Genomic DNA, 55,387 nt, shown 5'->3' with positions numbered 1-55,387 from the left:
CTATACGGTGTGGTCGTACCGCGTGTTCCGCGGCAAGATCGCGGCCGATGTGGGGTATCACCACCATTACTAAACGTGGCCGCTAAGTGCGGCCGCTCAACGTCGTCGCTGGGTGTGGCCGCAGTGCATCGATCCCGGGGACTGCAGGCATGGCGCTGGGCAATGCGCCCAAAACGTACAGTGCCCGCATCTGCGGGCACTGTGCATGCTGCGCGCTGGGTGGTGTCAGCGCTTTTCCGAGCCGTCCGGACGTTCGTAATCGTGCTCGGGGTCGGCCTTGTTCACATCCGGGTCCTCGTCGGGCATGTCGTGCACCTTCCACTCCACGTTCTCGTTGCGCTTTTCCTGCGGTGTAAACGGCTTGCTCTGATCATCGTCAGGGCCCCACGGCTTTTTCGGTTCGCTACCCATGTTCATCTCCTGCGCGTTCGTCGTGGCCCCAACCTAGGCAGGCGCGCATTGCAACGCGGTGAACGCCGCCGGGTGACGGCGTGAAGTGGTGCGCATCGACACCAACGGCCGCGCCCGCCTGGCGGCGCTCCGCGAGGGCGTCGTTGCGGTTACCCGCCGGTCTGGGAATGCGGTGCCCGCACCGGTTTGGATTGGGGCGACTCCTTCTGCCGCAGCCAGATGGTCAACACCACCAGCGAGAACACCGCCAGGAATTCGCTTTGCCAGTTCTGCATCGACTCGAACCAGAAGCCGGCGTCGGTGAAATGCGCGAACACGCTGATCGGCGGCAAGCCTTTCTGCGCACGCTCCAGCAGCTCCAGCCGCCAGCTGCCAATCAGATGCAACACAAAACTCATCAGAAACAGCGCGCCGAACGCGATCGCCAGCGAATGCTCGTACAACCTTAGCCATACGCCGCCTGCGCGTACCGGCCATGGCGCGGTGCCGGGTTTGATCTCGGTACGCTCCTCGTCGGGATCGAGCGGACGCGATTCGGCCGACCCCACCTGACGCAGCTTGACGGTCAGCAGCACGTACATGCCCATCTGCAGGAATTCGCTCTCCCAGTTCTCGAACAGCGCGGACATGAAGTGCGGGCTGTGCAGATAGGCCGCCAGCTGCAAGGTGGGCAGCCCCTGTTCGCGTAGTTCCGAGTTATAGGCATGCAGACCCGCGTAGATCTGGCATCCGATAAAGAACAGCGTCAACGCAAGCAGACACAACGACAGCCCGTTACGGCGAAAGAACATGGTTGACCTCCTGCAGATGCGCGCAGTATCGAGTGCTCCCGGCAAAAGCGCATGAAGGTTTTGTCAAGCACCACCAGTGCGTTGCGCAGTGGGGACCGATGGCGTGAATACAGCGGCGCGTGTGTGGCTGCCAGCACACGCGCCGCTGACATCGCCTCACCCGGATGTTTACGTCTGTGTGTCCACACTGGCCGTCAACCCGAGCTTCCACCGCAACCGTCAGGAGACGACCATGCCCGTACCCAACTATCCGCGCCCGCCCTTCAAGCCGCAGCCGCAGAGCTTCCCCGGCCGCACCGAACAGATGGACCCGCGTCCGGACCATGGCGAAGACAGTTATGTCGGTCACGGGCAACTCAAGGGCAAGCGTGCCCTGATCACCGGTGGCGACAGCGGCATCGGCGCGGCGGTGGCCATTGCCTACGCCCGCGAAGGTGCAGACGTGGCAATCGCGTTCCTGCCCGATGAGCAGGAAGATGCGGCCAAGATCGGCGCGCTGATCGAAAAGGCCGGCGTCAAGGCGCTGCTGGTCGGTTGCGACATCAGCGAACCGAGCCAGGCGGCAGCGTTGATCGACAAGGTCAACAGCACCTTCGGTGGGCTGGACATCCTGGTCAACAATGCCGGCTATCAGAAGTATTTCGAAACCTTCGAGGACATCACGCTGGACGAATGGCGCAAGACCTTCGACACCAACGTGCATGCCGTGTTCAACCTGGTGCGCCTGTCTGCGCCGTTGATGACCGATGGTGGCTCCATCATCAACACCGCGTCGGTGCAGTCCAAGAAACCCACGCCGAACATCCTGCCCTATGCCGCCACCAAGGGGGCGCTGGCCAATCTCACCATCGGCCTGGCCGGCGTGCTGGCGGAGAAGAACATCCGCGTCAACGCGGTACTGCCGGGGCCGATCTGGACCCCATTCATTCCCTCCGGCATGGACGATGAGTCGGTGGAGAATTTCGGCTCGCAAACGCCGATGGGCCGGCCCGGTCAGCCGGTGGAACTGGCATCGGCCTACGTGATGCTGGCGTCCGACACGGCCAGCTACACCTCCGGTACCTTGCTGACCATCGCCGGCGGCGCCGTCACGCTCTGACGCTGCGCGTAGCAGAGCCCGCATTACCGATGAGGTGATGCGGGCTTTTTTGTGTCTGCAGAGATTCATTCCACCCGGTCGCGGTTGCTCGCAACGTCATGCCAAGCACACGGCGCGCTCGATCACGCCGGCCGTCTCGACCACACAACCGGTGTGCAGCGCCGGCCTGCGCGACCTGCACTGCATCGGTCGGTCGCGTAACACGGGCGATCGTCAACGCACCGTGCAGATGAGGTTCCGGTCGACGTCGCACTCGCGTGGCACACACCCATCGCTGCGACGGTTCTCACGCGCCGCGGCCTACCGTGGGTGGCGTTGGACAGTGATGCACACACCCCTTCCTCTTGCCCAGACCTGCCCGCCGATGTGCGTGGCACAGGTGCTCTGCACGGCTGGCGCGACATCACGCAACACGCATCGAGACATGCGAGGTGGTGCATCCGCGCCATAGGCAGGCCAGCGCATCCGCGCTCCCCACAAGGCAGACAACTATGAGAATTCTGGTCACCGGCGGCACCGGCTATATCGGCTCGCATACCTGCGTCGAACTGGCACGGCGCGGTCACGAGGTGTGCATCGTCGACAACCTCAGCAACTCATCCGAGCGCGTGCTCGACCATCTGCAGTACCTGATGGGCTATCGGCCGGAATTCCACTGCATGGATGTGCGCGCGCCGGAGCTGGCCGAGCTGATGCGCAGCAAACGCATCGAGGCGGTGCTGCATTTTGCCGCGCTCAAGGCGGTGGGCGAATCGGTCCGCGAACCCTTGCTGTACTTCAACAACAACGTGACCGGCACGCTGGCGCTGCTGCGCGCGATGCGCACCGCCAAGGTGGCCAACCTGGTGTTCAGTTCGTCGGCGACGGTGTACGGCGACGCCAATACCAGCCCGATCGAGGAAAGCGCACCGCTGAAGGCGATCAACCCGTATGGCCGCACCAAGCTGATGATGGAAGAGATGATCGGCGACCTGAGTGCGGCCTGGCCGGAATTCAACGCCGCGCTGCTGCGCTACTTCAACCCGGTCGGCGCGCATCCCAGCGGCTACCTCGGCGAGGATCCGCGCGGGGTGCCGAACAACCTGATGCCCTACATTGCGCAGGTAGCGGTCGGTCGTCGCGACGCCTTGCAGGTCTTCGGCGACGACTACCCCACCAACGACGGCACCGGTGTACGCGACTACCTGCACGTGATGGACCTGGCCCGCGCACACGTGGATGCCATCGACTACCTGCAGCGCGAGCGCACGGGCCTGGTGGTGAACCTGGGCACCGGGCGCGGCTATAGCGTGCGCGAGGTGGCGGCCGCGTTCGAGCGTGCCAGTGGCCGGCGCATTCCACTGTGCATCGTGCCGCGCCGCGAGGGGGATGTGGCGGTGTACTTCGCCAGTACCGCACTGGCCAACCGGCTGCTGGGCTGGACGGCCGAGTACGACCTGGACCGCATGTGCCGCGACACCTGGCGTTGGCAGTCGATGCATCCACAGGGCTACGCCAACTCGCGCCTTGCGCGGCAACGCACGCCATCTGCCATGCCGTCCGTATCGCCCGGGCGCGATGCCGCGCCTGAGCTGGCGGCCCCGGCATGCCGTACCTTGCCCGCGCCGGACACGCGCCGCCGCAGCGAGCCGACACGCGCGCTAGTCCTTGCCGACGGCCTGTCCCGCGCATGAGGCGCAGTCACTTCTTTCCTAGCGAGGGCATTTCATGAGTTGGGCAGGTCAGTTTCAATACGCTATCGGCAAGACACGCCGTGCCGTCGCTTCCGACAGCGCACCGCAGTTCGATCCAGGCCGGCCGACGCTGTTATGTCTGTCGCACCTGCGCTGGAGTTTTGTCTACCAGCGCCCCCAGCATCTGATGTCGCGCTTTGCGCACGATGCCAACGTGCTGTTCTGGGAAGAACCCATCGCCTGCGACGAGCCCACCCCATGGCTGCAGGTGCGTGGCGAGGACGGCGGCGTGCACGTGCTGGTACCGCGCCTGCCGGCCGGCTGCGAGGGCGAGGCGGCGGTGCGTGTGCAACGCCAGTTGCTGGATGGCTACCTGGCCGAACTGGGCGTTGCCGATCTGTTGCTGTGGTACTACACGCCGATGAGCCTGGGCTTCAGCGCGCATCTGCAGCCGCGCATCACCGTGTACGACTGCATGGATGAGCTGTCGGCGTTCCGCGGTGCGCCACCGGAGCTGGTCGAACACGAACGCACGCTGTTGCAACGTGCCCACGTGGTGTTTACCGGCGGCTACAGCATCTGGGAGGCCAAGCGCGCACTGCATGGCAACGCGCATGCCTTTCCCAGCAGCGTGGACGTGGCGCATTTTGCCGCCGCACGCGCGCCGCAACCCGAGCCCGCCGATCAGGCCGGCATCGCGCATCCGCGGCTCGGGTTTTACGGGGTGATCGACGAGCGTTTCGATGTCGCGCTGCTGCGCAGCCTGGCTGCGCAGCGCCCGCACTGGCAGTTTGTGATGATCGGCCCGGTGGTCAAGATCGACCCCTCCGAGCTGCCGCGCGCGGACAACATCCATTACCTGGGCGGCAAGACCTATGACGAACTGCCTGCGTATCTGTCTGGCTGGGACGTGGCACTGATGCCATTTGCGATGAACGCGTCCACGCGCTTCATCAGCCCGACCAAGACGCCCGAATACCTGGCCGGCGGCTGCCCGGTGGTGTCCACGCCCATCCACGACGTGGTGCGCACCTATGGCGATACCGGCGTGGTGCGCATTGCCGACACGGCCGACGCCTTCGTTGCCGCCTGCGAGGCCGCATTGCAGGACAACGCCGACACCGAGCGCCTGTACGAGACCGCCGACCAGGTGCTGGGCGACATGTCCTGGGATCACACCTACGCATTGATGAAGGAGACACTCTCTTGGAACCAGTGATGCCTCACGGCAGCGCCACCCTCCACGGCACGCCACCGCGCACCCGGGCGCGGCGCGGCTTCGATTACCTGATCGTCGGTGCGGGCTTTGCCGGCAGCGTGCTCGCCGAACGCCTGGCCGCCGGGCTGGGCAAGCGCGTGCTGGTGGTCGACAAGCGCCCGCATATCGGCGGCAACGCCTACGATTTTCATGACGATGCCGGTGTGCTGATCCATCGCTATGGCCCGCACATCTTCCACACCAATGCACAGCGCATCGTCGATTACCTGTCCAACTTCACCCAGTGGCGCCCGTACGAACATCGCGTGCTCGCGCAGGTGGGCGAGCAACAGGTGCCGATTCCGATCAACATGACCACGCTCAATCGCCTGTACGGCCTGCAGCTGACCAGCGAGGACGAGGCGGCGGCGTTTCTGGCCAGCCGCGCCGAGCCGGTGGCGGACATCCGGACCAGCGAGGATGTGGTGATCAACCAGGTGGGGCGCGAGTTGTACGAGACGTTCTTCCGTGGCTATACGCGCAAGCAATGGGGTCTGGACCCATCGCAGCTGGACAAGTCGGTGACTGCGCGCGTGCCCACGCGCACCAATGACGACGACCGCTATTTCACCGACACCTTTCAGCAGATGCCGCTGCACGGCTATACGCGCATGTTCGAGCGCATGCTCGATCACCCCAACATCAAGGTGATGCTCAATACCGATTTCCGCGAGATCCGCGACGAGCTGGAGTACGACCAGCTGGTATACAGCGGTCCGGTGGACGAATACTTCGACTATCGCTACGGCAAACTGCCGTACCGCTCGCTGCGCTTTGAACACAGCACGGTGGAGCAGGAACGGTTCCAGGCGGTGGCGACAGTCAATTATCCGGCCGAGGATGTGGCCTACACCCGCATTACCGAATACAAGCATCTCACCGGCCAGCAGCATCCCAGCACCAGCCTTACCCACGAATACCCGTCGGCCGAGGGCGACCCGTATTATCCGATCCCGCGCGCCGAGAACGCCGAGCTGTACCGCCGCTACGAGCGGCTGGCAGCGGAAACGCCCGACGTCACCTTCCTGGGGCGCCTGGGCACCTACAAGTACTACAACATGGATCAGGTGGTGGGCCAGGCGCTGGCGGTGTACAAGCGCATCGAAGAACGCGAGCAGCACGCGCCGGCCGCGCTGGCGGTCTGATTGGCTCCCCTGCCCTGCAGCAGTCCCGCTGCAGGGCCGTTATCGACGCGATGCCGCCACCAGCGGTGCGCGTGCAGCAGGATGGTAGATGCACACCCCCACAGTGTTCGACAGTTTCTTCATGGCGGGCTTCGAGTGTTCGAGCCACCGCCGTCGCGACGGCCGCCGGCTGGATCTGCTGGCCGGCACGCGGCACGACCGCTGGGCGGCCAGCGACTATGCCGCCGTCGGCGCGCACGGTCTGCGCACCGCACGCGACGGCCTGCGCTGGCATCTGATCGAGCAGCGTCCCGGCCACTACGACTGGTCCAGCTTCCTGCCGATGCTGCATGCCGCGCAGGCCACCGGCACCCAGGTCATCTGGGACCTGTGCCATTACGGCTGGCCGGACGATGTGGACATCTGGACCCCGCAGTTCGTCGAGCGCTTTGCGCGGTTTGCCGCGGCAGCCGCGCAATGCATCAGGAACGAAACCGATGCGGTGCCGTTCTATGCGCCGCTCAACGAGATCTCGTTCTGGGCGTGGAATGGCGGCGATCACGCACGCATGCATCCGATGGCACGCGGGCGCGGGTTCGAGCTCAAGCACCAGCTGGTGCGCGCCACCATCGCGGCCATCGATGCGGTGCGCCAGGTCGAGCCGCGCGCACGCTTCGTGCAGGTGGATCCGGCCATCCACGTGGCCGCCCCCAACGACCGCCCCGGCCCGCGCCGCGAAGCCGAACGCCTGCGTCTGGCGCAATTCGAGGCCTGGGACATGGTCTGCGGCCGGCAATGGCCGGGGCTGGGCGGTGCACCGGAGTATCTGGACATCATCGGCGTCAATTACTACTCCGATAACCAGTGGTACCCCGGTGGCACGCCGATCCTGCGCAGTTCGCCGGATCACCGCGCGTTCTCGGTCATCCTGGGCGAATTCTGGCAGCGCTACCAACGCCCGATGATCGTGGCCGAAACCGGCGCCGAGGCCGACCAACGCGCCCCCTGGCTTGCGCATGTCTGCGACGAAGTGGCGCTGGCCCTGCAGCACGGCGCGGCCATGGAAGGGATCTGCCTGTATCCGGTGCTGGACTACCCGGGCTGGGACAACTACCGGCATTGCCCCACCGGCCTGCTCGGCTACGCCGATGAACACGGCCAGCGCCCCGTCGATGCCCGCCTGGCGGCGCAGCTCAGGCGCGAACACGACCGCTTCGGCCTGCGTGCACCGCAGTTCCCGCTCGCGGACATGGCCACGTGAGCACATCCACCCGGCCGGACCTGTTGCCGGATACGCCGGCGCGCTTCCTGTGGCACTACATCTGCCAACGTCCCTGGCACTTCGGCGGCCTGTTGGTGCTGATCATCGGTGCGGCCGGCTGCGCGGTGACGGTGCAATACGGCATGAAGATGCTGGTCGATGCAATGGCCACCGAGCAGCGCGAGCACGCCGACGTGTGGCTGCCGCTGGGCTTGTTCATCGGCCTGACTGCAGTGGAAAACCTGTTCTGGCGGCTGGGCGGCTGGCTGGGGTGCCGCACCGTGGTGGCCAGCGTGGTGGATATCCGGGTAGACCTGTTCCGCCACCTCACCGGCCACCCGATGCGCTATTTCACCGAGCACTTTGCCGGCGCGCTGGGCAACCGCATCTCCGCACTTGGCGGGGCGGCCGGGCAGATCTACGGCTGGCTGGCCTGGAAGATCCTGCCGCCCATCGTGGATTTCATCGGAGCCGTCGTGTTGCTGTTCACCGTGGACTGGCGCATGGCGGCTACCCTGATCGGCTTTGTTGCGCTGGTGGCGGCCATCATCACCAGCTTCGGCATCCGCGGGCGTGCCAAGCATCAGCGGTTTGCCGCGCAGGCCGCGCGGGTGGGCGGCGAGCTGGTGGATGCAGTGTCCAATGTCTGGACCATCAAGGCGTTTGCCGCACGCGACCGCGAAAGTGCGCGGTTGGCCGAACAGATCGGCCACGAAGCGGTCGCGCATCGGCGCAGCTGGATGTACGTGGAAAAAGCCCGCGTGATCCACGACATCTGCCTGTCGCTGATGGCCGGCGGCATGCTGCTGTGGGCGATCAGCATGTGGCGCGGCGGCGCGGTCAGTGCCGGCGACGTGGTGCTGGTCAGCGCATTGACCTTCCGCATCCTGCACGGCTCGCGCGACCTGGCGCTCACCCTGGTGGACACCACCCAGCAGCTGGGCGCGATCGCCGACACCTTGCAGATCATCCTGCAGCCGCATGCCATCGTCGATACGGATGCGCCGCTGGCACTGGCCGAAGGCGATGTGCGTTTCGAACAGGTGCGCTTTGCCTATCCCGAGCGCGAGGCAGTGCTGGATGGGCTGGACCTGCATATTCCCGCCGGCCAGAAGGTGGGCATCGTCGGTCCGTCCGGTGCCGGTAAATCCACCCTGATCGCGCTGATCCAGCGTCTGGACGATGTGGAATCCGGCCGCGTGCTGATTGACGGGCAGGATATCCGCGGCGTCAGCCAGGACAGCCTGCGCGAAAAGATCGCGGTGGTGCCGCAGGAAACGGCGCTGTTCAACCGCAGCATCGGCGACAACATCCGCTATGGCCGTCCCGACGCCAGCGACGCGGAGGTCCACCAGGCCGCGCGGCATGCGTTCTGCGATGGCTTCATCCGTCAGCTGCCGGAGGGCTACGACACCCAGGTCGGCGAGCGCGGGGTGATGCTCTCCGGCGGGCAGCGCCAGCGGCTGGGCATTGCGCGCGCATTTCTGAAGGATGCGCCTATCCTGATCCTCGACGAGGCCACCTCGGCGCTGGATACCGAGTCGGAAGCGGAAATCCAGGCGGCGCTGGATCACCTGATGCGCGACCGCACCGTGCTGGCAGTGGCGCACCGCCTGTCCACCGTGATCGGCTTCGACCGCATCGTGGTGCTGCAGGATGGCCGCGTGGTGGAAGACGGCGCACCGGCGGCGCTGCGTGGGCGTGGCGGTGTGTTCGATGGCCTCTGGCAGCGACAGGCTGCCGGCTTCGAACAACCCTTGTCCGCAGCAACCTAGTGTGCTGCGGCAACGATGCGGGCTGCTGCAGGGTGCTATCCCACTGAACATCGCACACACGACAGGCAGCCGAGGCTGCCTGTCGTGTGTGCATCGCTCCGCTCAGTGCGGTGGTCGGTAGTCGCGTAGCTGGGTGGTGACGTTGCCGATTTCCTGCACCGCTTTCTTGAGGTCGTCTTCGGACATCCCCAATTCGCGCGCCCAGTACTGCAACTCCCATTCCTCACTGATGCTGACCGTGTGCATGTCGGTGGGTTGCCGGTTTGCGTCCTGTGGTTCGCCCATGGCGATCTCCGCTCTCGATCCTGCAGAAGGTGCGGGCCCGCCTCAATGCGGCGGGGTCTGCTTGGTGCTCAGGGTCTTGGCATGTTCCAGATGCTCGGCGATGGTCTCGCGTGCACGCTGCAGTTCCTTGCCCAGGTCGCTGGAGCCAGGCTCGCTGCTCAGCTGTGCATCGAGTAGCGTCAACGCCTGCTCGTGACTGCTGATGGCGGTCTGCAGGTACTGCTTTTCGAACGCCTGGCCATGCAGCGATTCCAGCTGGTCGCGTGCTGCCTTGGAACGCACGGACGCTGCCTGCCCCAGGCTGCCGCTGCGATCGGGTGCGAACCGGCTGAGATCGGTCAGTGCGGCACTGTGCGCTTCGTCCATCTTGCGCGCAAAGTCCAGCACTTCGCCTTCCACGCCCTTGACTACGGCCAGCTGCGCCAGCGTGCGCTCCTGCTCGTTGAAGATCGCCAGTGCGCCCAGCGCCTGCTTGCGGTCTCGCGCATCGCCCACGCTGTCACGCAACGGGTCGCCATGCGGCGGCGTTGCGCCAATGGCGGCCTGCCCACTCTGTCGATCCTGCTGTGCGCCTTCATTCGCCTGGCCCTGGCGGCGTTGCCACGCCTTGTAGGCCACATAGCCCACAGCGCCGGCGGTCACCATCTTGAAAAGTCCCATGCATGTCTCCTTGAGTGGTCGCCGTCTGGCGATCGTTGATTGTCGGTTTGCCCACTGCAGGCGGGCTCGCGTGCAGTACGGCGTGGACATCCAGCGTGCGAGTGCGTGGGTTATCCAGCCGTGACTTGCACATCAACGGCGCGTGGCCGCGGGCATCGTGCACACCATGCCCACGCACCGTGCTAACGTCCTTAACGCACGTGCCCGAACACTGTTGTGCGTTGCCGCAACCTACGGCTCAACAGGAGATCGATATGCTTGCCCTCAACTATCACGGCTCACGCGATGTGCGGGTCGAAACCGTGCCGGACCCGGTGCTGGTGGAACGCGATGACCTGATCCTGCGCGTCACCGCCACTGCCATCTGCGGATCGGATCTGCATCTGTACCGCGGCAAGATTCCGGATCTGCGGCATGGCGACATCCTCGGGCACGAATTCATGGGCATCGTCGAAGACGTCGGCCCGGACGTGACCGCTGTCAAACGCGGCGACCGGGTGGTGATTCCGTTCGTGGTGGCCTGCGGGCAGTGCTTCCATTGCATGCTGCAGGAATTTTCTGCCTGCGAAACCACCAATACCGGCAAGGGCGCCGCGCTCAACCACAAGGACATGCGCCCGCCTGCGGCCTTGTTCGGTTTCAGCCACCTGTATGGCGGGCTCTCCGGCGGCCAGGCCGAATATGTGCGCGTCCCCAAGGCCAATGTCGGGCCGCTGGTGGTGCCCGATGCACTGCACGACGAGCAGGTGCTGTTCCTGTCCGACATCCTGCCCACCGGCTATCAGGCTGTGGTCGATGCCGGGGTCAAGCAAGGCTCCACGGTGGCGATCTTCGGCGCCGGCCCGGTCGGCCTGATGGCCGCGGCATGCTGCCGCATGCTCGGCGCCGAGCGCATCTTCATGGTCGACCGGCATGCCTATCGCCTGGATTTCGCGTCCAAGGCCTATGGCGTGATTCCGATCAATTTCGATGAGATCGACGACCCGGCCGATGTGATCGTGTCGCAGACCGACGGCCGCGGTGTGGATGCCAGTATCGAAGCGGTCGGCTTCGAGGCCGAGGGCAGTGCGCTGGAAACCACGCTCACCAACTTGAAGCTGGAGGGCAGCAGCGGCGTGGCGATCCGCCAGTGCATCGCCGCCACCCGGCGCTGCGGCGTGGTCAGCGTGCCGGGTGTGTACGCCGGTTTCATCCACGCCTTCATGTTCGGCGACGCATTCGACAAGGGACTGAGCTTCAAGATGGGCCAGACCCACGTGCAGAAGCACATGCCGCATCTGCTCGAACGCATCGGCAATGGCGATCTCAAGCCCAGCGCCATCATCAGCCACCGCATGCCGCTGGCTGATGCAGCGCGCGGCTATGAGGTGTTCGACAAGAAGCAGGACGATTGCCGCAAGGTGGTGTTGACGCCGTAAACCTCGGCCAGACGGACGAACAAAGGCGCGGTCACCGACCGCGCCTTTGTTGTTTTCGCTCCTCACCTGGTGCCGTGCGATGCGGCGTAAGACTCGCTACGCAAACATCGGCACACCTGCATGCCGGGCGATGCGCACACGCCGCCTCGCGCAAGAACGCGCAGGCGGCGTCTGTGCGCAGCGGCTCAGTCCAGCGGTTTTGCAGGCACGAACGGCGATACCGGATCACTGGCCGGGAAGGTTTCTTCCACCGCCTCGTCCTGCAGCGCGTCCTGCTTCTTCTTTTCGCTGTGGTCCTGATCGTGGCCTGTGGCCTGATCGTGTGCGGACGGAATCTGATTGGATGGGCTCATACCTGTCTCCTGTGACGTGCATCGGTACTGCCCACGCTACGGCGCCGCAGCGATGGCACAGGTGAAAACCGTCTTCGCATGGGCGCGACAAAGGCAACCGTTGGCAACGCCGCCGCAGTGTGCGTTTCGGCTTCCGCGTGACAGGACGGCATGACCAGCACGAACGGGCGGCAACGGTGCATCGCCAATATATTTGCCGAGATCGCGATGGACGCAGCAATCCCCAATGTGCGGCACGCTGGATGGGGCGATGTATCCCTGACGTTGCGTTCTTGCCCGGCGTCGCTGCCGCCTGACACGCGCGGCACAAGGCGCAGGTTCACATCCTGGCGCGCCCAAGGTGTATGGTGCCATTGCGCCTGACGCCCGGCGCCGCCCTCATTCTCTCTGGCCTCCCCATCAAGAATCTCTGCGAACGCTGCGACGCCGTCTGTTGCCGGCTCACCGTCATGGTCGATCCATCCGACCGCATCCCCAACCACCTGACCAGCGTGACACCGGAAGGTTGGCACGTGATGGCGCGCGATGAAGAAGGGTGGTGCGTGGCGATCGATGCGGCGCGGATGTGCTGCTCGATCTACGACACGCGACCGGCCATCTGCCGGCGTTTCGTCATGTCCGGCCCGTATTGCCGCGACGTGCGTGCCACCTACGACGATCAACGCCGGCGGGGCATCCCCTTGACGCTCTACAACGCATGAGGATTCGCGATGAATAACTCCCGCCGCCAGTCGATGACCGTCAGCAATCAACCCGGCAAGCCGCGCCTGTCCGAACAGCGCCTGGCCGCCGATCTGGAAGCCTTCCAGCAGTCCGGCGGTGCGATAGAACGCCTGGGCGATACCCCGCTGCGGCGCGAAAAGACGCGCGGTGCGTCGGCGGCGACACCGGCGACACCGGTCAAGTCGGGCGCTGACGCGGAATAAAGTTGCGTCGGGGCGTAGGCAGTGGGCATTTCGCTGCGCTGCACGGAATAGATCTGCGTTGGAGCACGGGCGGGGGGCAGCTCGCCACGCTGCATTTGTGGCTCCAACGCTAGGGTCTTTCTTCAACGCTAGGGCCTGTTTGAGGGCCCACTGACTCATCCTGCGAATAGGTACTGCGCCGTAGCCGGTGCACGTGTGCGTTGCAGGTGGAAGGCATGAACACAGGCATGTCGGTAAGGCCGCCATTGTTGCCCCCGAATGCCTCACCAGGCGCGCCAGCGCAATGTCGGGCGTCCGAAGCGCGGCATGACAGACATGCATCGCGCCCTCTAAGCACAGGCTGCGCGTGCCGATCCATCACATCACGCCATCACCCCTGGTCGATCAGCGGGCCTTACGCGAGCGCAGCGTCTGCACAGCCGCTGTTTACATCGCCGCCGCGCGACACAGCCGCCTGCTGCCGCCGCGTCGCCAGGTAATGCCGCCACCGCGCATTCAATGCATCACACAGCTGCTCGACTGCCAGCGACTCGTGTGCACTGGCCAGATTGAACTCACGGTGCCAGTGGATGCCCGTCTGCCCGCCCGGCCAGGGTGCCATCCGGTAGCCTTGCGGCAGCGCAAGCTCGGGGAGCGTGGCACCGCACAGCATTTGCCCGTCATGCGGCCCGCCAACCAGATGCACCCGCACGCCTTCTCCTGCTTCATTCACAACCAAGCTCCTCAACGAGGTGCCGGAGGTCCGCATCCGGCACGGGTGTTGGGGGCGCCATTGCGGGGGACTGCAATACCTCCGTGTGCAGCCTCACACTCAGCGCATCGCCCGATGGCGCCCCGATCGGCACCGCGTGATCGAACCAGACCACGTGACGCCATCGACGGCCTTACGATAAAAATGGGCGCAGCAGGCGTACGTGAACACGGCAGAAAAATTCAGTGATGGCGTGCCCGGATCGGTCGATCAAGTGGCACAACGCAGGCGACGCGCGGCGCCAGGCGATTACAGCAACTGCGCGTGATCGATCGCGCCCAGCCCTTGTGCCAGGGAGGCCATTTCGTTGGCCAGGTCGATCAGGTTGCCGCCGGCCTGCGCTGCGATGCCCATGATGCGTTGGTACGCATCCCAGAAGTCCGGGCCGCTGCCGTAGGCGGCATGGAACCCTTGCAGCTCCAAGACCAGCAGATCGGACACCTGCATGTCGGAGTGGTCCATTGCGTCACCTCGCTGGGGAATTCCCCGGCCCGCAGCTTATACCCGTTCATTTGACAGAACCGGGTCAGCCAGACGACCGGGCGGGCGGCGCTGAATCGGTCAGGCAGCGCGGCCGACGCCACCGTCGTGGCGGAACCTCCATACGCCACGCCATCGGCTGCGGCTCAGGCATGCATGCGTGCCGCCCGGGTGGCACCGCGCAGTCCCTGCTCCAGACATTCCAGCAAGCGGCTCACCTTGGGCAGCAACTGCCGTGCGCGCATCCACACCAGATGCAGCGGCAGGCCATCGGTATCGCACTGCGGCAGCACCGTGACCAGACTGCCGCGCTGCAGATGGTCATCGATCAGCCAGGTCGGCAATTGTGCGATGCCCAGGCCGGCGGCCACCGCATCCACCTGCGCCTCGGCATTGCCCAGTACCACGCGTCCGTGCATCGGCCGTTGCTCCACCGGCCCTTCGCCGTGGCGTAGCAGCCAGGGGCTGCTGCTGCCATCGGCCTTGGCGTAGATCACCGCCGCGTGGTTCACCACCTCGTCGATGCGCTGCGGCGTGCCGCGCTGCGCCAGATACTGCGGCGCCGCGCAGAACACGTAGGTTTCGTGGCCGAGATAGCGGTGGCCCAGGCTGCCGGGCCACTGCTCCGGCCCGCCGATCCGCACGGCCACGTCGATGCCCTCCTCGGCCATGTCGACGAAGCGGTCGGTAAACGACAGGCTCGGCTGCAGGCCGGGATGCTGCTGAAAGAACGGCAACAGCACCGGCAGCACCTTGCGCCGGCCAAAGCTCACCGGCACATCCAGCCGCAACCGGCCGGTGGGCGCCTGGCCTTCGGCGCGCAGCACGTGCTCGGCCTCCTCCAGTTCGTCGAGCACCTTGACGCACACCCGATAGAACGCCGCACCGGCATCGGTCAGCTCCAGCCGCCGGGTGGTCCGTGCGAACAGGCGCACACCCAGGCGCGCCTCCAGCCGGGCAATCGCCTTGCCGACCGCTGAGCTGGTCAGGCTGAGGCGCTCGGCAGCGGCGGTGAAGCTGCCGGCGTCGGCAGCGCCGACGAAGACATCGATGCCCTTGACGCGTTCGGAAGGATGCATGGTGACCTATTAAAGAAATTGAATCCGTAATGTACGGAAGATACTCCCGATATACGACTTCAGTTCTTTCTTATCATGGCCACCCCTCATTCCGGCCGATGCCATGCCTGCTCTCCATTCCCCTCCAGCGACCAGCCCCGCCGCCACCGGGCGCAGCGGGCTGGCGATCTTCATCCTGGCGTTTGCCGCATTCGTGATCGTCACCACCGAGTACCTGATCGTCGGTCTGCTGCCCGGTCTGGCGCGCGACATGGGCATCTCGATCTCCGCTGCCGGCCAGCTGGTGACGTTGTTCGCCTTCACGGTGATGCTGTCCGGCCCGCCGCTGACCGCCTGGCTGTCGCACCTGGACCGCAAGCGCCTGTTCGTGGCGATCCTGCTGGTGTTCGCGGTGTCCAACGCCGTGGCTGCGCTGGCGCCCAACATCTGGGTGCTGGCGGTCGCGCGCTTTCTTCCGGCGCTGGCATTGCCGGTGTTCTGGGGCACTGCCAGCGACACCGCCGGGCAACTGGCCGGCCCGCAACAGGCCGGGCAAGCGGTGTCGCGGGTGTATCTGGGCATTTCGGCGGCGCTGCTGTTCGGCATCCCGCTGGGCACGGTGGCGGCCAACAGCATCGGCTGGCGCGGCGCGTTCTGGAGTCTGGCGGCGCTGTCGCTGGCGATGGCCGCCGCGTTGGCGCTGTGGATGCCGACGATGGCGCGTACCGAGCGGGTCAACCTGCGCCAGCAGGCCGGGATCTTCACCGAGCGCTTCTTCCTGGCCAATGTGGCGTTGTCGGTGGTGGTGTTCACCGCCATGTTCACCGCCTACACCTATCTGGCCGACCTGCTCGAACGCAACGTGGGCGTGCCGGCGGCAAACGTCGGCTGGTGGCTGATGGGGTTCGGTGCGGTCGGCCTGATCGGCAATTGGTTGGGTGGCCGGGTGGTGGACCGCTCACCGCTGCGCGCCACGGCGGTGTTCCTGCTGTTGCTCGCGTTGGGCATGGCGTTGTGCGTGCCGGTGGCCGGCACCGGCGTGCTGCTCTGTCTGACCCTGACGATCTGGGGCATTGCGTATACCGCGCTGTTTCCGATCAGCCAGGTGCGGGTGATGCAGTCGGTCGGCCATTCGCAGGCATTGGCCGGCACCACCAACGTGTCCGCTGCCAATGCCGGCATCGGCGTCGGCGCCATCATCGGCGGGCTGGCGATTCCGGCCTGGGGGCTGGGCAGCATCGGCTACGTCGCCGCGGCGGTCGCCGCGCTGGGAGTGGTGCTGATTCCGGTGGTGCACCGCGCCCGGCGGTGAGTGGCGCCTGTGGCAAGGCTGCGCCCGGGCCATCAGGTGGCACGCGCGCCCATGGCAGCGGGTGACGCGCTGATCGGCGCAGGTGGCGCGCATGTGCCCTGCCACCAGCGCGCCCGGCGACCTGGAGCTGCCCCGCAGCGCCCCCTGACAGCACTGCACGCCAGCCCCTGCTGAATGCCGCCAGCCCAGGCAGCGCGGGCCTGGGCACGGCGGCGGTGGCGCGCGCATTCCCGTGTAAAATGCGCGGTCTTTGACCGGAACAATGGCGAAAGCTGCTCCACGGGCGCCCCTCTCGGGCCCGGCGTTCATCCGCCTGCTCGCACGCCTCAGCGATGTCCGCGTCGCCCAGTCCAACCACGCGCTGGCCGACCGGCTGAGCCAATGGATCGATTGGACGCGCGCAGTGGCCGTGTCCAAGGCGCTGGATGGCAAGCTGCCCGACACCGATGACCTGCCCGAGCCGCGCCCGCTCGATGCCGACGCCTGCGCCCGCGTGCGCGCCGGTCTGGCAACCAGCAGCGTGGCGGATCTGGATGCGCTGGTGGCACGCCTGCGCACCGAAGCACGTGCTGCCACCGAGGCGGGCGCGGCGCCGCCGGTGCCCGACTATGCCCCGTTCCGGCAGCATTACCTGGCCATGCAGCGCGCCATGCGCACCGCCACCGGCGATCTGCGCGGGCGGCTGCGCGACCTGCTGACATTGGTCTCCAGCGAAATGGCACGGCTGGCCGAAGTGGATGCGGTGATGGAGCTGACCCTGAGCCCGCGCGAGCAGACCCTGTTGAACACCGTGCCCAGCCTGCTCGGCGCGCATTTCGAACGCCTGCGCCATGCCGCGCAGGCGCATCACCCGCCAGGCGATGACCAGGCCGCCGCGCGCGCGGTGTCCGATGGCTGGCTGGATGTTTTTCGCAAGGACATGCAGAGCGTGTTGCTCGCCGAACTGGATGTTCGTTTTCACCCGATCGAAGGCCTGCTTGCAGCGCTTCGTACCCGCTAACTGGGACGTCATGTTCAAAACTCTTGTACACGTGTGTGTGTTTCTCGTCGGCCTGTTGGCGGTTTGCTGGGTCGGGTTCGGCTATCTGGGCTCCAATCCGTTGGGCGCCTGCATCGCCGCGGTGATCGGTGCCTGCTATCTGGCCGGTGCGCTGGAGCTGTATCGCTATCGCCAGGCCAGCGCCACGCTGGACACCGCGGTGTCCGGGCTGACCGCCGCGCCGTCGGCACTGGATGCGTGGCTGGCGCAGCTGCACCCGAGCCTGCGCAATGCGGTGCGTCTGCGCATCCAGGGCGCGCGCGTGGCGTTGCCGGCGCCCGTGCTGACCCCGTACCTGGTGGGCTTGCTGGTGCTGCTGGGCATGCTCGGCACCCTGCTCGGCATGATGGCCACGCTCAAGGGCACCGGCTTTGCCCTGCAGAGCGCCACCGACCTGCAGGCCATCCGCGGCTCGCTGGCCGCGCCGGTGGAAGGCCTGGCGTTTGCATTCGGCACCTCCATCGCCGGCGTCGCCAGCTCGGCCATGCTGGGCCTGTTGTCGGCGCTGTGCCGGCGCGAGCGCCTGCAGGCGGTGCAGCGGCTGGACCTGAAGATCGCCGCCGAACTGCACCCGCATTCGGAAGCGCACCAGCGTGGTGAAGTGTTCAAGCTGCAGCAGCAGCAAAGCGCGCTGATGCCGGCCCTGATCGACCGGATGCAGGCGCTGATGAGCAGCATCGAGCAGCACAGCATCGCAGCCGACCAACGCCTGGCCGCGCACCAGGCCGAGTTCCATGCCAGAACCGAGGCGGCGTACACGCGGCTGGCCACGTCGATGGAACAGTCGCTGCAGGCCGGCGTTGCCGACAGCGCGCGCGCGGTCGGCGCGGCATTGCAGCCGGCGATGGAAGCCACCATGGCCGGCATTGCGCGCGACACCGCCGCGCTGCACGAACGCCTGACCCAGTCCGTGCAGCAGCAGCTGGACGGCATCAGCAGCGGCTTCGATCGCAGTGCGAGCAGTGCGGCCAGCCACTGGGCCAGTGCGCTTGCCGCGCAGGAACAGGCGCAGCGCGCGCTCCACACCCAGCTGCAGGACACCCTGGAGCAGGTCGCCCACCACAGCACCGCCGTGCAGGAAGGCGTGAGCACGGCCGTGCAGCAGCAGTTGCACGGGCTCAGCGCCGGCTTCCAGGACAGCGCACGCACCGCCGCCGACCAGTGGCAGGCCGCCCTGGCCGCGCAGGAGCACGCGCAGCACGCACTCACTGGACAAATGCAGGCGCTGCTGGCGCAGGTCGATGAGCGCAGCAGCGCCGTGCAGGACAGCGTCACCCGCGCGGTGCAGCAGCAACTGAGCGCACTCGACGACGGCCTTGCACGCAGCCATGCCGCCACCGCCGCGCACTGGGCCACGGTGCTTGCCGAACAACAGCGCGCCACCCAATCGCTCAGCACCCAGCTGCAGGCCACGCTGGAACAGCTGGCCCGCCAGACCAGCGCCCTGCAGGACGGCGTGCAGCAGGCCGTGCAGCAGCAGCTGGAGGGCTTGAACAGCGGGTTCGAGACCAGCACGGCCGCGGCCGCGGCCAGCTGGACCGCTGCGGTGGCCGAGCAGCAGCGCAGCAACCACGCGCTCACGCAGGACCTGCAACATGCCTTGACCGAGTTCGCCAGTACCTTCCAGGCGCGCTCCGGCGCCCTGGTCGAAGCGGTGGCCACGCGCATGGACCAGTCCAGCAGCGAGGCCGCCACCGCGTGGACGGACGCACTGGCACAGCAGCAGCAGGCCAGCGCTACGCTGGCCACCCAGCACCAGGCCGCACTGGCCGCCGCCACCGCCAGCTTCGACGCACAGGCCGCATCGCTGGTGGGCACCTTGCAGCACGCGCATGGCGACCTGCAGGCCGCGCTGGAAGCGCGCGATGCGCAGCGTCTTGCCCTGTGGAGCGAGCGCTTCACCGCGATGAGCGCCACGCTCACCGCGCAATGGGAACAGACCGGCGAGCGCGTCACCCGGCAACAGCAGGCCATCTGCGACACCCTGGCCAGCACCGCCAGCGAGCTGTCCACGCAGGCGCAGGCACAGGCCAGCGCCACCATCAGCGAGGTCTCGCGCCTGATGCAGATCGCCGCCGAGGCGCCCAAGGCCGCCGCCGACGTGGTGGCCGAGCTGCGCCAGAACCTGTCCGACAGCATGGTGCGCGACACCGCCATGCTGGAAGAACGCACCCGCCTGCTGGCCACGCTGGACACCTTGCTCGACGCGGTCAATCACGCTTCCACCGAACAACGTCAGGCCGTGGACGCGCTGGTCACCACCTCCGCAGACCTGCTGCAACGGGTGGGCACCCAGCTCACCGAGCAGATCGGCAGCGAAACCGGCAAGCTCGGCGCAGTGGCCGCGCACGTCAGCGGCAGCGCAGTGGAAGTGGCCAGCCTGGGCGAAGCCTTCGGCGTGGCGGTGCAGCTGTTCAGCGGCGCCACCGGCGAGCTCAACGAGCGCCTGCAGCACGTGGCCACCGCACTGGATGCCTCGCTCGCGCGCAGCGATGATCAGCTGGCGTACTACGTGGCGCAGGCGCGTGAGGTGGTGGACCTCAGCATGCTGTCGCAGAAGCAGATCATCGAAGAACTGCGTCAGCTCGACGGCCGCCGCAGCGATGCCGGCGCAGCGGAGCCGGCATGAGCGACGAGATCGAAAGCGACGGCGAGTCCGGCACGCCGATCTGGGCCGCCTTCGGCGACCTGATGTCGGTGCTGCTGGGCGCGTTCGTGCTGATCCTGGTCGGCGTGATCGGCGTGCAGCTGCAGCTGTCCAGCCGCCTGGACCAGGAGGTCAGGCAGCGCCAGGCCGAAGCGCAGCGCCGCAAGACGCTGGAACAGGCGCTGGCCGCGCCGCTGGCCGCCGGCCGCGTGACGCTGGTGGATGGCCGCATCGGCATTCGCGGCAACGTGCTATTTGCGTTCAACTCCGATGAATTGCAGCCGGACGGCCGCGAGGTCCTGAAGTCGCTTGCCGCCCCGTTGGCGCAGTACCTGCGCGCCCGCGAAGAGATCCTGATGGTCAGCGGCTTCACCGACGACCGCCCGGTACTGGGCGGCAACCGCCGCTATGCCGACAACTGGGAACTGTCTGCGCAGCGCGCGCTCACCGTGACCCGGGCGCTGATCGCCGACGGTGTGCCGGCCGCCTCGGTGTTCGCCGCCGCGTTCGGCGCGCAGCAACCGGTGGATTCCAACGCCGACGAAGCGCACCGCGCCAGGAACCGCCGCGTGGAAATCGCACCGATCGCACGCCCCTCGACCGCGCGTGCGCCCTCGTCTGCAGCGCCGACACCGGCGCCGGCCACGCGATGACCACCTCGGCGACATCCGCCTACGCGCGGCTGGCGCGCTGGCGCAACGAGGGTGCCGATCAGCTCGACCCGGCGCGCTTCCATCTGATGCAAGCATTGGCCGCACGCGCGCAGACGCAGGCCGATGCGGTGCGTGCGGTGCTGGAAGACAGGCTGGCTGCATTGGTCGATGCGTATGCGGCCACGCTGAAGGACGCGGCGCGTCGTCGTGCCACCGGCCCTGCCGATCCAGGTGCCTTGCAACGCACTGCCCTGCGCGCAGTGACCGACCAGCTGGCAGGCCATGCCGCCTTGATGGAAGTGGACAGCAGAAAGACCGCAGCGCCCGATGCGCAGCTGTTCCCGGAACTGCCGGCGCTGGACGATTTCCGCCGTACCTGGACCACCGTGCGCACTGCCAGCCAGGTGCGGCAGTCGCTGCAGGATGCGCCCAAGGACGCCGGCCCGCTCAATTCCAGCGTGCTGGTGCACCGCTGCATCACCCTGATGCGTGAACGCTCACCCGGCTATCTGCAGCACTTCCTCGGCTATGTGGATGCGCTGTCGTGGCTGGAGCAGATGCAAAGCGGCGGCGTGCTGGCCGATGACGCCGCCGCGCCGCTGCCAGCGCCCAGGAAGCGCAGCCGCAGCGGCACCACCAAGCGGCGCAGCCCGGCGTAAGTTAGTGCGCGGTGCGGCAACCCGTGGGGGGCGATCCGCTTGTTCATCTAGCACGGCCGGCACCGGGTGTTCATCCTGCGCGCCAGCTTGCGCAGGCGGCAGGCGGCATGCTCCGCCAACACGACGCTGCACAGCGCGTGCAACGCGGCATGGTCCTACGACGCCGGCTCGGCGGTGGCATCGAAGCGCGGCGCGCGCTCGAAGTCCGCGCGCGTAAACGGGCGGTCGCGGAACAGGTAACCGTAGTAGAACGTGCGCAACCGCTGATGGTAGGCACGGATGCGGTCCTGGTAGGCCAGTTGTGCACGCAGGTCGGTCTGCGCCAGCCGCGTCAACGCGGCCTGCAGCGCCACCGGCGGCAGCACCATGGCGGCACGCTGCGCGAGCGCTTCGCGACGCACCAGCCCCTGGCGGTACGCGGCCACCTGCGTGGCCACCTGCTGGTCGCCGTTTTCGTGGAAGGCGAAATACCACTTGTAGTGGAAGGCGTCGGTCAACGGCGCCGAATCGGCCCACTGCGCGTTGCGCGCGTAGAAGCGCTGCATGGTGGCTTGGCGCGGAATATCCCAGGCGTGGTTGACCGCCTCGCGCTGCAATCGTGCGATCTCGGTGCCCTGGGTGACCGGCACCGCCTCGTTGATCGCCACATGCGCCAGCGCCGGTGCCACCAGGGCCAGCAGCACCCAGCAGGTGGCCAGTGCCGTGGCATGCGCGGCGGGCCGCCAGCGCAGGCGGCCCACCACCACCGCCAGCAGTACCCAGAACAGCAGGTACGCGCAGGTCAGCGCCAGCACGGCCAGTTGCTGCAGCAGCGGTACGCCGTTGACGCTGGCGGCAATGACGAACGGCACGGCCAGGCACAGCAGTACCGCCAATGCACGCACCGTCACCCGTCGCATCCACACCCTGGCGCCGGCACCCGGCAGGGCCGCCAGCATGCGCGCGCGCCCGGCTTCGCGCTCTCCGGAGCGCAGGTCGAACAGCAGCGCAATCACGAACAGCGGCAGCAGGAACACCAGCACGAACGCGTAGTCGAAGCGGCCGGCCAGCGCCAGCTCCGGGTTGTAACTGTCGCCATCGTAGATCTGCGCCTCCAGCCCCAGCGCGCGCACGCGCAGGATGTACGGCGCCACATCGCGCATGCCCACCGCAGCAAATGCCAGCGGCGCGGGCGCATCCCAGGTCGGGTGAAAACTGTAGTAGGCCGCGCTGCCGGCATCGTTGCTGCGCGCGACATAGGCGGCCACCGCCGCAGTGTCTTCCTGCTGCAGCGCTGCAATGCGTGCGATGTTGGCGCGCTGCGCAGCGATGACGTGCTGCCCGGACAGCAGGCTGCACACGGTCAGCAGCGCAAGCAGCACCAGGCCGGCCGCTGCTGCGCGCGCGCGCAGCAGCAACAGCAGTTCGTATTTCCACAGCAGCATCAGCGCGTCACTCCCACACGTCGGCCGGCGACGACCAGCATGCACAGCCCCGCCAGCAACCAGGCCCCGATCAGTCCCAGCGGGATGCGCGCCGCGCCGATCACCTCATCGTTGGACGCCGGCACGAACGCGAATACCGGAATCGCATGCCAGTGCGCTGCGGAAATGCGCTTGCGCTGGTCGGCACCGGCATCCTGCGCGGTGTCGTCGGCCATGCGCACCGCATCGGCCTGCAACTGGTTGAGCTGTTGCACCAGCGTGTAGCGATAGCGCTCGGCCTGCGCCAGAAAGTGCTCGTGCGCGCGTAGATCGGTGCGTGCCAACGCCATCGACACCTCGCGCAGCGCAACCGTCGGGCTTAGCGCCGCGAAGCTGCGCACCAGCAGGTTCTGGTCCTGCTGGATGCGGGCATCGCGCGCGGCGTAGCGTTCGAACAGGCTGGCGCTGAGCCGCTCGCCTTCCAGTGCGAGCAGGCCCTTGTAGTTGACCGGCAGGTCTTCCACGCGCTGGACACCGTAGCGGCGCAGCACCTGCTGCTTGAACTGCGAAAAGTGCGGGTCATCCGGGTTATGGCTGTCGCCGAGCGTGCGCAGATCGCGCTGGATGGCCACATCGGTTTCCAGCCGCGTGGGCAGCCGGTACGCCGCGCTGGCCACATCCGGTGCCACCCGCGGCACCAGCACGGCCAGCCACACCCACAGCGCCAGCGCCACCAGCAGCGCATCGCGCCCGCGCCGGCACAGCATCGAGACCGCCAGCACCAACGCGCACCACACCAGCAGATACGCCGCATACGCCAGCACCAGCAGCGCCACCGGCCCGGCCTGGCCGGGCACCAGGGCAATCGGTATCAGGCCGACCAGCGCCGGCAGCAGGCAGGCCCCGGCCACCGCAGCCAATGCCAGATATTTGCCGCCAAGCAGTTGCCGGCGCGTGGCGCCCTGCAACAGCAACACGCGCAGCGTGCCGGCGTCCTGTTCGCGCGCCACCGCGCCATAGCCCAGGAACACCAGCAGCAACGGCGCCAGTACCTGCAACACGAACGCCGGGGTCAGTTGGCCGAACCGCACCAGCAACGAGCTCTGACGCACGTCGCCGAAGTTGGCGGTGTTCTGGCGATGGCCTTCCAGGAACATGCTGTTGCCGGTGAACGCATCCACGCCCGCATCGAAGGCGGCCAGCGCCGGCAACGGGCGATAGATGAAGTGGCCGTAATGCACCACGCGATGCGGATGCCGGTCCGGCTGGGCCTCGAAGGCCTGCTGCGCGGCCTGTTGCTGACGCGCGCGGAACTCGGTGACCTGGCGCTGGTGATGCGCGGCAGTCAGCGTGGCCGCCAGCGTCAGCAGCATCAGCAACACCACGCCGATGGCGGCGGAGCGATTGCGTGCCATGAAGCGCAGTTCTTCGCGGGCGACCAACCACACAGCCCTCATGCGCGGCGGCTCATGCAGCGTGATCCTGCGGACGCGCAAAGCGCGCATGCAGGGAGCGCACATCGAACCCGCTGTCGCCGGCGCCGATCTGTTCGGCAATGCGCCCGTCTTCGAGAAAACCGATGCGGTCTGCAACGTCGACCGCGCCGAGCAGATCGTGCGTGACCATCAACACCGCACCGCCACGTTCGCGCACGCCGCCGACCAGGCGGTTGAAGTCGGCAATGGCGCGCGGATCCAGCCCGGAGGTGGGCTCATCCAGCAGCAACACCGGCACCTGACGCAGGCTGGCGACGGCGATGGCCACCTTCTGGCGCATGCCCTTGGAGAACCCGGCCAGGCGTTGCGTCCAGGCCTCGCGCTGCAGACCAGCGGCGGCAAATGCCTGGCCGATCGCGGCGTGAGCGCAGCGCTGCCCGGCCAGCGCGAGCAGGTAGTCGGCGTTTTCCATGGCACTGAGATGCTCATAGAGCGCCACGTTTTCCGGCAGATAGGCCAGCCGCGCACGTGCCTTGCCGGGCGCGGACACCGGGTCGACACCATCCACCAGCAGCGTTCCCGATGCGGGTTTCACAAAGCCCAGCAAGGCAGACAAGGTCGAGGACTTGCCGGCACCGTTGCCACCGAGCAAGGCGTAGACGCTGCCGGCGGCGACCTGAAGCGTGAGGCCTTGCAGCACGGCACGTCCGCGGTAAGCGACGTGCAGGTTGTCGATCGAGATCGCCGGCGCTGGCTGTGGAGATGGGGACATCGTGCCGATCATGGGTAAAATGATACGTTATCACATTGCCGACTCTGGCCTAAGATGCCCGGCCGCCCGCGACGCCGGCATGGCTTTGCGCAGGCTGCAGCCGGCCATTGCGGCCAGTGCCGTACCCGTCACCCAGACACTTGCGGCAGAGCGCACGGCAACTGCCTTCAGCAGGCCCATCGCTGTCACCACCTCCACACGAGATTGCACACGCCACATGAGTTCCGATCCACGCACCTGCCCCGACTCCACGCACGCCGGCCACCGCGTCGCCTCGCCCTGCTCCCCGCGCCCCGGCTTTCACCGCGCGACACGTACCGCCTCTGCCTGCCTGCTCGCGGCCGCATGTCTTGCTGAAACGTCGCTTGGCGCACAGCCACTGGAAACCACTTCCCTGTTGCCGCCGGTGCGCACCTGGCATGGCGCGAGCGAGGCGTTGATCGCCGGTCCAGCCGATCCGTGGATCACGCCGGCCGAGCGCAGCGATTTCGTCAGCACGCCCAGCTACGAAGAAACGCGTGCGTGGTTGCAGCGCCTGGTCGCGGCATCGCCGTTGTTGTCGCTGGAAGTGTTCGGCAAGACCGCCGAAGGGCGCGACCTGCTGCTGGTCCGCGCGCGCAAGGGCACGCCGGGCAAACCGGTGGTGCTGGCGCAGGCCGGCATCCATGGCGGCGAGATCGATGGCAAGGACGCCGGGCTGATGCTGCTGCGCGACATCGCCCAGCGCGGCAAGGACGATCTACTGGATGCGGTGGACTTCGTGTTCGTGCCCATCCTCAACAGCGACGGCCACGAACAACGCGGCCCGCTGATCGGTGCCGCATTGCGTGGCCCGCAACAGATGGGCTGGAACACCACACCGCGCGGCATCAACCTCAATCGCGATTATCTCAACCTGGAGGCACCGGAGACGCGCGCGATGGTCACGTTGCTGCACACGCTCGACCCCGCGCTGTACATCGACCTGCATGTCAGCGGCGGGCTCGATCATCAGTACGACATCACCTTTACCTTCGCCGGCTGGGGCACATATGCACGTTCGCGCGTCACTGCCGGCTGGCTGCAGCAACGCTTCACGCCGGCCGTCAACGCCGCGCTGCGCAACCAGGGCCACACACCTGCGATCTACCCCAGCCTGATCGACGAAGATGCGCCGCGCTCGGGCCTGCGCTATTCGCCGGAAGGCCCGCGTTATTCCACCGGCTACGGCGATTTCGCCGGCATTCCCACCGTGCTGGTGGAAAACCACCGACTGAAGTCGTACCGGCAGCGCGTGCTCGGCGACTACGTCCTGCTCGAAGAAGCGCTGCGCCTGGTCGGTCGCGATGCAAACAAGATCGCTGCCGCCAAGAGGGCCGATCGTGCCGCACGTCCGCAGGAATTGATGGTGGCCTGGGAACGCCTGCCGCAGCCGATCGACCACATCGCGTTCAAGGGCGTGACGTATACCCGCGCTCTGTCGCCGGTCTCCGGCCGGCAGGAATTGCGCTGGGAAGGCCGCGATGAAACCTGGACGATGCCGGTGATCGGTTACCGCCAGACGCAGGCGGTGCAGTATCCGGTGGCCTGGTGGATTCCCCCCGGCTACGACGACGTGCTTGCGTTGCTCAACACGCATGGCATCCAGTACGAACGTCTGCAGCAGCCGCGCCAGCACACGGTGCAGCAGATTCGCTTCACCAACACCAACACCAATACCAATACCGACGCCACCGGCAAGCAGGTCGCGCACACAGACAGCGTGGACGAGCTCTTTCCTGCCGGCAGCATCCGCGTGCCCGCCGATCAACCGATGCGCATGTTGGCCGCCGCATTGCTGGAGCCGCTCAGCAGCGATTCCCTGCTGGCCAGCGGACGATTCCGCAACGCCGGCAGCCCCGACAGCGGGCTATACGGCGCCGAGCTGGTGGACTTTACCGAACGCCTGTTGCGCAGCGACGCCGCATTACGCCGCGAATTCGAGCACAAGCTGGCCAGCGATGCTGCGTTCCGCACAGATGGCGATGCGCGACTGCAGTGGATCCACGCACGCTCACCCTACGCGGCGATCACTGGCTGGCGGTATCCGGTGCGGCGCGAAGTGACGCAATAGCGCCGCGCTTATGCGCAGCGCTTATCGCAGAGCGGGCGTCATCGGCGGCGCATGCTCGGCCATCAGCGCAATCACCCAATCGATGAACACCCGCAGCTTGGCGCTGACGTGGCGGTTGGGCGGAAAGGCGATCGACAACGGCATCGCTTCCAGCTGCCAGTTCTGAAAGACCGGCACCAGCTCGCCGCTGGCGACATGCGCGTTGGCCATGTACACCGGCAGCCACAGCACGCCCATTCCTGCCAGGCCGGCGGCGAGATACGCATTGCCATCGTCGGCGGCCACAACGTGCCGCCCGTGGACGCGCACCGCATCGTCGCCCCGCTGCATCACATAGGGAACCGTCGTGGTAGTGCCCCAGCGCATGAAGCCGACGCAGCGATGCCGGGTGTTTTCCAGCTCGGACGGGTGGGTGGGCATGCCCAGCCGCTGCAGATACGCGGGCGCGGCGTAGACGCCGGCCTGCAGGTCGGCCACGTGGCGCGCGATCAACGACTGGTCGGTGATGGTGCCCCCGCGTATCACGCAATCCACGTTCTCGCCGATCAGGTCCACGCGACGGTCGCTGACACCCATGTCCAGCTGGATATCCGGATAGCGCGCATGAAAGGCCGGCACCGCCGGCATCAGGATCAGCCGCGCCAACGGGCTGGGCACATCCACGCGCAGGCGCCCGCGCGGCAGTGTCGAGGCATCGGACAGGCTGGTTTCCGCGTCGTCCATGTCGGCCAGCAGACGCACCACGCGGTCGTAGTAGGCCGCGCCATCGGCGGTCACCTGCACCCGGCGCGTGGTGCGGTGGAGCAGGGTCACCCGCAGGCGCGCTTCGAGCTGCTGCACCAGCTGGGTGACACTGGCCCGGCTCATGTGCAGCGTGTCTGCGGCCTTGGTGAAGCTGCCGGCCTCCACCACGCGCGCAAACGCCTGCATCGCATCGAACCGATCCATCGCCACTCCCGCACCCAGATTGTTTGGATTCTACAAACAGTGTTGGTCAAGGCTGCGGATTTATCGCACGCGGCCACGCGTTTAGGGTGGAGGTCCGTTCTGTCGCACTTCGAAGGAGACCTCCATGGCCACACGTGACGTTGTTTTACCGCCGGGCCGCCACGCCCTGTATGAGCGCCATCGCTATTCGCCGGCGGTACGCGCCGACGGCCTGCTGTTCGTCGCCGGCCAGGTCGGCAGCCGCGAAGACGGGTCGCCCGAGCCCGACCTGGACGCGGAGATCGCGCGCGCCTTCAGCAATCTCGACGCCATCCTCAGCGCGGCCGGCTGCACCTCGCAGGACGTGGTGGATGTCACCTTGTTCATGGTCGATCCCGAGGTGGTGTTCGACGCTGCCTGGAACCGGTGGGCCGATTACTGGGGCCCGGCCCCCTACCCCACCGTCACCGCCGTGGGGGTGACCTGGCTGGCCGGCTTCCGGTTCGAGATCAAGGTGGTCGTCAAATTGCCGGCGACCGATCACGCGTCGGCGGCCTGATCCCCGGCGTGGGCTACCACGCCATGATGGCAACGAGCTGACGGCCGTCGAGCGCCAGGCGGGTGACCGCGACGATGCCAGCGCGAATGACTCCCGGTGGTTGGCCATCACACGACAACGCCACGCCCACGCGTGGCGTTGTCGTGTGCGTCAGGCCAGCACGCGCATGACACGCGTGGTAGCGCCGTGCGCCTGCGATCTTCAACTCCTGCGCCATCGGCTGCGCTCAACGTCGAAGCGGTGCCGGACAAAAACGTCCAACCACCCCGGCGATTGGGTAACCCGGGCATTCCGATAGCGCCGGACTATCGTTCATTTCCGTAATGTCTCCTGCGAATTAACCGTTTCTTAAATTCGTAAAAAACTCGCTAAAGCGATGCCATAGGCAGCCGCTACCGGGGATCAGCGCGACGCGACGCGCATCACCGTTCTGCCCGCTGCGCTCCTGGCGCGGCGTCCATCATCTTCTTAGCGAGACCGCAATGAACCTGACCGTCAAACTGCTCAGTGGCGCCATCGCCCTGGCCTCGTCGACCTGCGCCTACGCGCAGGAGGACTCGATGTTTTCCTTCAGCGGCTTCGGCACGCTGGGCGTGGTGCACTCGACGGAGGATCAGGCCGACTTCACGCCCGACATCCAGACCGTGGAAGGCGTTGGCGCAAGCCACTCCACCTCCGCCCGCCCGGACTCGCGCATCGCCGGCCAGGTCAATGCCAACTTCACCGACAACTTCACCGGCGTGCTGCAGGTGACCAGCGAATACGCCGAGCGCGCCGACTACGCGCCCAAGGTGACCCTGGCCCACGTGAAGTACCAGTTCGGCCCGCAGTTCGCCGCACGTCTGGGCCGCATCACCGCGCCGTTGTACATGCTCTCCGAGTACCAGCGCGTGGGCTATGCCACCCCGTGGGTGCGCCCGCCCTACGAGGTCTACAACTACCTCCTGCCGATGGACGGCATCGAAGGCGTGTACACCGTCAACGTTGGCCAAAGCGTGGTCAGCGTGCAGGGCTTCTATGGCCGCATCGATTCCAAGAAGGCCGACGTAGACGCGCTGCGCGGGTTGGCCATCGGCCTGGAATCGGGCGCATCGACTTTCCGTGCCGGCTACATCGTCGGCACCAGCACCTTCGACACGCCATCGCTGGACCGCCTGTTCACCGCCTACCAGCGCATCAATCCGGCGCTGGCCAATCGCCTGACCACCTACGATGTGGATGGCAGCTTCGCCAGCGTGGGCTACGCCTACGACCCGGGCAACTGGTTCCTGCGCACCGAAGTGATCCAGGCCGATTACTCGCCCTCGCTCAACGGCAAGACCACCTCCGGTTACCTCAGCGTCGGCGGCCGGTTCGGCACGCTGACCCCATCGGTCACCTTCGGCAGCGTCGATCGCAAGGCCTCGAGCATCGCCCCGGGCCAGGACCCGGTCGGCATCATGACCCGTGCGCTGGCGCAGGCCGAAAGCGGCCGTCACAGCGTCACCGCCTCGCTGCGTTGGGATGCGCGCGAGAGCATGGCGTTCAAGCTGCAGGCCAGCCATATCAACAACAACGCCGGCTCGTTCGGCTCGTTGAACAACATCCAGCCGGGCTTCCGTCCGGGCGGCAGCTACAACCTGCTGTCGGCGTCCGTCGACTTCGTGTTCTAAGAGAGCCCCCATGAAACTTTCCAAGTATTCCGCAGGCTGCGCGCTTGCGCTGTTGTCGCTGGTTGCGTTCTCGGCCAACGCCGACGTGGTGGTGGTGATGGCGGCCAAGGGCGGCCCGGACAGCCTGAGCGCGGCGCAGGTCTCGCAGATCTTCCTGGCCAAGTCCAACAGTCTGCCCGGCGGCGGCGCAGCGGTACCGATCGACCAGGAAGAAGGCGCCGCCACGCGCGATGAGTTCTACAAGAAGGTTGCCTCGCGCGATGCGGCGCAGCTGAAGTCGTACTGGTCGCAGCTGATGTTCACCGGCAAGGCGCAACGCCCCAAGCGCGTCAGCGGCGACGACGCGGTCAAGAAGGCCGTGGCGGCCACGCCGGGCGCAATCGGCTACATCAGTGCCGCAGCCGTGGACGCCAGCGTCAAGGTCGTCTTGAAGCCGTGACCCGCCACCTGCTCGAGAGCCCTCTCATGAGACGCATTCTGTCGCTACCGTTGTTCTGGAAAATCCTGATGCCGGCAGCGGTGGCAATCATTTGCCTATCGGGCTATGTGGCTTTCAGCACGCTGGTGTTCCATCGCAACAACGACCGCCTGGAAGCGGTGCGCGACGTGCATTTCCCGATGCTCGACGCGATGACGCGCAATGTGGCAGCGCTGGACAAGCTCATCAGCGGGCTCAATGGCGCGGCCGCCGCAGGCGATGCGGACATGTTGGCGGCCACCAAACCGGTGGCCGACGACATCCACAGCTCCTACGTGAAACTGCAAAAATCCGACCCGGCCAACGCGCAGGAACTGGCACGCCTGGGCAAGCAGTTCGATCAGTACTACAGCCTGGCGCATGGCGTGGCCGCGGCGTTCGTGGAGCAACGTGAACCCGATGCCGCGCAGATGAGCGCCATGGCGCCAGCGCTGGAAACCTATCGCACCACGCTCACCGCCATGCAGAAGCGCGCCGATGCGCGCTTTCGCGGCACCGTGCAGGAAGCAGTGGACAGTTCGGTCACCGCCAGCATGACCGGTCTGCTGCTGGGCCTGATCGGCGCGGTGGTGTGCATCGCGTTCGGCTGGATCGTGGCGCGAGCCATCACCCAGCCGCTCAACCGCGCGGTGGGCATTGCGCATGCGGTGTCGTCGGGCCGGCTGGACAACGCCATCTCGATCGACCGCAATGACGAGGTCGGCCAGCTGTTGCAGGCCATGGACAGCATGCAGCGCCAGCTGCGTCGCGTGATTCAGGCACAGACCGACATGGGCGACAAGCACGAGGCCGGCATCGTCAGCCACCGCATCGCCGAGCAGGAGTTCCCCGGCGAGTTCGGCACCATGGTGCGCGCCAGCAACACGCTGGTGTCCAGCCATATCGCGGTCACCATGCAGATCGTGGCATTGACCGAGCGCTATGCGGCCGGCGACCTGTCGCAGCAACTGGAGGCATTGCCGGGCGAGAAGGCGGTGATCAGCCAGTCGATCAACGACGTGCGGGCCAGCCTGCTGTCGATCAATGGCGAGATCAAGCGCCTGGCGGCGGCCGCTGCGGCGGGCGACTTCAGCGCGCGTGGCGACGAGACCGCGTTCGAGTACGACTTCCGCCAGATCGTGGTGGACCTCAACCACCTGATGAGCACCTCCGACAAGAGCCTGGGTGCGTTGTCGCAGGTGCTGCAGGCGATCGCCAACGGCGACCTGACCACGCGCATGCACGGCAACTTTGCCGGTGTGTTCGCCCGCATGCGCGACGATGCCAACACCACGGTGGAGCGCCTGACCGACATCGTCGCGCGCATCCAGCAGTCGTCGGCGGAAATCGATACCGCTGCCGGCGAGATTGCCGCCGGCAATCAGGACCTGTCGCGACGCACCGAGCAGCAGGCAGCCAACCTGGAAGAAACCGCTGCCTCGATGGAAGAACTCACCTCCACCGTCAAGCAGAACGCCGAACACGCGCATCAGGCCAACGAACTGGCACGTAGCGCTGCCGGCGTGGCGTCGAAGGGCGGCGAGGTGGTAAGCCAGGTGGTCGGCACGATGAGCGGCATCGAAGCGTCGTCGAAGAAGATCGCCGAGATCATCTCCGTCATCGATGGCATTGCCTTCCAGACCAACATCCTGGCCTTGAACGCGGCGGTGGAAGCGGCGCGCGCCGGCGAACAGGGCCGTGGCTTCGCGGTGGTGGCCAGCGAAGTGCGCACGCTGGCACAGCGCTCCTCCGGTGCCGCCAAGGAGATCAAGGAGCTGATCGACGCCTCGGTGGGCAAGGTCGCCGAAGGCTCGGCGCTGGTGCACAAGGCCGGCACCACCATGACCGAGATCGTGGCCAGCGTGAATCGCGTCACCGACATCATGGGGCAGATCACTGCCGCCTCCAGCGAGCAGTCCGCCGGCATCGAGCAGGTCAATCAGACCGTCATCCAGATGGACGAAACCACCCAGCAGAACGCGGCATTGGTGGAAGAGGCCATGGCCGCCGCCCGCGCGATGGAAAAGCAGTCCAGCACCCTCACCCAGCTGGTGTCATTGTTCCAGCTGGACGCGGCAACCCAACAAGAACGCGCGCTCGAAGAAGTCGCATAGCAGATCGCGATCCGCCGTGCGGATCGTTTCGCTGGATCGTCAACGCCCCCCTGCTGCATCGATGCAGCAGGGGGTTTTTTTTGCGCCGGATGACGACCGCGCGGCGACCGCGGCGACCAGAGCTGCGTGACCTGAGGGAGCGTTTGGCAAGTGCGTCGCGCAGGCGCTGCGGGCAGGCGCGGCGCGGGAGCACGGCGCCGGTTGGTGCCTACGCCATTCGACGTGACACGACGTCAGCCGCCTGCGCGGCAGCTGCGCAATGACCGGCAGCATCGCGCTGTTGCACCATCCCGGCACATCAGTAGATGCCAAGTCCGTCACAGCCTGGCGCTGCGGCGCGCCTGGCGCAGGTGTGTTGTCACGTTCGTCACAAGCAAGCAACATTGGCATGCGATAGCTGTCGCGCTCGCTAGGGGACGGGCGAGCCATTGACCTCGCTCAGCGCATTGCGCATCACGTCGGTCTGCTTCTCGCATATCGGCGGCGGCGTCGTGCGTCCGACCGATTTGAAGGAGATTTGCCGCATGCGTTTCAGGACCCTGTTTGCCGTTGTGCTTCTTACCGCGTTCAGTGCCGTTGCCCAGGCACAGGTCGTCACGCTCAACAAAGGCGGTTACACGCTGCGTTACGACTGTACCAACCACACCACGCTGCGCTACGAATACGTGCTGCAGGCCGATACCGGCTCGGCCGCGCGCCCGTCCGGCTTCAATCTGGACACCGAGCTGCCCAGCGGCTGCGCCGGCCAGACCTCCACCGCCTCCTACGCCAGCGTGCGCACTGGCTACGACCGCGGCCATCTGGTGACCTCCAACCACATGGACTACAACGCCACCTACATCCGTCGCGCCAACCTGATGTCCAACATCGTGCCCCAGGTGGCCAGCTTCAACCAGGGCATCTGGGTGCGCGCCGAAAACGTCGCCGAGTGCTACCGCGATATCGCCAGCGTGCAGGTCTACGGCGGAGTGATCTACAGCGACACCAGCAACGACTACTTCCTGGCCAGCCACGGTATCCGTACCCCGGACTTCTTCTGGAAGACCATCATCACCGCCAACCCGGGCGGCGGCACGCGCGCCATCAGCTGGCTGATTCCCAATCGCGAAAATCTCGGCTCGCTGGACAGCTACATCGTCAGCATCGACGAGCTCGAAGACCTGTACGGCGCCAGCACCATCGGCATCACCGCGCCGGCCGCCGTCAAGGCCATGCTGCCTGCCACCACCTGGCCGCAGCCGAGCAACTGCGACCTGGGCTGAGCCGCCCTGCATCCACGCCACTGCACCCAGCCCGGCACGCGCCGGGTTGGGTCATGCGCCATCGTGCGCGGCAAACCATGCGGCGTAGGGCGTGTTCCTGACCAGATGCCGATTGAGATCGTCGGCACCGTCGGTCCACCACACCGGGCCGCGTTCTCCCAGGGCCACCTTGGCGGCGTCGACCTGGCGACGTGCCGCCGTCAGGGCCTGTGCATCGTCAGCGCGTTTGGCCGCCTTGACCGCGCGCCGCGCGTCCATCAACTCGCTTACCAGCGCCGCACGGGCATCTTCGCTTAGATGCGGATTGGCCGTACGCCAGAGCCGGCCACGCACGATGAGATAGCGCCCATCCGGCGTCAGCAGCGGCGCCTCGGTCGTGCTCATTGCAGTGTCCGGGACACGGCGGTCGGCATGTCTTCTCAGGCAACCGGTGCAAAGCGCGGGCGCATGGCGCCATCCACGTTCACCTGTTCCAGAAACATCGCATACGGCCTGACCCACAGGCCAACGCCGTTGTCCAACGGCCGGTACAGCACCAACGGTTCCAGCGTCTCGCTGCTACGCACCACGCCAAGCACCTCGTAGCGGCCGCCCTTGAAGTGGCGATATTCACCCAGCGCAATGGTCGGTAGCGGTGGCAGTGTCTGCATGGTCGTCAGCGCAAGCGAGGGCTGTGGAGTGTAGGCCGGGTAGCGACTGCTGACGAGCTGGCGGGCGCGCATGCGCCGATCGTCGTTCGCCCGCAGCATGCGCTGCATCGTCAGGCGACGCCGCAGCCGTACCGCATGCTCGTTCCAAGTGGCCGATTGAAGTCATGACGGCCGTGGCGCCAGCGGGGCAGGCATCCACGGCACCTGCAGGCGCGCTCCCGGACCGGGTACGCACGCGGCTCCGGATGCCGCGACGCGGCACCTGAAGCCACGTCTGCGGTGCCTATTCGTCTTCGTCCTCGTCGACGTCGTCTTCGATGCCATCGTCGTCGTCAATCTCGCTGTCCTGCGCAGGGCCGTCCTGCAGCAGGTCTTCGTTCTTGCCCGGCGCCTTGACGCCATTGGGCGGGGTGGGGTCGTCGATCCGTGTCGCGCCGCTGTCTTGGGTACGCATGCTGCTCTCCTGCGGCAGAAGGCCGCGCAGCCACCTTCCCCCCGCCGCCGTGATGTGGACGTGTGCCGTGCGCATACGCAGCGCGCAGGCACGCATGACCGTCACAACGCAGCCGCCTGGTAAACCAGCGCCATCAGGCGATGCCCGCTCGTCCGTCCGGCCGGCGGACGCAACCGACCGGTCACGACAGCCGCAGCCTCGCGCTAGGCAACGCGTCGCAGGCTGCACGCGTCCGCGACTGAACTGCGTCATCGCGCCGCAGGCCCGCCCCGCATCTGCGCGTCAGCTGCCTGCGTAGAGAGGGGACACTCATCGAGACACCCACCATGCCGAGCTTGCGCCGTGATCTGGAAGACCTGCTCGCCGCCTGGAAGGCGGAAGCGCGCACCTTTGATGCCTGCGACATGCCCGCCTCTGCCCTGGCCTTGCGCGACTGCCATCGCCGGCTCTCGGCATTGCTGGGCAGCCACAGCACGCACCCGCCAACGGCCGACGTGGCCGTGACTGCCCACGCGCAGCCCACCACCACGCTGTAATCAGGCACGGCGGGTTGCGCCGGCCGAGGCGACCTGCCCTGGCGCGGTCGGCGGTCTCACCCCACCGGGCACAGCGGTGTTTCGCCGGGCCGTAACGTCAGCACACGCACACCGGTGCGCGTGACTGCCACGGTATGTTCAAACTGCGCCGACAGCTTGCCGTCGCGCGTGTACACCGGCCACTGGTCCGGCTGCGAGCGGATCGCCGCACGTCCCTGATTGATCATCGGCTCGATGGTGAACACCATGCCCTCCTGCAGGGGCAGGCCGGTGCCCGGGCGGCTGTCATGCAGGATCTGCGGCTCTTCGTGCATCTGCCGCCCGATGCCGTGCCCGCAGTAGTCCTTGACCACGCTGTAACCGTGCTCGCGCGCATGCCGGGCAATGGCATGCCCGATATCGCCCACGCGCGCCCCCGGCCGCACCGCGGCAATGCCCTTCCACATCGCCCGGTACGCTGCATGCACCAGCCGCCTGGCGGCATAGGACACCTCGCCCACCAGATAGGTAGTGCTGGAATCGGCGATGAATCCGTGCTTTTCCAGCGTGATATCCAGGTTGACGATCTGCCCGCTGCGCAACACGTCATCGGCCGATGGCACACCATGGCAGACCACATCGTCGATCGACGCGTTGAGCACGTACTCGAAGCCGTATTGGCCCTTGCTGGCGGGCCGCGCACCCAGCTCCTGCACGATCATGCGCTCGACCAGCGCATTGAGTTCCAGCGTGCTGCGTCCTTCCAGCGGCACCTGGTCCAGCGCATGAAACACCTGCGCCAGCAGCTGGCCGGCCGTGGCCATCGCTGCGACCTCTTCCGGCTGCTTGATCATGCCCGTCCGGGCTTGAGAACCTGCGGCTTCAAGGCCTGTGGCCGCACCCCTGCCGCGCGCAACTCCTGCGCCACGATGTCCTGGAACGACATCGCCGGATGCATCTCGCACAGCATGCCGACCTTGATCCAGAAATTGGCCTGCGCATTGATCGACCGGCTGCTCACCGTACAGGCGCGGCGCAGTTGGTCATGCAGATCGTCGTCGATATTGACGATGCCCATCGGTAAGCTCCTGATCGCGAATATACGCAACGTATATGAAACATATATCTGCAGCAAGCAGCCGCTACCGAGCGTCGCCTCTGCCGGGTACCCCTCGCATCAGACAGGACACTGCACAAACTCCGCATCGCCACACGCCACCTACTGCGCGTCACTCCGGTCGGCACAACCCGCCTGGCTCCATGGACGCTCATCGTCTCGATGGGCGCTCATCATCGAGCGTGCCCATGACCGTGTGGTCGGCAACCGCCTCACGCTGGCGTGTCTGGCCGTTGTCAGCGGCCAACGTCGGCTTCAACGAACCCAGCAGCACGCCGCGCAACAGGTCCGCATAGCGGCGGTAGTCGGCCGCACAGGGTTGGCGTGCGGGGGTGCCGGGATTGGGTCACTGGTTGCGTGGCCAGGCGCTCACGCCTTCCCCACCAATCGCGGGAACGATCGGCTGATCACGCCTGCCTTGCGCATCAGTCGTCGCCGATGACCCGCTCGCCCATCAATTCGCGCTCGCGCTTTTCCAGCTCTTCGGCATAACGCTTGCGCACAAATCCTTCGGACAACACGCCCAGCACGTGTTGATCGACATCGATCACGGCCAGTTCGTCGGCTTGCGTCGCGTCGAAGACCTTCATGATCGCCACGATGTCGGTCTGCGCCAGCAACGCTGCATCGCGGTGCTTGGCGTAGTTGCTCACCGGAGCGTCCAGCTGTACGCCATCGGCATACAACGCTGCCAGCGGCACCACACCGGCATAGCGGCCGGACGCATCTTCCAGCACCACGCGCTGGGTCGAGCCCAGCGGAAAACGCCGCCGGAACTCGCCCACGCTGATGTCGTGCGCAGTATGGTTGGCATCCTTGCGCATCATCTTGCCTGCCGATAGATGGCGTACCCAGCCCACATCGCGTGCGCTGCGGATGTTTTCGCCGCGCAGATGCAGCCGCCAGGTCGAAAACGAGTAACCGAATACCTGGCGTACCACGGTGTTTGCCACCAACACCGCCGCCATCACCGCACTGGCCAGCACAAAGTCATGCGTGCCTTCCAGAATCAGCATCGCCATGGTCATCGGCGCACCTACGATCGCCGCGGCCAGTGCCGCCATTCCGACCAGGGAGGCACTGGTGGGGTCCACCACCGCGGCGCCCAGCAACAGGTTCACGCCCACCGCAAACAAGCTGCCGACCAACGAGCCCATGAACAATGATGCGAAGAACAGGCCACCGCGGAAGCCGAAACCCAGCGAAATCCCGGACGCAAGGCATTTGAGCACCAGCAGCGTCGCGAGCATCTGCAAGGTAGCGCTGCTGGTCAGATCCAGATGCAGGGCGCCATGGCCAGATGACAGCACCTGTGGCGAATACAGTGCCAGCGGAATCAGCAGCAATCCTCCAATGACAGGGCGCCCCCACAACGGCAGCGCGAGTCGCCCCACGCCGCGCTCGATGCCGGCCACCAGACGCATGACGGCGATACCGATCAATGCGCAGACCAATCCGAGCGCAACATAGATTGCGTAGTCGCGCGGCTGCAGCTGGTAGGCCACCGCCGCTGGTAACGAATAGGGCGCGGCACCGAGCGCATTGGCCATGAAGGCGCCAGCCAGCGCTGCGGCGGCCACCGGAGCCAGCGCCGACGGCGTGTAGGCACCGATCACGATCTCGAAAGCATAGAATGCGCCCGCCAGCGGTGCTCCAAAGGCGCCGGCAATCGCTCCGGCTGCACCAGCGCCCACCAGGGTGCGCATATCCGCACGGCGCACCCGCAGTACACGACCCAGCTGCGAGCCGGCGCCGGACCCCATCTGCGTGTAGGTCGCCTCCAGGCCTACCGACGCGCCGAAGCCATTGGACAGCAAGGTTTGCACTGCGACGATCAGGTTGTCGCGCATCGACATACGCCCACCATGCAATGCATTGGCTTCCACCGCATCCACCAGCGGGCGTTTGCGCCGACGCGCCAGCACAACCACCATGCCCACCAAAAGCCCGCCCAGCGGCAACGCCAGCAGCTGCGTGGCGGTGATCGAGTCGGCCGTGCTGAGCCGCGCGTCCGGACCAAGCCCATACAGCCAAGCCTGCATGCCGTGCGCAATACCGGACTGCACCACCATCAACGCCGCAGCGAGTAACCCGACCAGGGCCGCCAACCCAATGAACCACAGGTCGTTGACACGTAACTGCCGGCGTAGCCAGTCCACAGGTCGGCGCACCAACGCGCCGGGGGCGGGCGAAGTTTGTGTGTGGTCGTGAGAATGTGTCTGCATGCCAGGAGTGTTCGCCAGATCAGCGCATCGGCCGTGCCGACGCCAGTTGCTGCACTAGTGTGCACGAGCCCGGCTGACCTGAGGGGATGCCACGCAGGGCATCCGTGCGCCGCAATAGTGACAGCTGTTGCCACCGCACCACCGCAGGCCTGGATCGCCTCCAGCCCGGCGGCGCCGGCGCCCAGCATGCCGGACAGCAACACCCCCACCACGCGCGGGCCAAACGCGAGTGCGGCCGACCGGAACAACGCATCGATGGCCGGACGCGACATGTTCTCGCGCGGCCCTACGCCCAGGGCGAGGCGCTCACCGTTGAGCATCAAATACCGATCCGGCACCGCCACATAGATGTGCCCTGGTAGCAGCACCTGTCCGTCTTCAGCCACGTGTACGGTGAACTGCGGCGCGACGCGACGCACCATGCTGCCCATGCCATCGCCGCGCGCAGACAGATGCATGACGACCAGGATCGGCGCGGGCAGCCTGGTCCGGACAGGCAGCAGCCCGCGCAGGCGTAGTCCGCTGGCGATGCGATCACCCGGGATGGCCCGGACATACGCGCGGATCGAAGGCACCGGTGCGGGTGCAGTCCTGCACGGCAGCACCAACGGCACAGCCGCTGCACGTTCCCCCTTCAACCGGTAGGCCTGGCACGGCGACGGCGACGATCGGTCGGGCCGTGATCAGTCGCGCATGGCGCCGCCCTGGACCTGCGGTTGACGCCGGCGCGTCTTACCCATCAGCCGCCGCAGCGCCGGCCACAGTGCAAAATGGGCAGTTGCAGAGACGCTGGCGATCGCCACAAAGACGATGCAGGGCAGCACCGCGCCAAACACGAAGGTCATGCCCAACACGAAGCCGAACAGATATTCGGCACGGTACGCGCGGACCACCACTGCGCACAGCAGCAGCGTCACCAGCACACCGAACGCGACCGATTCGTTGCCGAGCACGAAGGCGACCGATAGCGACCCGCCAGCCGCCCACGCGCCGACCGCGCCTGCCACCGCGTTACGGAACACCGCACCATCGCCAGCGGCCCGGCCTGCCACCACGCTGACGGCAAGCCAGCCCACCAGCGGCAAGCTGAGCAGCCCCCACCAGTTGGAGATGGCAGGCAGGTCTGCGCGGTTCAGCAGGTGATGGCTACGCACGCCGCCGTGGCTGTACTCCCACGCCAGTTGCGCGATGGCGACCAGCATACCCAGCAACGGCATCCCCCAACGCCACCAAGATCTGTCCCGCTGTGCCATCCGTGCTCTCCTGGTGGTGGTCGTTGCGTACCCTGCGTCGCCATGCGCTGACGCACGACCACTTTGCCGCAGCCATCCGCGCGCCACGTGTGCTGGGCGGCACCATGACTTCTGGACGTAATCATCGCCGCAGTCGCGCACGCGGGGTCACCACCACGCACCGGCAAACGCTGCAGTGCGACTGCACACCGGCACCGGCCTCATGACGCAGGCGTGTGGACGGCGAGGTCGCCATGCACGACATCCATGCCGATATCGGCAGTGTCGTGCTGATGCGCAGAGCGTGCATGTGGGTATCGTCCGGAAGGATGGCTCAACGGCGCACGGTGGAACTGCGTGCCTTTTTCGAATGCATCACCGTGGCGGCGGCGTCGCGGATGGCGCTGGTGATGTGCTGGAGCGTGCTGGACCTGACCGCCGAATACTGCCAGTACAGCGGCACATCGATATGAAGCGTGGGCGAGATCAACACCACATCCCCGGCATCCACGGAGGGTGATGCCAGTGCATCCGGCGCAAGACACCAGCCCATCCCGCTGGCAGCGGCGCGGACGAAGCCGGTGGACGTGGGCAGGTAATGAACCGGTGGCTGCACCCTGGCACGTGTGACATGCCGGATGAATCGTGCCTGCAGGTCGTCCTTGCGGTTGAAGGCCAGCAATGGCGCCCGCGCCAGCGACGCGGCCGACACGCCGTCAGCGAAGTGTCGGCCTGCAAATGCCGGCGAAGCGATCGCCACGTACCGCATCACGCCCAGCGCATGCACGTTGCAGCCCTGGATGGGGCGAGGCTCGGATGTCACCGCGCCGAGCACCGTGCCGTCGCGCAGCAGGCGCAGCGTGTGGTCCTGATCATCCACCCGCACATCCAGCAGATAGCCATGCGCGGCGTGCAGCCCCGCAATGGCCGGGATCACCCAGGTGACGAGCGAATCGCCATTGACCGCGATTGCAATGGATTGGGTGCCACGACGTTTCTCCGAGCGCGCAAACACGTCATCGACTTCGGACTCCAGCGCCTGCAATGGGCGCACGCGGCGCAACAACTGCTCGCCCGCCGCAGTGGGGCGGCAAGGCGCGTCTCGTACGATCAAGATCTGGCCCAGCCGGTCTTCGAGCGCCTTGATCCGCTGCGAAACCGCCGACTGGGTAATGGACAGGTAACGCGCCGCCGCCTCGAAACTGCCCTCATCCAGAACCGCCGAAAAGGCCGCAAGCTGTGGATGCATGAGAATCATCGTGGCGCTCCATTAGGAGCGCTAATGCTGTAGAAGAATGGATCGTTTGTCTAATGCGCGGCCTGCGCCAATGCTGGCACCTGTCATTGAGACCGGTGCCCCACATGTCCATCACTGCCCTGCTGGCCGGCTTCCTCGCCGGCGCCGGCCTGATCATCGCGATCGGCGCCCAGAACGCCTTCGTCCTGCGACAGGGGTTGAAGCAGCAGTACGTTGCACGCGTGGTGGCCGTCTGTGCCCTGGGCGACATCCTGCTGATCGTGCTTGGCGTTGCCGGCATCGGTGCACTGGTCCACCGCTATGGCGGGTTGCTAGAGGTGCTGCGGGTGGGCGGCGCCTGTTTCCTGGCGGCCTATGGCGTACTCGCCGCCAGGCGTGCCTGGCGCGGATCGGGCGGCCTGTCCGAAGCACCCGAAGCGCAAGCCGGCCCGTATCGCGTGCTGCTCACCTGCGCGGCGTTTACGTTTTTGAATCCACACGTCTACTTGGACACGATGGTGCTGCTGGGCAGCATTTCCACCGGTTATGCCGGCCAGCACCGCTGGTTCTTCGCGGTGGGCGCCTGCCTGGCGAGCGTGACCTGGTTCACCGCACTCGGCTTCGGTGCAAGGTTGCTGAGGCCGGTCTTCCGCGCCCCACCGGCCTGGCGCGTCCTCGATGCAGGGATCGCCGTGTTCATGATCGGCCTGAGCGTTGCCCTGCTCATGCGCCCGCTGTGAATGCGCAGCGCATGGTGCACACGACGACGACGCCAGCGATCGGGCATGCGCGCACTTCCCGCGCACTGACGCCTGCTCGGTTCATAAAGTCGAGGGTGCATCCGCTATAGCTCCGATCGATCCTGCCGCTATGGGTTGAATCAATGGAGCAAGCCTGCATGGCCAACGAACTCACAACCCAGGTGCCCTTCGCTGGCCTGGACGACACTGCCGGGGAACTGCTGCAGCGCCTTGCGGAGCTGACACCGCTGAAAACCTGGGTGCTTGCAGAAATCAAGAACGACCATTGGATCATCCGGGCCTGCACGGACGCGTCCTTCGGCCTGGCGGTGGACCAGTTCTTGAGTTGGCCCGAATCAGTCTGCCGCAGCATGATGGTCATGGGCGGGCCGCAGTTCGCACCGGATCTGCAGAAGTTCGAGCACCTGGCGCAGTCGCCGGTGGCCAGCAGACTCGGCATTGCAAGTTACCTGGGCGTTCCCATCCGCATCCCCGGCAGGGTGGAGGGCATGTTGTGCGGCCTGGACGACCGCGTCGTGGAGGGAAAGGTCGAGCATCTCCTGCCGCTGGTGGAGACCTTCGGGCGCGTCCTGGCCGGCTCCTGGGCCCAGCACCTCGGAGCGCTACCGCAGCCCACGGCAGATGCGGCGGCCGTGGACGACACACAGACGCTGGCCGGCCTCTACGATCTCGGTGCCTTCCGAGAGCTGCTTCAGGCAGCGGCGGATCACCGCCATCGCACCGAACAGGGCGGCGTGCTGTTGTTCGATCTGGATACCAGCAGCTCGGGAAACCCGCTCGGCTCCGAGCAGGATGTCATGGCGGCCATCGGCGTGCTGAAACAGGCCACCCGGCCGCAGGACAGTCTGGCGCGGCTGGCGCATGGGGAGTTCGCGCTGTTCCTGCCGGGCAGCAGCGAATCCGGCCTGCTCTCGGTGGCACGACGCATCCAGTCGTCGCTACGCTCCAAGGGCCTGAACGCCAAGTGGGGAGCAAGCTGGTTCAAGGAGATGGGGCAGCTCAACAACATCGACCACCTCATCAAGGTCGGGCCACTGCGGCCATCCAGCCCGGTCAGCGACGCGCCAGCCATGGCGCCGGTCAACTGACGCGCAACGTTTCAGCATGCGCCAGGCACTGCGATGTCGAGCGCCCAACGTGGATCGATAGGCGCCCCCTGCAAGCGGGCTCACCCACGCCGACAGAACCTTCATCCCCTCCCTTCGATACTGCGGCCTTGTCGCGCTCGCTACCGGGCGCTCATCCGCTGACGCTGCTGCACGGTCAGCAGCGGCCGCTGTCTTCAAGAGGGCTTGCTTTTGGATACCCCGACTGTCCGGGACGTAGGCGAGTATCTGCTCACCGCCCACGTCTGCCCACTGCATGGAAAGTTCGTGCCGGAGCTTCTGGTGTCCCGGCCCGGCGGCATTACCCTGCGTCGCCATTGCCTGCCCGGTGCTGCGTTTGCGGACCGCGACACGGCCTATGACTATGCCCGGCAGTCGATGGCCTTGTGCCAGGTGTCGAATACGGGCCTGGTGACCCTGTCGAACGTCAGCCTGGCCTGACGCTCCGACAACGGCGGGCTGCGACCAAGCGCCGGGAGTGCACCTGTCCACAGGAGCGGCCTGAGCCCTTTACGCCAGTAATGGCGGCCAGCGCATTGTGTGCGCTCGAAGAAATCAGCAAGCGATCCACCTCCTCCATCGACATGGCACGATGGGCTTGGCCGACGGATGCCACGGCCCGCACTGGCGGGTTTGGCAAAACAATCGCCTGGACGAAACCACGCAGCAGAACGCTGCGCTGGTGGAAGAAGCCACCGCCGCTGCCCGCGCGATGGAGGAGCAGTCCGTGCAGCTGACCGAGGCCGTTGCAGTGTTCAAGGTCGATGGCGGCGTGACCAGGCCAGCGCGCGTACTGGCGGCGGTCGCACCGGCGCGCAAGGCCGGCAGCCGCAAGGCAAAAACGACTGCCCCCGTCACCTCCAACCGACACGCGACCAAACAGACGCACGTGGCGGTGGCTGCATCCGATGGCGGCAACTGGCAGGAGTTTTAGGGCCGGCGCGCGTGTATGGGCCTCGACCGGGCCGCGACCGGTGCGGCCCGACTCGATCACATGATGTTGCTGACCATTGAACCAGTGGAGCGAGGCGCGGGTCCGATGTGCTGCTTGCGGCTGTTCATCGCTGCAGGACTTCGGGCAATCCAATGGTGACGGTCAGTTTTTCGCATCGCCCGGCGCATCTCCAGGCGCCTGGTCTGCAAGCGCCGCCCTGGTCAGACAGCGGCCGTGCAACGTCCATCCGCGATGCCAACTTCTCGATGCACTGACCTTTGCCGGTCAATGCGTCGGGCGAGGCAACCGCGCTGAGGGGCCAGCGACACGACCATCACTTCTGGCATGCGACGCGCACGCCGTGTCGCCGCTAACGTCGATGACACCGTTCAACGTGTCATCAGGCATGCATCATCCAGATCCATCACATCCTGCCGTGCAACCGGGCCTTGCCGTGCTGCGGCATCCTCTTTCGCGGCTTGTCATGGTTGCGGCCATCCTGTTCCTGGCGCACGTGCCTTGGCTGCCGTTTCCGTGGCGGATGCCTCTGGTCGGTGTCGCTGGTCTTGCGCTGGTCTGGGTCGAAACGCGCTCGGCGCGTGCGTGCGGACTGGCGCCAACCGCGTTTCGCGCCGTGCTGGGTTGGACACTGTTGCTGGTGGCGTTGGTCATCGGACTGATCAATCCGGTGGTGCAGCCACTCATCGACACGTTGACCGCAACCCGGACCGACTACAGCGCCTACGGCGCGCTTCGCGGCAACATGGCGGCGGCCATCCAGCTGGCTGGTGGCGCCTGGCTCAGTGCCGCAGTGGGCGAAGAACTGGTCTTTCGCGCGTTCCTGCTGCACCAGCTCGATCAGATGCTGGGCCGCCATCGCGGCGGGCGGCTGCTTGCGGCGCTGGCCGCAGGCGTGGTGTTTGGCCTGATGCACGCCGCGCAAGGCATCTCCGGCGTGCTGCTGACAGGAATCGTCGGCACGCTGCTGGGCGTTGTCTATCTGCGCTCCGGGCGCAACCTCTATGCGCTGGTAGTGGCGCATGGACTCATCGACACCTGGGGAATCGCCACCTTGTATCTGGGATGGTATTAACGCCAAGCGTCGCGGACAGACGGTGGCGACGCCACACCGGTGACCTGCGCGCTGGCGGCGTGAGAGCCATTGGATACGACATGTACAACTACAAGGCTTGGCACGGCGTGACCGAGCCTTGCCATGACGTGCCACGCAGATGACACCGGCGACGATGCGCGCAACGCACGCACATCGCCGCAATCGCTCACCCGATCAGCCCACCAGCGCCAGCGCCGGCTTGGCAGCGGTGCCGCGCCCACGGTCGGCCACGCTCTGCACCAGCAGCGAGGCCTGGTCTTCCAGCGCGCGTGCCGACGCGGCCATGGTGTCCACCAGCGACGCGTTCTGCTGGGTGGCGGTATCCATCTGGATGATGCTCTGGTTGATCTGCTCGATACCGGCGCTCTGCTCGGCGCTGGCATTGGCGATGTCGCCCATGATCTGGTTGACCCGGCTCACCGACGCGAGCAGCTCCTGCATGGTCTGGCCCGCCACCGCCACCTGTTCGGCGCCCTGCTTCACCTTTGCGCCGGAGTCGGCGATCAGGTCGCGGATCTCCTTGGCGGCATTGGTGCAGCGTTGCGCCAGGCTGCGCACTTCCGAGGCCACCACGGCAAACCCGCGGCCCTGCTCTCCTGCCCGTGCCGCTTCGACTGCTGCGTTGAGGGCGAGGATGTTGGTCTGGAAGGCGATGCCGTCGATGACGGTGATGATCTCGCCGATCTTGCGTGATGACGCCTCGATCTGCGTCATCGTGGCGACCACGCCATTGACCAGCTCACCGCCCTGCTGCGCCGTGCTGGCCGCACCGCTGGCCAGCGTGTTGGCCTGGCGTGCGCCTTCGGCATTCTTGCGCACGATGCTGGTCATCTCCTCCATCGAGCTGGCCGTCTCTTCCAGTGCGGCGGCCTGCTGCTCGGTGCGGCGGGACAGGTTGTCGTTGCTCTGCACGATCTCGCCCGCGGCCTGACTCAGGGTCTGCGCCACTTCGCCCAGCTGGCGTCCGGACTGGATATCCATCAACGCGCCCACCGCACGCAGCGGCGTGCCGTCGGCTGCGCGCTTGGTCAGGCCGCGCGCCCGGAACCAGCGGTACTGACCGTTCTTCAGCTGCAGGCGGTATTCGATATCGAAGCCGGTGCGCCCGCTACGGTCGTTCAGATGCGCCGCGAATGCATTGAGCGAGCGCGCCTTGTCTTCCGGATGCAACCGCGAGGCCCAACTATCGAGCACATTGGGAAACTCCTGCTCATTCTCGAATCCGAGCAGGTTACGGAACTGCGGCGACCACCAGAATTCGTTGCTGGGGTTGATCGGATCACCGGCGATCACGCTCATGTCCCACAAACCGTCGCTGAGCATCTGCGAGCCCAGCTCGAAGCGCGTCAGGGTGATATCCAGAAAGCGGTCGCGCTTGCGCCGCTCGGTGATGTCGGTAATGGAGCCGGCAACGCGTAACGGCGTGCCGTCTGCATCGCGCGCGGTCGTACCGAAGGCACGGAACCACCGGTACTCGCCGGACTTCAGGCGGATGCGGTTTTCCACGTCGTAGGGCGTGCGGCCGCTGCGGTCGGTCAGGTGTGCCGCAAAGGCGTCCAGGGTGCGCTGCAGATCGTCCGGATGCAGGCGCTGCACCCAGCTGTCGAGCACATTGGGAAAGTCCTGCTCGGACGTGAAGCCAAGCAGCCGGCGCATCTGCGGCGACCACCACACCGGGTTGTCCGCATGCCCCGGGTCACCGGCCACGATGCCGATGTCCCACAGGCCATCGGTGGTGCCGTCGGCGACCAGGTCAAAGCGCCCCTGCAGATGCTGCAGTGCCCGTGTAGCGTCTTGCGCCATTGCCTGCGCCTGCGCGCGTTCGCGCTGCAGGGTGGCCAACTGTTCGGACAAGCGCCTGGCCACGCCCTCGGGCACCACCGACGGCCATTGCGGAGCGCCTGCCTGCAGCAGCGTGTCCAGGGCGCGGCCCCATTGCTCGGTGTTGGGTGTCTTGGCAAACCACATGGCGGTCTCTTCGATTCCAGGGGAGACCCCGCTAGCGGCAGCAACCGAGCTGTTCTTGAGCGGGTTGAGCACCGCGATTGGGCCGTCAGTCAGTCTGGCGGCGCACAGGCCTCGCAGTGCGTTGCCACCGGCGGCAGCGCTGTGCCGCGTCGGTCGGCGCAGATGTCGGCCCCGGCGACGTACGTGCTTTCGGTTTGTCGTCGCGGATGCAGACCAGACCCATTCGCCTGCAGGCCCAAGAACGCGGCATGGGCCGCCCGCAGCGCCCACGCTGGCAAGATAGGCGCCTGGGTCGAACAGGAGCGGAACGTGGGACTGTATCTGCCGCGGCGCGTCTGGCTGGGGGCAACCGTGCTGGGATTCACCGCCGGCATCGTCAATGCTGCCGGCTATCTGGGATTCAAGCACCAGGCGCTGAGCCATCTGACCGGAACAGCGTCGCTTGGGGCGCTCGCTGTGGGGGCCGGGCACTGGCGCCTGGCCGCGGAACTGGCCGCGATCGTCACCAGCTTCGTGGGCGGCGGGCTGCTGGTCGGGCTGGTCCTGCGCGGGCGCGCCCTCTCGTGGCGTTACGTCGGCCTGCTCTGCGTGCAGGCCGCCTTGCTGCTCGCCGCATGCGCGCTTCTCGGCAGTGGCCATGGCTGGGGTGGCTGCCTGGCGGCAGCGGCGTGCGGCCTGCAGAACGCGATGACCACCTTCTACAACGGCTCGGCGATCCGCACCACGCATCTCACCGGTTTTTTCACCGACCTGGGCTTGCTGCTGGGGCAAGGCCTGCGCGGCGATGCCCTGCCATGGCGCAGGCTGTCATTGGGCAGCCTGGTGCTGGCCGCATTTCTCGCAGGCGGCGTCTTTACCGCCACGGCCTTCGGCTCCTTCGGCTTCCAGGTTCTCCTGGTTCCGGCAGCGCTGGTTGGCAGTCTTGCCGCCGGCTTGGCGCTTCATCTCGCACGGCATGGCAGCGTAGAGCGCCCTGTGCATGCATCGAAGTGAGCAACGTCGGCCTGCCCTGGCTGCCGGCCGCCGGCCGCCGGCCGCCAGCAGACACGCTGCTCGAATCCGCACACGCGACAGCGCCTCGCGGCCGTGCAGCGGCACCGTTACACCAGGTCGCGGTAATCCTGCAGGATCACCATCACCAACTGGCTGCGCGAGCGCACATCGAGCTTGTTGAACAGCTGCTGGAAGGTTGCCTTGATCGCGCTTTCCGAGCTGCCCAGCTGACGTGCGATCAATTTGTTGGACTGCCCGCGCAACAGCCCCCGCAATACCTCACGCTCGCGATCGGTGAAACTGGGGCGGCTTTCCTGGGTGCCCTGCACCACCAGCGATTGCAGATAGCGCTGATCGATCAGCACCCGGCCCATCGCCACGGCATGGATGCTGTCGATGAGTTCATCGGTAGACACATCCTTGCGGCAGATGCCGGAGACGCCCAGGCGGATCAGGGCCAGCGCGTCGCGCTCGGGCAGGCCGGCCGTGACCACCAGCGTGGCCGGGCGGCGCGCCTGCTCGGCCTGGCGGCGCATGTAGTCCAGCGCGTTGTACTCGCCCATGTCGTAGTCCAGGATCACCACGTCCGGCGCCAGCGATGCGATCTGCACGATGGCCTGCGCCAGCGCGCCGGACTGGCCCACCACCTCGAAGCGCGCATCGGCGCCGAGCAGGCGCAGCAGCCCCTCGCGGAACAGCGTGTGGTCGTCCAGCAGGTACAGCCGGACCGGTGGGCGCGGCGCCTCATCCATCGGGCAGCTCCGCATGCGGCGCATGCGCCAGCGGCAGATGCAGCTCGAAACACGCGCCCTGCCCGCCGGGCGCGTAACGCAGCAGGCCGCCCTGGTTGGCCATCAGTGCCCGCGAGATGTACAGCCCCAGCCCGGAGCCATCGCTGTCGCTGCGGAACGGCTGGAACAGGCGGGCTGGCTCGGCGATGCCCGGCCCGGTGTCGCGCACGCTCACCACCGCACCGCCCTGCTCCAGGCGCGCACTCACGATCAACTGCCGGCGTTGCGGCGGCAGCCCCTGCACCGCGCGCAACGAATTGCGCGCCAGATTGAGCAGCACCTGCAGCAATGCATGGCGGTCGCCCTGCAGCGACGGAAACTCGGCCGGGATCTGGATGATCAGCTGGCCGTCGATGTCTTCCCAATCAGAGCGGATGATCACGTCCAGCTCGCTGCACAGCGTCTGCAGCCGCGTTTCGTGCACCTCATCGGGCAGCTGCCGGCGCAGGTTGAACGAGGCCAGCTCCATCAGCGCCGCCACCAGGCTGCGCAGCGCAGCCAGATCCGGGTCTGCGCCGATAGCCGGATGTCGTGCCAGGTTGGAGGTGACCACGCCTGCGGCCGAACACAGGTTGCGGATTTCGTGCGACACCGCACCGGCCAACAGCCGGTTGTTCTTCAACACATCGTCAAAATGCGCGGACTCGCGCGCGCGCACTTCCTCGCTGGTATCGACCAGGATCGCGGCCAGATGGCGCTCCTGGCTGTCTTCGTAGACCGAGAACCAGGTGGTGGCCGGAAACCGGGTGCCGTCGCTGCGGCAGCCCCAGGTGCTGGCCGAAGTACGCATGCCATCCAGGTTGGCGCTCATGCTGAGCGCATCGTCGAGCAAGGGCAGGAACTCGCGCACCGCGCGGCCTTCCAGTCCACCGTCGTCGGCCATGTCCAGGATCTCGTGCGCGGCCCGGTTGGCGGCCACGATGCGGCCGTCGCCGGCCACGGTGAGCAGCGCTGCCGGGCTGCTTTCGGCCAGCAGGCGCAGTTGCCGCTCCAGCCGTCGGCGTAGCCGCTGCTCGGCACGCAGCTGCACGTAATGCGCAAGGATCACCCGCCGCGTGCGGCTGATCTCTGCCACCAGCAGACCGCAGCCGGCATAGGCGATCGTGGCCATGAAAAACCGCAGCGCCTGTTCGACCAGGGTCTCCTCGGTCACGAACAACCCGCGCAGCACGGCGCAGGCAATTGCGGCAATGACGATATCGCGGCGTGACAACACCGTGGCGGCCAACACCACCGGCAGGATGTACAGCAGCCCCAGCGAGACGCCCAGGTGCGAATACCACTCGGCCCACACCAGCGAGGCCAGCATCGCCAATGATGCCCACAGCGTCGGGCCGCGATTGAGTTTGACCACCTGCCCGCGCCACTTGAATGGCAGCCTCAGTCTGTCCATCGCCCACCGGTGCACTTGCGCTGCAAATTTGTTCCTCGCCACATTTTCAACGCCACAACATGCCGGCCTGGGGCGCAGATTTCACCCTATCGAAAGATAGCCCGGCCGCATCGTTCGGACCGCCTGCAGCCTGTCCGATGCCGGCGCAAGGATGGCAGACACAACCGTGCAGGCCGGGTGTAATGCGGCCACCCCACCTTGGCTGCCCCCCCATGATCACCCGCGATACGTTTCCGTTGCGGCGCATCTGGCCCAAGACCTACAAGCGCCTGCTGGTGCTGCTGGCCTTCGACTGTGCCGTGGCCGTGCTGTACACCTTCTTCGACTGGCACTGGCTGTCCATCGAAGCGCTGCCGCTGGCACAACTGGGCTCGGCGCTCACTATTTTTCTGGCATTTCGCGCCAATGCGGCCTATGGCCGCTGGTGGGAGGCACGCCAGCTATGGGGCGCGCTGGTCAATACCTCGCGTGCCATCGCACGCCAGGCGTTGACCGCTCTGGATGTGGACCCCAACGACCCGCGCCAGCGCGCACTGCGCGATGACATCGTCGTCCACCAGGTCGCCTTCGTCCATGCGTTGCGCTGCCACCTGCGCCGACAGAATCCCTTCCCTGAACTCACCGGCCTGCTGGGGCAGGCACGTGCCGACGCATTGCGCAGCTACGCCAACATCCCCAACGCCCTCACCCTGCGCCTGGGCCAGCAGCTGCAGCAGGCGCGCGACCACGGCATGCTCGACAGCCTGCGCTGGTCGTCGCTGGACGCCAACCTCACTGGGCTGGCCAATATCCAGGGCGCCTGCGAGCGCATCAAGAACACCCCGTTGCCGCGGCAGTTTTCATCGCTGCCCAGGACGCTGGTGAACATGTATTGCTGGCTGGTGCCACTGGGCCTGATCGCCGGCATGGGCCTGGCCATGCCGATCGCCTCGGTCCTGATCAGCTTCACCCTGATCGCCATCGACAGCGCCAGCAGCGCCATTGAAGACCCATTCGAAAATACCGTGCACGACACCCCGATGACCGCGTTGTCGCGCGGCATCGAGCTGACACTGCGCGAAATGCTGGGCCAGCGCGTGCCACTGCGCGAAGTGCGCGCCATCGACGGCTTCATCTACTGACAACGGAGAGTGCCATGCAGACCACGCCAACCCACCTGATCTTTGCGACCAACTTTTCCGAAACCTGCCACGCGGCCATTCCCACCGTGGCGCAACTGGTGGACCGCCTGCACGCCCGCCTCACCATCCTGCACGTGCATGCCAAGGGCAAGCGCGCGCAGGCCCAGCAATCGCTGGACGCGTTCTTTGCCGAAGCCTCCAACTATCCGGGCTGCGAGCGCGCGCTTGCCAGCGGCCCGGCCGCCGCCGGCATCGTCTCGTTCTGCCGCAGCCGCGACGACGCACTGCTGATCATGCCGCCGTCCGAACGCACTGGGCTGCCACGGCCACTGCATGTCTCGCTGCGTGCACGCGTGCTCGAACGCGTCGCCACCCCCATGCTCACCCTTCCCTACGCCGACGCCATCCCGCGCGACGGCGCGGGCGGCGGCCATGTCGCCTGCTGGATCACCGGCCGCGAGACCAGTCTCGACACATTGCGCGATGCCGCCGCCATGGCGCGCCGTCGCGGCGCCGACCTGCACCTGCTGCACGTCATGCCGGACATCAGCGAAGGCCTGCTGGTGGACAGCCTGTTCAACGACAAGCCCCTGACCGAAGCCGCAGCTGCCAGCTGGCTCAGTGACCTGGCCCTGCAACTGCACGATGATGACCTGCGCGTGCGGCTGCATGTGGCCGTGGGCAACCCACGCCGCGAGATCGCCGGCCTGCTCAAGCGCGCCTGTGCCGACGTGCTCGTCGTCGAACACGACGCTGTCGTCCGCCGCGGTGTCTGGCGCTCCTCGCTGCAGGCCACCCTGGCCAAGACCCCCTGCGTGCTGATCTGCCTGCCACCGTCGCATCTGCGCCGCCCGGCCATCGGCACCACACCCAACCAGGACACGCCGCGACGCCGCCGCGGCCGCACCAGGTGGTTGCTGCGCGCGTAAAAGCCCTCTCGCCCGCCCCGGTGCGTTCATGCCGGCTGTCAAACCGCTTCGCTGTCTCACCTGCCACCCGCAAGCAACAGACCCAATCAGCGAGCGACCGCATGTGCCAGCAGGAATCCCCATGCCCCTTACCCTGCTCTGCTGATGAAACCGCCAAGCGCCCCATCCGGATCGCGGGCACCGGGTCGTTGGGCAGGCGCTTGCGATCCTGCTCCTGTAACGCTGTCAGCAAGAGCTGAGCTGCTGGCAAGGTGGAGTAGCCCAGAATGTTGCCAGCAACCTCATCATCCACCAGGACACGGGTCGTGCTGATGCCATCGCGATGGTGCTGCACCGCCTGCCGCCGCAGATAAGCATCCAGTGTCGGCTCCTTGCAGCTAAAGCTATTGCGGTCGCGCCGCTTTGTACGGAGCTACTCAACGATCAACACGCACTCAGCCCTGCGCAACGCGGGAGAGTGCCTTGTCCAAGTTGGCATTGGGCTGGAAGGGTGCGTCCAATGCTTTCAGGAATCGCTTGGATTCCTCCACCGACAACGTCACCGTCAACTCAGCGGCCATGACGCTCTCCACCTCGCGCATGACTGCATCACGCACAAAATCCGAAAGCGACATGCCACGCAGATCGGCAGCACGGGAAATGCGCGCCTTGTCGGCAGGGTTCAAGCGCAGGTCGAAGCGGGTGGGAATGTTGACCATGGCAAGCTCCTATTTGTACGAAACAGTACCGTATGGACCCATATCCAATGACCTACCCTGTCCTAGCCGGACGCCGTAATCAACCTTCAACGACCTCGGTGGCTTAGCCACGACAGCATGACAAGCGTTGCGCGTGACAGCCGTTAGCGGCAGACGGGCGCTTCGGCCAACGCTTGGCACAAGAGATTGGGCGACACGGCTCTCTGCGTGAGCTGCGACGCGCGTGCTCGCCCGCTGGCTACAGCGTCCAGGCTGAAAGAGCGTCAGGCACGACCACGTCGTGCCGGAGATTCTCGAAATGAGCTACGCCGACTCCAACGCTTTCCCGTTGACACGCGCCGTGAGCCGGAGCGAGTATTTGGGCGTCGCCGCACAATCGGCGACCGGAATTGGCGTTCCGAACCAAAAGGCGCACCAGCGCCCATCGATCGATGCACGGCGCTTTTTTATCGCCCGCATCGCCGCGGGTGCATGCCGGCCAGCTTTATGGCGGGCGGTGCGCGGGGGCCGCAAGGCCCACCGGTTCCTTTTGGCCGGCACGCCAACCGCGCACCGTCCGTCACCCCGATTGGCGTCTGGGTGACGGATTCCAAAATACAAAAGGAGTCCAGCATGTCCTACGACACTGACCTCCTCCCCACATCAGGTCCGAACGGAACTGGAGAATTCGGCTTTGGGTGGGGGAGCGAATTGGGCGGCAAACTCGGCTGGCGGGACATCGCCGATCGATGAGTGCGTCCGGAAATGATTGTAATCGACCCTCCAGTTTTCGATCTTCTCACGGGCGTCGTCCAGCGACAGGAACCAGTGCGTGTTGAGGCACTCATCCCGGAAGCTGCCATTGAACGACTCGATGAACGGGTTGTCGGTCGGTTTGCCGGGCCGGGAATAATCCATAGTCACGCCGTTGTCGTAGGCCCAGCGGTCCATCACCATCGAGATGAACTCGCTGCCATTGTCGGTCTGGATGCGTTGCGGCAGGTCACGTTGATAACGTAAGCGTTCCATCACTGCCACGACATCTTCGCCTTTGAGATTCTGATTCACTTCGATGGCCAGACTTTCCTTGGTGAAGTTGTCCACAACGGTCAAGGCCCGGAAGCGGCGTCCGTCGAATAAGGCGTCGGCAACAAAGTCCATGCTCCAAACCTGATTGGGTGCAGTCAGCACCGTGCGCTCCAGGCGATGTGCCGCCGCCTTGCGTCTGCGCGGACGTTTGCGCCGCAGGTTAAGGCCAGCCTGGCAATACAGCCGATACACACGCTTGTGGTTGGCCTTCCAGCCTTCCCGCCGCAACAGCACGTAGATCCGCCAAAAGCCATAACGCACCCGCACTGCAGCGATCTCTTCGATCCGTCGAAGCAGTGGCGCATCATCATTGTCCCGAGGCTGGTAGTAAAACGCCGAACGACTCTGCTTGACGACAGTGCAGGCTCGACGAACCCCAACGCGATACCGATCGACAAGATGGCCCACGAGCGTCTTGCGCTGCGCGGGCCTCAGAACTTTTTTGATAGCACGTCCTGCAGCATGACCTTGTCCAGGCTCAGATCGGCCACCAGCTGCTTGAGCTTGCGGTTCTCTTCCTCAAGCTGGCGTAGCCGACGCAGTTCGGCAATGCCGAGACCGCCAAATTTCTTGCGCCACGCGTAGAACGTCGCTTGGCTGATACCCATCTTGCGGCAGATCTCCTCGACCGTGGTACCGGTCTCGGCCTGCTTCAGGGCGAACGCGATCTGCTCTTCGGTGAACTTCGACTTCTTCATGGCGACGGGCCTCCTTGGGCCTGAGTGTCGCCGAATTTTCTAGTTCTGGCTGGTCCAAGTTATAGGGAGGAGGTCA

At 66.3% G+C, this 55,387-nt stretch carries 56 protein-coding genes (1 of these 56 cut by a window edge); 30 read left to right on the top strand and 26 right to left on the bottom strand.

The window, feature by feature from the left end; translation table 11 throughout:
- A protein-coding gene (gene cydB, locus OZ10_RS04395) for a cytochrome d ubiquinol oxidase subunit II (protein WP_039564016.1) crosses the window boundary here: on the top strand, positions 1–73 show its final stretch. Its footprint begins 950 nt before the window's first position; the window shows 73 of its 1,023 coding nt (coding positions 951–1,023); its start codon lies beyond the left edge, outside the window; it ends in the stop codon at positions 71–73.
- A 152-nt stretch (positions 74–225) separates the two neighbouring features.
- Here cydB and OZ10_RS04390 read toward each other — a convergent pair whose 3' ends face one another.
- Together OZ10_RS04390 and OZ10_RS04385 are read right to left on the bottom strand one after the other, a co-directional pair.
- Entirely contained in the window at positions 226–411 is a 186-nt protein-coding gene (locus OZ10_RS04390; protein WP_039405975.1) for a hypothetical protein, read from the bottom strand.
- A 149-nt stretch (positions 412–560) separates the two neighbouring features.
- The gene (locus tag OZ10_RS04385) at positions 561–1,202 is read right to left on the bottom strand and encodes a DUF6766 family protein (RefSeq protein ID WP_039405847.1); all 642 of its coding nucleotides are present in this window, start codon (positions 1,200–1,202) and stop codon (positions 561–563) included.
- Positions 1,203–1,434: 232 nt separating this feature from the next.
- Here OZ10_RS04385 and OZ10_RS04380 point away from each other — a divergent pair, with 232 nt between their 5' ends.
- From OZ10_RS04380 to OZ10_RS04355, 6 genes are all read left to right on the top strand, one after another.
- Positions 1,435–2,301, top strand: coding sequence for an SDR family oxidoreductase (locus OZ10_RS04380; protein ID WP_039564015.1), 867 nt, complete (start codon positions 1,435–1,437; stop codon positions 2,299–2,301).
- 491 nt (positions 2,302–2,792) lie between these two features.
- A complete protein-coding gene (gene galE, locus OZ10_RS04375) occupies positions 2,793–3,974 on the top strand; it encodes a UDP-glucose 4-epimerase GalE (RefSeq protein WP_039405851.1) in 1,182 nt (393 codons plus the stop codon).
- A gap of 34 nt (positions 3,975–4,008) precedes the next feature.
- The gene (locus OZ10_RS04370; protein WP_039405854.1) at positions 4,009–5,193 is read left to right on the top strand and encodes a glycosyltransferase family 1 protein; all 1,185 of its coding nucleotides are present in this window, start codon (positions 4,009–4,011) and stop codon (positions 5,191–5,193) included.
- Positions 5,193–6,377 (top strand): UDP-galactopyranose mutase, encoded by a 1,185-nt coding sequence (glf, locus tag OZ10_RS04365; RefSeq protein WP_052209964.1) that lies wholly within the window; start codon positions 5,193–5,195, stop codon positions 6,375–6,377. Before OZ10_RS04370 ends, glf begins: the two co-directional genes overlap by 1 nt.
- Positions 6,378–6,465: 88 nt before the next feature.
- Positions 6,466–7,617 (top strand): beta-glucosidase, encoded by a 1,152-nt coding sequence (locus tag OZ10_RS04360; protein ID WP_039564014.1) that lies wholly within the window; start codon positions 6,466–6,468, stop codon positions 7,615–7,617.
- Positions 7,614–9,392 carry an ABC transporter ATP-binding protein gene (locus OZ10_RS04355; protein WP_039564013.1) on the top strand — a complete coding sequence of 593 codons (1,779 nt, stop codon included), beginning with the start codon at positions 7,614–7,616 and terminating at the stop codon, positions 9,390–9,392. Before OZ10_RS04360 ends, OZ10_RS04355 begins: the two co-directional genes overlap by 4 nt.
- 102 nt (positions 9,393–9,494) lie before the next feature.
- Here the strand turns inward: OZ10_RS04355 and OZ10_RS04350 are convergent, their stop codons facing one another.
- The gene (locus OZ10_RS04350; RefSeq protein WP_039405862.1) at positions 9,495–9,677 is read right to left on the bottom strand and encodes a DUF3606 domain-containing protein; all 183 of its coding nucleotides are present in this window, start codon (positions 9,675–9,677) and stop codon (positions 9,495–9,497) included.
- A gap of 42 nt (positions 9,678–9,719) precedes the next feature.
- On the bottom strand, positions 9,720–10,337 hold the full coding sequence (locus OZ10_RS04345) for a DUF4142 domain-containing protein (RefSeq protein WP_039564012.1): 618 nt from the start codon (positions 10,335–10,337) through the stop codon (positions 9,720–9,722).
- Positions 10,338–10,591: 254 nt separating this feature from the next.
- Between OZ10_RS04345 and OZ10_RS04340 the strand changes: the two genes are divergently transcribed.
- Positions 10,592–11,755, top strand: a complete 1,164-nt coding sequence (locus OZ10_RS04340) for a zinc-dependent alcohol dehydrogenase (RefSeq protein WP_039564011.1) — start codon at positions 10,592–10,594, stop codon at positions 11,753–11,755.
- 185 nt (positions 11,756–11,940) lie between these two features.
- Here OZ10_RS04340 and OZ10_RS22685 read toward each other — a convergent pair whose 3' ends face one another.
- Positions 11,941–12,108, bottom strand: coding sequence for a hypothetical protein (locus OZ10_RS22685; protein ID WP_068873829.1), 168 nt, complete (start codon positions 12,106–12,108; stop codon positions 11,941–11,943).
- Between the two features lie 344 nt (positions 12,109–12,452).
- Here OZ10_RS22685 and OZ10_RS04335 point away from each other — a divergent pair, with 344 nt between their 5' ends.
- Together OZ10_RS04335 and OZ10_RS04330 are read left to right on the top strand one after the other, a co-directional pair.
- Complete coding sequence (locus OZ10_RS04335; RefSeq protein WP_139051273.1) at positions 12,453–12,809, top strand: YkgJ family cysteine cluster protein; 357 nt, start codon at positions 12,453–12,455, stop codon at positions 12,807–12,809.
- Between the two features lie 9 nt (positions 12,810–12,818).
- Positions 12,819–13,034 carry a hypothetical protein gene (locus OZ10_RS04330; RefSeq protein WP_039405872.1) on the top strand — a complete coding sequence of 72 codons (216 nt, stop codon included), beginning with the start codon at positions 12,819–12,821 and terminating at the stop codon, positions 13,032–13,034.
- A 394-nt stretch (positions 13,035–13,428) separates the two neighbouring features.
- On the opposite strand, the gene OZ10_RS04325 is transcribed toward OZ10_RS04330, so the two are convergent.
- From OZ10_RS04325 to OZ10_RS04315, 3 genes are all read right to left on the bottom strand, one after another.
- On the bottom strand, positions 13,429–13,782 hold the full coding sequence (locus tag OZ10_RS04325; protein WP_139051272.1) for a hypothetical protein: 354 nt from the start codon (positions 13,780–13,782) through the stop codon (positions 13,429–13,431).
- Positions 13,783–14,034: 252 nt separating this feature from the next.
- Entirely contained in the window at positions 14,035–14,247 is a 213-nt protein-coding gene (locus OZ10_RS04320) for a hypothetical protein (protein ID WP_039405875.1), read from the bottom strand.
- Between the two features lie 164 nt (positions 14,248–14,411).
- On the bottom strand, positions 14,412–15,344 hold the full coding sequence (locus tag OZ10_RS04315) for a LysR family transcriptional regulator (protein ID WP_039405879.1): 933 nt from the start codon (positions 15,342–15,344) through the stop codon (positions 14,412–14,414).
- A gap of 103 nt (positions 15,345–15,447) precedes the next feature.
- Between OZ10_RS04315 and OZ10_RS04310 the strand changes: the two genes are divergently transcribed.
- The 5 genes from OZ10_RS04310 to OZ10_RS04290 all read left to right on the top strand — a co-directional run bounded on the left by OZ10_RS04310 (position 15,448) and on the right by OZ10_RS04290 (position 21,633).
- Positions 15,448–16,635 (top strand): MFS transporter, encoded by a 1,188-nt coding sequence (locus OZ10_RS04310; protein WP_039405882.1) that lies wholly within the window; start codon positions 15,448–15,450, stop codon positions 16,633–16,635.
- 262 nt (positions 16,636–16,897) lie between these two features.
- On the top strand, positions 16,898–17,635 hold the full coding sequence (locus tag OZ10_RS04305; protein WP_039405885.1) for a DUF3348 domain-containing protein: 738 nt from the start codon (positions 16,898–16,900) through the stop codon (positions 17,633–17,635).
- Positions 17,636–17,645: 10 nt separating this feature from the next.
- Positions 17,646–20,303, top strand: coding sequence for a DUF802 domain-containing protein (locus OZ10_RS04300; RefSeq protein WP_039405888.1), 2,658 nt, complete (start codon positions 17,646–17,648; stop codon positions 20,301–20,303).
- Positions 20,300–20,974 carry an OmpA family protein gene (locus tag OZ10_RS04295; RefSeq protein ID WP_039405891.1) on the top strand — a complete coding sequence of 225 codons (675 nt, stop codon included), beginning with the start codon at positions 20,300–20,302 and terminating at the stop codon, positions 20,972–20,974. Before OZ10_RS04300 ends, OZ10_RS04295 begins: the two co-directional genes overlap by 4 nt.
- A complete protein-coding gene (locus OZ10_RS04290; protein ID WP_039564010.1) occupies positions 20,971–21,633 on the top strand; it encodes a DUF2894 domain-containing protein in 663 nt (220 codons plus the stop codon). The genes OZ10_RS04295 and OZ10_RS04290 overlap by 4 nt, the downstream gene beginning before the upstream one ends.
- Before the next feature lie 155 nt (positions 21,634–21,788).
- On the opposite strand, the gene OZ10_RS04285 is transcribed toward OZ10_RS04290, so the two are convergent.
- Genes OZ10_RS04285 through OZ10_RS04275 form a run of 3 tightly spaced genes read right to left on the bottom strand, consistent with a single transcriptional unit; the run spans position 21,789 to position 25,244 of the window.
- Positions 21,789–23,057, bottom strand: coding sequence for a DUF3526 domain-containing protein (locus OZ10_RS04285; protein WP_039564009.1), 1,269 nt, complete (start codon positions 23,055–23,057; stop codon positions 21,789–21,791).
- Entirely contained in the window at positions 23,057–24,493 is a 1,437-nt protein-coding gene (locus OZ10_RS04280) for an ABC transporter permease (RefSeq protein WP_039405900.1), read from the bottom strand. The genes OZ10_RS04285 and OZ10_RS04280 overlap by 1 nt, the downstream gene beginning before the upstream one ends.
- A gap of 10 nt (positions 24,494–24,503) precedes the next feature.
- Positions 24,504–25,244 carry an ABC transporter ATP-binding protein gene (locus OZ10_RS04275; protein WP_039405979.1) on the bottom strand — a complete coding sequence of 247 codons (741 nt, stop codon included), beginning with the start codon at positions 25,242–25,244 and terminating at the stop codon, positions 24,504–24,506.
- A gap of 217 nt (positions 25,245–25,461) precedes the next feature.
- Between OZ10_RS04275 and OZ10_RS04270 the strand changes: the two genes are divergently transcribed.
- Positions 25,462–27,336, top strand: a complete 1,875-nt coding sequence (locus OZ10_RS04270; protein WP_039405902.1) for a M14 family metallopeptidase — start codon at positions 25,462–25,464, stop codon at positions 27,334–27,336.
- 21 nt (positions 27,337–27,357) lie between these two features.
- Here OZ10_RS04270 and OZ10_RS04265 read toward each other — a convergent pair whose 3' ends face one another.
- Entirely contained in the window at positions 27,358–28,284 is a 927-nt protein-coding gene (locus OZ10_RS04265) for a LysR family transcriptional regulator (protein WP_039405905.1), read from the bottom strand.
- Between the two features lie 124 nt (positions 28,285–28,408).
- Between OZ10_RS04265 and OZ10_RS04260 the strand changes: the two genes are divergently transcribed.
- The 5 genes from OZ10_RS04260 (at position 28,409) to OZ10_RS04235 (ending at position 34,307) form a co-directional block, all read left to right on the top strand.
- Positions 28,409–28,822: a Rid family hydrolase gene (locus tag OZ10_RS04260; RefSeq protein ID WP_039405908.1), complete on the top strand. Its 414-nt coding sequence runs from the start codon at positions 28,409–28,411 to the stop codon at positions 28,820–28,822.
- Between the two features lie 482 nt (positions 28,823–29,304).
- Positions 29,305–30,474, top strand: coding sequence for a hypothetical protein (locus tag OZ10_RS04250; protein WP_039405915.1), 1,170 nt, complete (start codon positions 29,305–29,307; stop codon positions 30,472–30,474).
- Between the two features lie 10 nt (positions 30,475–30,484).
- Positions 30,485–30,913 (top strand): type 2 periplasmic-binding domain-containing protein, encoded by a 429-nt coding sequence (locus tag OZ10_RS04245; RefSeq protein ID WP_039405919.1) that lies wholly within the window; start codon positions 30,485–30,487, stop codon positions 30,911–30,913.
- Positions 30,910–33,045, top strand: coding sequence for a methyl-accepting chemotaxis protein (locus tag OZ10_RS04240; protein ID WP_139051271.1), 2,136 nt, complete (start codon positions 30,910–30,912; stop codon positions 33,043–33,045). The genes OZ10_RS04245 and OZ10_RS04240 overlap by 4 nt, the downstream gene beginning before the upstream one ends.
- 524 nt (positions 33,046–33,569) lie before the next feature.
- Positions 33,570–34,307, top strand: a complete 738-nt coding sequence (locus tag OZ10_RS04235) for a DNA/RNA non-specific endonuclease (protein WP_039405981.1) — start codon at positions 33,570–33,572, stop codon at positions 34,305–34,307.
- Positions 34,308–34,358: 51 nt separating this feature from the next.
- On the opposite strand, the gene OZ10_RS04230 is transcribed toward OZ10_RS04235, so the two are convergent.
- The 3 genes from OZ10_RS04230 to OZ10_RS22680 form a co-directional block, all read right to left on the bottom strand.
- A complete protein-coding gene (locus OZ10_RS04230; RefSeq protein WP_039405924.1) occupies positions 34,359–34,691 on the bottom strand; it encodes a hypothetical protein in 333 nt (110 codons plus the stop codon).
- 35 nt (positions 34,692–34,726) lie between these two features.
- Positions 34,727–34,957: a DUF1653 domain-containing protein gene (locus tag OZ10_RS04225; RefSeq protein WP_039405983.1), complete on the bottom strand. Its 231-nt coding sequence runs from the start codon at positions 34,955–34,957 to the stop codon at positions 34,727–34,729.
- A 283-nt stretch (positions 34,958–35,240) separates the two neighbouring features.
- Positions 35,241–35,411 (bottom strand): hypothetical protein, encoded by a 171-nt coding sequence (locus OZ10_RS22680; RefSeq protein WP_068835610.1) that lies wholly within the window; start codon positions 35,409–35,411, stop codon positions 35,241–35,243.
- A 326-nt stretch (positions 35,412–35,737) separates the two neighbouring features.
- On the opposite strand from OZ10_RS22680, the gene OZ10_RS04215 reads away from it, so the two are divergent.
- Positions 35,738–35,947, top strand: coding sequence for a hypothetical protein (locus tag OZ10_RS04215; RefSeq protein ID WP_039405930.1), 210 nt, complete (start codon positions 35,738–35,740; stop codon positions 35,945–35,947).
- Positions 35,948–36,003: 56 nt separating this feature from the next.
- Here the strand turns inward: OZ10_RS04215 and map are convergent, their stop codons facing one another.
- From map to OZ10_RS04185, 6 genes are all read right to left on the bottom strand, one after another.
- Complete coding sequence (gene map, locus OZ10_RS04210; protein WP_039564008.1) at positions 36,004–36,780, bottom strand: type I methionyl aminopeptidase; 777 nt, start codon at positions 36,778–36,780, stop codon at positions 36,004–36,006.
- On the bottom strand, positions 36,777–37,004 hold the full coding sequence (locus OZ10_RS04205; protein ID WP_039405934.1) for a ParD-like family protein: 228 nt from the start codon (positions 37,002–37,004) through the stop codon (positions 36,777–36,779). The genes map and OZ10_RS04205 overlap by 4 nt, the downstream gene beginning before the upstream one ends.
- A 464-nt stretch (positions 37,005–37,468) precedes the next feature.
- Positions 37,469–39,214 carry a chloride channel protein gene (locus OZ10_RS04200; protein WP_236726796.1) on the bottom strand — a complete coding sequence of 582 codons (1,746 nt, stop codon included), beginning with the start codon at positions 39,212–39,214 and terminating at the stop codon, positions 37,469–37,471.
- Positions 39,115–39,843 (bottom strand): chemotaxis protein CheB, encoded by a 729-nt coding sequence (locus OZ10_RS22800; protein ID WP_236726797.1) that lies wholly within the window; start codon positions 39,841–39,843, stop codon positions 39,115–39,117. Before OZ10_RS22800 ends, OZ10_RS04200 begins: the two co-directional genes overlap by 100 nt.
- A 108-nt stretch (positions 39,844–39,951) precedes the next feature.
- Positions 39,952–40,485, bottom strand: a complete 534-nt coding sequence (locus tag OZ10_RS22675) for a hypothetical protein (protein WP_039405940.1) — start codon at positions 40,483–40,485, stop codon at positions 39,952–39,954.
- A 349-nt stretch (positions 40,486–40,834) separates the two neighbouring features.
- Entirely contained in the window at positions 40,835–41,758 is a 924-nt protein-coding gene (locus OZ10_RS04185) for a LysR family transcriptional regulator ArgP (protein WP_039405942.1), read from the bottom strand.
- A gap of 104 nt (positions 41,759–41,862) precedes the next feature.
- Here OZ10_RS04185 and OZ10_RS04180 point away from each other — a divergent pair, with 104 nt between their 5' ends.
- The 5 genes from OZ10_RS04180 (at position 41,863) to OZ10_RS04160 (ending at position 45,631) form a co-directional block, all read left to right on the top strand.
- Entirely contained in the window at positions 41,863–42,477 is a 615-nt protein-coding gene (locus tag OZ10_RS04180; protein ID WP_039405944.1) for a LysE/ArgO family amino acid transporter, read from the top strand.
- 158 nt (positions 42,478–42,635) lie between these two features.
- Complete coding sequence (locus OZ10_RS04175) at positions 42,636–43,586, top strand: nucleotidyl cyclase domain-containing protein (RefSeq protein ID WP_039405989.1); 951 nt, start codon at positions 42,636–42,638, stop codon at positions 43,584–43,586.
- A gap of 210 nt (positions 43,587–43,796) precedes the next feature.
- Positions 43,797–44,045, top strand: a complete 249-nt coding sequence (locus tag OZ10_RS22030) for a hypothetical protein (protein WP_039405992.1) — start codon at positions 43,797–43,799, stop codon at positions 44,043–44,045.
- 151 nt (positions 44,046–44,196) lie between these two features.
- Positions 44,197–44,538, top strand: a complete 342-nt coding sequence (locus OZ10_RS04165; protein WP_039564007.1) for a hypothetical protein — start codon at positions 44,197–44,199, stop codon at positions 44,536–44,538.
- A 541-nt stretch (positions 44,539–45,079) separates the two neighbouring features.
- Positions 45,080–45,631 (top strand): CPBP family intramembrane glutamic endopeptidase, encoded by a 552-nt coding sequence (locus tag OZ10_RS04160; RefSeq protein ID WP_039405993.1) that lies wholly within the window; start codon positions 45,080–45,082, stop codon positions 45,629–45,631.
- Between the two features lie 195 nt (positions 45,632–45,826).
- On the opposite strand, the gene OZ10_RS04155 is transcribed toward OZ10_RS04160, so the two are convergent.
- Complete coding sequence (locus OZ10_RS04155; RefSeq protein ID WP_039405947.1) at positions 45,827–47,620, bottom strand: methyl-accepting chemotaxis protein; 1,794 nt, start codon at positions 47,618–47,620, stop codon at positions 45,827–45,829.
- A 162-nt stretch (positions 47,621–47,782) separates the two neighbouring features.
- Here OZ10_RS04155 and OZ10_RS04150 point away from each other — a divergent pair, with 162 nt between their 5' ends.
- Complete coding sequence (locus tag OZ10_RS04150; protein ID WP_081419294.1) at positions 47,783–48,613, top strand: YoaK family protein; 831 nt, start codon at positions 47,783–47,785, stop codon at positions 48,611–48,613.
- A 107-nt stretch (positions 48,614–48,720) separates the two neighbouring features.
- On the opposite strand, the gene OZ10_RS04145 is transcribed toward OZ10_RS04150, so the two are convergent.
- A complete protein-coding gene (locus OZ10_RS04145) occupies positions 48,721–49,365 on the bottom strand; it encodes a LuxR C-terminal-related transcriptional regulator (protein WP_039405954.1) in 645 nt (214 codons plus the stop codon).
- Positions 49,358–50,797, bottom strand: a complete 1,440-nt coding sequence (locus OZ10_RS04140) for a sensor histidine kinase (protein WP_039405957.1) — start codon at positions 50,795–50,797, stop codon at positions 49,358–49,360. Before OZ10_RS04140 ends, OZ10_RS04145 begins: the two co-directional genes overlap by 8 nt.
- Before the next feature lie 212 nt (positions 50,798–51,009).
- Here OZ10_RS04140 and OZ10_RS04135 point away from each other — a divergent pair, with 212 nt between their 5' ends.
- A complete protein-coding gene (locus OZ10_RS04135) occupies positions 51,010–51,918 on the top strand; it encodes a bestrophin family protein (RefSeq protein ID WP_039405958.1) in 909 nt (302 codons plus the stop codon).
- A 14-nt stretch (positions 51,919–51,932) separates the two neighbouring features.
- Complete coding sequence (locus OZ10_RS04130; protein WP_228890624.1) at positions 51,933–52,847, top strand: universal stress protein; 915 nt, start codon at positions 51,933–51,935, stop codon at positions 52,845–52,847.
- Between the two features lie 434 nt (positions 52,848–53,281).
- Here OZ10_RS04130 and OZ10_RS04125 read toward each other — a convergent pair whose 3' ends face one another.
- Entirely contained in the window at positions 53,282–53,545 is a 264-nt protein-coding gene (locus tag OZ10_RS04125) for a type II toxin-antitoxin system TacA family antitoxin (RefSeq protein ID WP_039405961.1), read from the bottom strand.
- Positions 53,546–54,187: 642 nt separating this feature from the next.
- Positions 54,188–55,311 (bottom strand): IS3 family transposase gene (locus tag OZ10_RS04120; protein WP_425598925.1). Its coding sequence is split into 2 segments (ribosomal slippage): positions 54,188–55,050 and positions 55,050–55,311, totalling 1,125 coding nucleotides; the frame shifts between segments, so codons are not numbered across the junction.
- Positions 55,312–55,387: the final 76 nt, after the last annotated feature.

The organism is Xanthomonas cannabis pv. cannabis (genome assembly GCF_000802365.1).
GTDB classification, from domain to species: domain Bacteria; phylum Pseudomonadota; class Gammaproteobacteria; order Xanthomonadales; family Xanthomonadaceae; genus Xanthomonas; species Xanthomonas cannabis.
This window is presented reverse-complemented; position numbering and strand designations above follow the sequence as displayed.

What these genes read in the sequence shown, in the direction of transcription:
- OZ10_RS04390 (WP_039405975.1), bottom strand. Translation starts at nt 411, where the DNA reads ATGGGTAGCGAACCGAAAAAGCCGTGGGGCCCTGACGATGATCAGAGC.
- OZ10_RS04385 (WP_039405847.1), bottom strand. Translation starts at nt 1,202, where the DNA reads ATGTTCTTTCGCCGTAACGGGCTGTCGTTGTGTCTGCTTGCGTTGACG.
- OZ10_RS04380 (WP_039564015.1), top strand. Translation starts at nt 1,435, where the DNA reads ATGCCCGTACCCAACTATCCGCGCCCGCCCTTCAAGCCGCAGCCGCAG.
- galE (WP_039405851.1), top strand. Translation starts at nt 2,793, where the DNA reads ATGAGAATTCTGGTCACCGGCGGCACCGGCTATATCGGCTCGCATACC.
- OZ10_RS04370 (WP_039405854.1), top strand. Translation starts at nt 4,009, where the DNA reads ATGAGTTGGGCAGGTCAGTTTCAATACGCTATCGGCAAGACACGCCGT.
- glf (WP_052209964.1), top strand. Translation starts at nt 5,193, where the DNA reads ATGCCTCACGGCAGCGCCACCCTCCACGGCACGCCACCGCGCACCCGG.
- OZ10_RS04360 (WP_039564014.1), top strand. Translation starts at nt 6,466, where the DNA reads ATGCACACCCCCACAGTGTTCGACAGTTTCTTCATGGCGGGCTTCGAG.
- OZ10_RS04350 (WP_039405862.1), bottom strand. Translation starts at nt 9,677, where the DNA reads ATGGGCGAACCACAGGACGCAAACCGGCAACCCACCGACATGCACACG.
- OZ10_RS04345 (WP_039564012.1), bottom strand. Translation starts at nt 10,337, where the DNA reads ATGGGACTTTTCAAGATGGTGACCGCCGGCGCTGTGGGCTATGTGGCC.
- OZ10_RS04340 (WP_039564011.1), top strand. Translation starts at nt 10,592, where the DNA reads ATGCTTGCCCTCAACTATCACGGCTCACGCGATGTGCGGGTCGAAACC.
- OZ10_RS22685 (WP_068873829.1), bottom strand. Translation starts at nt 12,108, where the DNA reads ATGAGCCCATCCAATCAGATTCCGTCCGCACACGATCAGGCCACAGGC.
- OZ10_RS04335 (WP_139051273.1), top strand. Translation starts at nt 12,453, where the DNA reads ATGGTGCCATTGCGCCTGACGCCCGGCGCCGCCCTCATTCTCTCTGGC.
- OZ10_RS04330 (WP_039405872.1), top strand. Translation starts at nt 12,819, where the DNA reads ATGAATAACTCCCGCCGCCAGTCGATGACCGTCAGCAATCAACCCGGC.
- OZ10_RS04325 (WP_139051272.1), bottom strand. Translation starts at nt 13,782, where the DNA reads ATGCGGACCTCCGGCACCTCGTTGAGGAGCTTGGTTGTGAATGAAGCA.
- OZ10_RS04320 (WP_039405875.1), bottom strand. Translation starts at nt 14,247, where the DNA reads ATGGACCACTCCGACATGCAGGTGTCCGATCTGCTGGTCTTGGAGCTG.
- OZ10_RS04315 (WP_039405879.1), bottom strand. Translation starts at nt 15,344, where the DNA reads ATGCATCCTTCCGAACGCGTCAAGGGCATCGATGTCTTCGTCGGCGCT.
- OZ10_RS04310 (WP_039405882.1), top strand. Translation starts at nt 15,448, where the DNA reads ATGCCTGCTCTCCATTCCCCTCCAGCGACCAGCCCCGCCGCCACCGGG.
- OZ10_RS04305 (WP_039405885.1), top strand. Translation starts at nt 16,898, where the DNA reads ATGGCGAAAGCTGCTCCACGGGCGCCCCTCTCGGGCCCGGCGTTCATC.
- OZ10_RS04300 (WP_039405888.1), top strand. Translation starts at nt 17,646, where the DNA reads ATGTTCAAAACTCTTGTACACGTGTGTGTGTTTCTCGTCGGCCTGTTG.
- OZ10_RS04295 (WP_039405891.1), top strand. Translation starts at nt 20,300, where the DNA reads ATGAGCGACGAGATCGAAAGCGACGGCGAGTCCGGCACGCCGATCTGG.
- OZ10_RS04290 (WP_039564010.1), top strand. Translation starts at nt 20,971, where the DNA reads ATGACCACCTCGGCGACATCCGCCTACGCGCGGCTGGCGCGCTGGCGC.
- OZ10_RS04285 (WP_039564009.1), bottom strand. Translation starts at nt 23,057, where the DNA reads ATGCTGCTGTGGAAATACGAACTGCTGTTGCTGCTGCGCGCGCGCGCA.
- OZ10_RS04280 (WP_039405900.1), bottom strand. Translation starts at nt 24,493, where the DNA reads ATGAGGGCTGTGTGGTTGGTCGCCCGCGAAGAACTGCGCTTCATGGCA.
- OZ10_RS04275 (WP_039405979.1), bottom strand. Translation starts at nt 25,244, where the DNA reads ATGTCCCCATCTCCACAGCCAGCGCCGGCGATCTCGATCGACAACCTG.
- OZ10_RS04270 (WP_039405902.1), top strand. Translation starts at nt 25,462, where the DNA reads ATGAGTTCCGATCCACGCACCTGCCCCGACTCCACGCACGCCGGCCAC.
- OZ10_RS04265 (WP_039405905.1), bottom strand. Translation starts at nt 28,284, where the DNA reads ATGGATCGGTTCGATGCGATGCAGGCGTTTGCGCGCGTGGTGGAGGCC.
- OZ10_RS04260 (WP_039405908.1), top strand. Translation starts at nt 28,409, where the DNA reads ATGGCCACACGTGACGTTGTTTTACCGCCGGGCCGCCACGCCCTGTAT.
- OZ10_RS04250 (WP_039405915.1), top strand. Translation starts at nt 29,305, where the DNA reads ATGAACCTGACCGTCAAACTGCTCAGTGGCGCCATCGCCCTGGCCTCG.
- OZ10_RS04245 (WP_039405919.1), top strand. Translation starts at nt 30,485, where the DNA reads ATGAAACTTTCCAAGTATTCCGCAGGCTGCGCGCTTGCGCTGTTGTCG.
- OZ10_RS04235 (WP_039405981.1), top strand. Translation starts at nt 33,570, where the DNA reads ATGCGTTTCAGGACCCTGTTTGCCGTTGTGCTTCTTACCGCGTTCAGT.
- OZ10_RS04230 (WP_039405924.1), bottom strand. Translation starts at nt 34,691, where the DNA reads ATGAGCACGACCGAGGCGCCGCTGCTGACGCCGGATGGGCGCTATCTC.
- OZ10_RS04225 (WP_039405983.1), bottom strand. Translation starts at nt 34,957, where the DNA reads ATGCAGACACTGCCACCGCTACCGACCATTGCGCTGGGTGAATATCGC.
- OZ10_RS22680 (WP_068835610.1), bottom strand. Translation starts at nt 35,411, where the DNA reads ATGCGTACCCAAGACAGCGGCGCGACACGGATCGACGACCCCACCCCG.
- OZ10_RS04215 (WP_039405930.1), top strand. Translation starts at nt 35,738, where the DNA reads ATGCCGAGCTTGCGCCGTGATCTGGAAGACCTGCTCGCCGCCTGGAAG.
- map (WP_039564008.1), bottom strand. Translation starts at nt 36,780, where the DNA reads ATGATCAAGCAGCCGGAAGAGGTCGCAGCGATGGCCACGGCCGGCCAG.
- OZ10_RS04205 (WP_039405934.1), bottom strand. Translation starts at nt 37,004, where the DNA reads ATGGGCATCGTCAATATCGACGACGATCTGCATGACCAACTGCGCCGC.
- OZ10_RS22675 (WP_039405940.1), bottom strand. Translation starts at nt 40,485, where the DNA reads ATGCCGTTGCTGGGTATGCTGGTCGCCATCGCGCAACTGGCGTGGGAG.
- OZ10_RS04185 (WP_039405942.1), bottom strand. Translation starts at nt 41,758, where the DNA reads ATGATTCTCATGCATCCACAGCTTGCGGCCTTTTCGGCGGTTCTGGAT.
- OZ10_RS04180 (WP_039405944.1), top strand. Translation starts at nt 41,863, where the DNA reads ATGTCCATCACTGCCCTGCTGGCCGGCTTCCTCGCCGGCGCCGGCCTG.
- OZ10_RS04175 (WP_039405989.1), top strand. Translation starts at nt 42,636, where the DNA reads ATGGCCAACGAACTCACAACCCAGGTGCCCTTCGCTGGCCTGGACGAC.
- OZ10_RS04165 (WP_039564007.1), top strand. Translation starts at nt 44,197, where the DNA reads ATGGGCTTGGCCGACGGATGCCACGGCCCGCACTGGCGGGTTTGGCAA.
- OZ10_RS04160 (WP_039405993.1), top strand. Translation starts at nt 45,080, where the DNA reads ATGCCTCTGGTCGGTGTCGCTGGTCTTGCGCTGGTCTGGGTCGAAACG.
- OZ10_RS04155 (WP_039405947.1), bottom strand. Translation starts at nt 47,620, where the DNA reads ATGTGGTTTGCCAAGACACCCAACACCGAGCAATGGGGCCGCGCCCTG.
- OZ10_RS04150 (WP_081419294.1), top strand. Translation starts at nt 47,783, where the DNA reads ATGTCGGCCCCGGCGACGTACGTGCTTTCGGTTTGTCGTCGCGGATGC.
- OZ10_RS04145 (WP_039405954.1), bottom strand. Translation starts at nt 49,365, where the DNA reads ATGGATGAGGCGCCGCGCCCACCGGTCCGGCTGTACCTGCTGGACGAC.
- OZ10_RS04140 (WP_039405957.1), bottom strand. Translation starts at nt 50,797, where the DNA reads ATGGACAGACTGAGGCTGCCATTCAAGTGGCGCGGGCAGGTGGTCAAA.
- OZ10_RS04135 (WP_039405958.1), top strand. Translation starts at nt 51,010, where the DNA reads ATGATCACCCGCGATACGTTTCCGTTGCGGCGCATCTGGCCCAAGACC.
- OZ10_RS04130 (WP_228890624.1), top strand. Translation starts at nt 51,933, where the DNA reads ATGCAGACCACGCCAACCCACCTGATCTTTGCGACCAACTTTTCCGAA.
- OZ10_RS04125 (WP_039405961.1), bottom strand. Translation starts at nt 53,545, where the DNA reads ATGGTCAACATTCCCACCCGCTTCGACCTGCGCTTGAACCCTGCCGAC.